Source organism: Paenibacillus sp. EB106-06-01-XG199, from assembly GCF_058791575.1.
Genome location: NZ_JBYTDQ010000002.1, coordinates 993,388 through 1,051,058 on the forward strand (window position 1 = coordinate 993,388; position 57,671 = coordinate 1,051,058).

Here is a 57,671-nt window from a genome sequence, read left to right on the forward strand (position 1 = left end):
CCGGTCCCATGGCTGCCAGCAGATAGCCGATCGACTGGGCCATTCCCGACAGCTCGCTTGCCTCCTGAGTGCTGCGGGTGCGCAAGCTGAAGAACATCATTGCCAGTCCAAAGGCAAAACCTCCGGCAATGCCGATACAGATCGCCCATACCGGCATCCATGCGCTGCTGCCGAACCAAACGCCGGAGATTCCGGCCATGAACAAAACAGCCGTAATGACAACCAGCCCCCGCTGGTTCTTCAGTTTGCCTGCCCATAAAGGAACAAAAAAAGTAAACGGCAGCTGGGCCAGCTGCAGCAGTGAAAGGATCCAGCCCGCATGGCTGGAGGACATGCCCCGCTCACCGAGAATGACCGAGAACCAGGCAATCAGAACGTAATAAAGCAGAGATTGCAGGCCCATAAATAAGGTAACCTGCCAGGCGAGCGGCGAACGCCACATTTTCCCTGCTGAACCGGGCGTGCTTGTTCCGCTGCCTTGGCCCAGGCTCTTCATCTGCGGAATCCAGAATAGAGTGGCCAGTGCAGCGACAATGAACCATAGGGCAAGTGTGCCCCGCCACCCGAGCCCTGCCTGGTCCGCTATCGGAACACTAATACCGGAAGCCACCGCTGCGCATAAATTCATCGAAACCGTATAAATCCCGGTTAGAAGACCGATACGTCCGGGAAACTTGCCCTTGATCAGTCCCGGCAGCAGCACATTGCACACCGCAATCGACAGCCCGATGATTGCGGTGCCTGCGAACAATGTGAGGGTTCCCGAGGCGGAACGGATCAGGATTCCCATCGACAATGCCAGCAGCGCCAGCATTAGCACGTTGGCAAGGCCAAAACGGCGGGCGAGCTGCGGAGCAAATGGGGACAGCAGCGCAAAAGCGAGCAGCGGAAGTGTAGTTATTGCTCCGGCAAGTGTATTGGATAATCCCAGATCATCGCGGATCATCTCCAGCAACGGTCCGACAGAGGTGAACGGGGCCCGCAGCGCCGCTGCGACAAAAACAATGCCGACCACGAGCAGAATACGTTTAGATCCGGCGTTTCCTTGGGATAAGGTGGATAATGAAGTCTGAATCTTGCGGTCTTCTTGCCTTGCTTTCATGAGGCTCCTCCTGATTGCAGCGAAAAAATCCGTTAAGCACCGGGCTTGTACGGAAATGAAGCTGTTTTATGTATCACACTTTGTTACATTATACCCCCTTATGTATGCCGGCGCACAGCTTCTTGGATTCTTAGGATAGCTTAACTATACGGCCTTCCATCTGAAAAGCGGCCGGTCCAAAAGGACCGGCCGCTTTGCTGAAGATTAATTCAGCTGATTATACCCAGAGAGATTTAGTGATGATTACGAGCAGGATGAACAACACCAGAATCGCTCCAGTGGAAGTGAAAGCACCGCCGTATCCTCCAACATTTTCGCTCATGTTAACTCCTCCTTTATACTTGAATACTTTTAAAATATGTGGAAATATCCAGTCTGGTCTGGGTGAAACGACAAGAACTTACTCACTTCCCCTGCAATTTAAATTATTCTTGCGGTTGACAAATCGGACAACCCTCTTTAGTATCCTAAGAATAAAGGTAGTTGAGAATCACTCTCAACTAGAATACATAACATTACAGAAAAGAGTGAACAAGAGATGCTGCGTCGTTTTTTTTCCTATTATCGTCCTTATAAGAAGCTGTTTGTTCTCGACTTCACCTGTGCGGTGGGTGCGGGGCTTTTAGAGCTGGCCTTTCCGGTGGCCGTGAATAAATTTATTGATGATCTGCTCCCCGGACAAGACTGGTCGTTAATTCTGATCGCCAGCATTGCCCTGCTTGCCATCTACGCTCTTAATACCGCAATGAATTATGTTGTCACCTATTGGGGGCACATGCTGGGAATAAACATTGAAACAGATATGCGCAAAAAGATGTTTGATCATATCCAGAAGCTCTCCTTCCGCTTCTTCGATAACAATAAAACCGGGCATTTGCTCGGTAGGATTACCAATGATTTGAACGATATCGGCGAGGTGGCGCATCACGGTCCTGAGGATGTGTTCATTGCCGTGATGACGCTGATCGGAGCCTTTATCCTGATGGCCGATATCAATCTGAAGCTGGCCGTGATCACGTTCATTATCGTGCCGATTATGGCTTGGGTCATCATCCATTTTGGACGCAGCATGACCTCTACCTACCACCGGCTATTCGGCAACGTAGGCAATTTCAATGCCCGGATCGAGGACAATGTCGGGGGAATCCGCGTGGTGCAATCCTTTGCCAATGAAGAATATGAAAAAGAACTGTTCGCTGTTGATAACCAAATGTTCCGCCAGACCAAATTGATGGCCTACAAGCTGATGGCCAAAAGCTCGTCAGTCAGTTATATGATGACACGCCTGATTACAATTGTGGTCATGGTCTGCGGCGCCTGGTTCTTTATTCAGGGAGAGCTGGAGATCGGGGAGTTTGTTGCTTTCATCCTGTTGTCCAATGTCTTTTTCCGGCCGATTGAGAAAATCAATGCCGTTATCGAGAGCTATCCGAAAGGTATTGCCGGGTTCAAGCGTTATCTTGAGGTGATTGATACAGAGCCGGATATCGCCGATAAGCCGGGTGCGGTGGAAGTCGGTTCGCTGCGCGGAGATATTATCTTCGGAAACGTCAGCTTCGGCTATGACGACAATCGTTCGGTACTGCAGGAGATCAGCCTGAAGGTCAACGCCGGGGATACGATTGCTTTTGTCGGCCCTTCCGGCGCGGGCAAAACCACAATCTGCAGCCTGCTGCCCCGCTTCTATGACGTCACCGGCGGCAGCATCTCCATCGACGGAATAGACATCCGTGACATGAAGCTGAATTCGCTGCGCAAGCAAATCGGGATTGTGCAGCAGGACGTCTTCCTGTTCTCCGGCACAATCCGTGAGAATATCGCCTACGGCAAGCTGGATGCGGAGCTTCCGGAAATCTGGGAAGCTGCCAAACGCGCCCACCTGGAAGAGCTGATTAGCAGCCTGCCGGATGGCATGGATACAGTGATCGGGGAACGCGGCGTGAAACTGTCCGGGGGACAAAAGCAGCGCCTGGCCATCGCAAGAATGTTCCTTAAGAACCCTCCAATCCTGATTCTGGATGAAGCCACCTCGGCGCTGGATACGGAAACAGAAGCCGCCATCCAGCAGTCGCTGGCTGACCTGTCGGTGGGCCGTACCACCCTTGTGATTGCCCACCGTCTCACGACGATCAAAAATGCTGACCGGATTATTGTTGTAAACGAAGACGGCATCTCCGAGGAAGGCCGCCACGAAGAGCTGGTCAACGCCGGAGGCACTTACAGCCGCCTGTACCAGGCGCAGTATAATGCGTAAAACGCAGAGAATGAAATAAATGCTCAAGGAAACAATAGCGCAACGTAAGGCCGAGAATTGTCCTATGCAGGAATGATAGGACATAGGACATCATGCAGAAATAAGAACAACCTTCCGCTCTACAGCCCTATGGGCTGATTGCGGAAGGTTGTTCTGCGTTTACCTGCCTCTTTCCCTACCCCTTCACTGCACTGCCGGCCACTCCTTGAATAATGTACCTCTGCCCCAGCAGAAAAACGATAATCATCGGAATAATGCCTGCTGTTGCTGCCGCCATCATGCCGTTGTAGTCTACGTTGTTCTCAAGAATGAAATTTTGCAGGCCAAGAGGAACGGTATATAAATCCTTATCTAGCAGGAAAACCAGCGCATTCTCGTAATCATTCCAGTGCCAGGAAAAGTCGATGACTGCAAGAGTAGCCAGGGCGGGCTTGGCCAGCGGCAGCACCAGCCGGAAAAAGATCCGGAAATGCCCTGCCCCGTCGATAAATGCCGCTTCAGAAATTTCCGCGGGTACGGACAGGAAGAACTGGCGCAGCATAAACACTCCAAAGATCGTGAACATGCCGGGCAGAATCAGCGCCCAATGTGTATTATAGATGCCCGCCCAATCAAACATCAGAAACTTCGGCACGAACAGCACCTGCGGCGGAACCATCATCATCGACAGGTAGACCAGGAACAGCGGCTCCCGCCCCTTGAACTGAATCCGGGCAAACCCGTAAGCGGCAAAAGCAGAGAAGAACACTGCACCGGCCGTGCTGATCAGCGATATTTTCAGCGAGTTCAGGTAATAGGTAATAAAGCTGTCATTCCCGCTCCACACCTTGATATGATGCTCCCAATTCAAGCTGGAAGGAATCCACTGAACCGGATATTTGAACACATCCGCAGGTGACTTAAACGAAGTGCTGATCATCCAGATAAAAGGCACAATCATCAGCAGGGCGAAACCGGACATCACAAGGGTAGCAATGATTTTGCGGATATTGACGGAAGAATCAGCCTTGATCTCCTGCAGGTAAGGCGCTGCCGGTCTAATCGTTGTTTTTTGCATCGGAAATCCTCCTGAAAATTTGGTGGCGAAGCCATCACCCGGACGCTGAACTGTCCACTCAGTAATGGACCCAGCGTTTTTGGCCAACCCACTGGAACACGGTGAAGATCATGATAATCGCGAAGAGCGCCCAGCTTATGGCGGCGGCATAACCCATCTCGTAATAGCGGAAGGCATTCTGATAAATGAACAGCGACAGCACCGTTGTGCTGTTTCCCGGCCCTCCCTGGGTGATCGCCTGAATGATGCCGAAGTTCTTGATCGTCATGATCAGCCCGGTGATCAGCAGCAGAAAGGTTGTAGGACTCACCAGCGGCCAGACTATACGGCGGATGCTCTGCCAAGGACGGGCTCCGTCGATTCTGGCGGCTTCCATCAGCTCTTCGGGAATTTCCTGCAGGGCTGCCAGAAAAATAATCATGTTGTAGCCCAGCATGAACCAGATCCAGATGATGTCAATCGCATACATCGAGGTTTCCGTCGTGGACAGCCACCCTGGCGGATGGTTAATGCCAATACCGCGCAGGAATCCGTTAATCGGACCCGAGGTCGGCTGGAACAGCAGCATCCAGACAAATGCAATAGCTACGCCGCTGGTAATGTAAGGCATGAAATAAAGCGCCCGCAGCGTTTTTTGAAAATAAACAGATTTGTTCAGAATAACCGCCACTATAAAAGCCAGCAGAATCGACACCGGAACGGCCAGCAGAAAGATAAGCGTATTCTTCAGTGCCACATAAAAAAGCTCGTCTCCCAGCATCCTCGAAATGTTGTCCAGACCGACAAAATGAATCTCCGGGTCCATAAATTTGTAATCGGTGAACATCAGATAAAACGAATAGGCGGCCGGTATAATAAAAAACAACAGGACCCCGAGCATATTCGGTCCGATAAACAGATAGCCGAGCCTGCTCTGCCGCTTCATCCATGATTTGTTCATTGTTCCCCCACTCCTTAGCTGTATGATCTCGACCTAAGCATAACAAGCCTGACGGCGGCTTTTAAGGAACATAACCACCGAATGGATATCACAGAATTACTTATTTTGCAGCTTGTTTGCTTAGGGGCATGCGGATGGAAATGTTCTATTCGTGGACAAGTGGAAACGGCTTCGCCGTCCTCAAAAGGACGGTATCCGTTTCAGCGAGAAATAGAAGTTTAAAAAAACCGCTCCCCATAAGGGAACGGTTCTATGCAGCACAACCGGCAGCGGCTTACTGATTCTGCTTCAGCCATTCATTGTGGCGTTTGACCATACTCTGTACCGTTTGTTCCGCGGTCTGGCTGCCAAGAAAATATTTCTCGTATTCCTGGGCGCGCATATCTACGATTTCCTGGGCGATGCTGCGGACAAAGGTTGGCGTCTTATCGCCGTAGAGCACGAACTGAAGCGAAGCTTTATCATAGGTGTCCGCATGCTCGCCGAGCAGATGGGTGATCGCGGTCTGCTGGTCCACCGCATTGGAGGAAGGCAGGCGGCCTCCGGCCGCCATCGGAATCATGCCGCCGTCGGCATACCATTTCAGGAACTCCCAGGCCGCTTGTTTATTTTTGGATTTGGCGTTGATGGAGATGAAGTCGCCCAGTCCGCCGCTTTTGACGAAATCCGCTTCATTATCCGCCAGCCTTGGAACGGGAGCAAAGGCGATGGTGAACTCACGCGGAAAATCCGTCATATTGTTGGAGCTGCGGATCAGCCATTCCCCAATGTTGATCATCGCTGATTCTCCGCCGAGGAACATGTTCTCCACAGGCATCTTGGAGGTCAGCTGCTCGCCAAGCGGCGGGGTGGTGGCATCCTCCTGCATCATTCCGTTCAGCGTTTCAAGCCATTTGATGATCAGCGGATCATCAAGGTTAGAGCTGCCATCCGCCTTGACATAACCGTTCTTCACGAGAACGGAATCCAGCGGATCAACCAGCGAGGCCGTATGCTGCACCAGCCCGTACTTGAACCCCTCCGCCTTCAGCTTGGCGGCATATTCTCTTGCTTCATCCCAGGTCCATGCCGTTGGTAAGGCCAGCCCGGCTTTATCGAGCGCATCCTTGTTCAAGGCAAAAAACAAAGCATTCTTTTTGGTTGGCATCCCGTAGTATTTATCGTCTATTTTCCAGGTAGCAGCATCCGCACCCATTTTCTCGTCGATGTTGTAGTCGCTGAATTCGCCGAGGTCGAGGGCAGTGCCGCCCTTGATGCGTTTATCCAGATTGGTCAGAGTATAATTGACGAACAGATCGACGTTCTGCCCCGTCGAGAGTGCGGTATCAAGCTTCAGGTTGCCGTCATCATCATTGACAAAACGTACGTATTCGACCTGAATCTCAGGATGCTCCGCATTCCAGGTATCCACAACCTCCTGTGGTCCGTTCTCCGGCGGAACGGCACCCCACATGGTTAACTTCACCGCTTTGCTGCCTTCATTCCCCTGCGCTTCTCCACCGGTGTTATTTTTGTTTCCTCCGCATCCGCCCAGTATCCCAAGCATCAGCACGCATGCCGCCAGCAGGGTCAACCCTTTTTTAGTTTTCATCGTTTCTGTCTGCCTCCCCGTTTATGTTATGGATTGTGCTTCCCTTACATCCTAGCAGGGACGCTGGAGGCATTTTAGATACAAATCCACCATCCTGGCGGAACAAATATACGGAATTTGAGCAGGGACCGGGCAAAAATGCTCACACATATTTCTTCTATTCCTCACGGTGGCGGTATTGGCTCGGGGTGCATCCGGTCCAGCGCTTAAAGATTTTGATGAAATAGTTATCGCTCGGAAAGCCCACCCGATGCCCCACCTCATGCACAGGCAGATCGGTCTCCCGCAAAAACACTGCCGCTTTCTCCATCCGCACACCGTGCAGATAATGGATCAGTGTATGCCCGGTTTTCTTTTTGAATAAGGCGCTGATATAATTCTCTCCCATCATTACATAGCGGGACATAGACTTGACTGTAATATCGCGGTCATAATGCTCTCCGATATATTCAATGATCTTGCTAATCTCCGGATGCGAAACAACAGGCCCGGACAGGGACCCGAAGCCGGACAGCGGCTGATTTTTCACCTCATCTTCAGGAAAAGCCGCACCCGGTCCGGGGTTAGCGGTGTCAGGTGCTTCCGCAGAAGCTGCAACAACCGCTGGAATCCCGTCTGCCTCCAAAAGAGCAACATTCCGGTGACTGCCGGCACTCAGCTCGGCGCTAACCTTGCGCAGCGTATCCCGCAATGAACCTACGCTCATTGACAGCTTGAGAATATAATTGGAGGCCCCGTATTCCATCGCTTGGCGGACATATTCGAACTCTCCCATGCAGGTCAGCATAATAAATTTCGTATTCAGACCCGCTTGACGGGTCTGCTTCAACAACTCAATGCCGTTCAGACCAGGCATCACGATATCCGCGAGCACCAGATCAGGTTTATCCCGCGTGATTAGTTCCAGCGCTTCGGTCCCGTTGCCGGACTCGCCGATAACCATGAAGCCGAGCTCCTCCCAGGAAATTATCTCCCGCACCGACTCTCTTACGAATACCTCATCCTCCACCAGCAGTACGCTCCACATGAGACCTTCCTCCTTTTACTGGATCTTCTTGTCCTGCACATAAGGTGTCGACAGCAGGAAGGGAATACTGAACCGGATCAGGGTTCCCGGTGACAGCTGGAGGATCTCCAGCTCACTTTGGCCCTTGAAGAGCAGCCGCAGCCGTTCCTTCAGGTTGGACAGACCGATCCCCTTACGGGTCCGTGTCACCTGCAGGCGTCTGGATTCCTCCATGCCGATGCCGTTATCTCCGACCTCCAGCGTAAGCTGCGCTTTATCATTTCTGTAAATACGGATACTGATCTGCCCCCGTTCAGTCAGAGGCCCGACGCCATGGCGGATCGCATTCTCCACCAGCGGCTGCAGGCTCAGCTTCGGCACCAGCGCATACTCCAGCTCATCGTCAAAGTCGCAGGTTACCTCAAAGCTGCCCTGATACCGGATCCGCTGAATATGCAGGTAAGCCTGAACCAGCTCGATCTCGTCCTTGAGGTAGACCAGCTCAACCTCAGCATTCAGGCTGACCTCCAGCAGCTTGCCCAGCGACACGCACATTTCGGAGATCTCCTCATTCCCGCTGCGGATGGCGCTCCATTTCATCGTGTTCAAGGTGTTCAGCAAAAAATGCGGGTTCATCTGGGCCAGCAGCATATGGAAATGAACCGCCTCCTTCTGCCGCTCCTCTGCCTTCAACTGGGCAATCAGCTTATTCGTGTCATCCAGCATTGTATTGAAGGTCCGGGTCAGCTCCAGCACTTCGCCATGACTCCGGCCTTCGGGGATGCGGATTTTCAGGTTTTTGCGGACGACATCCTTCATCTTGTTCTGCAGATGCGACAAAGGACGGGTAAAGGTAGCAGAGATCATAAAGGCTATGAGTACAAATGCAGCTGTGAAGGCAAAAAACGTCAGGAAATAACGCTGCTTCAGCCCGGAAATTTCATTAAACAACACGGCCAGCGGAATCCGGTTGACCATATACCAGTCCAGCGACTCGATGTAGACATAATTGATCAGTGTGCCGGACTTGTCATCGGTAAGATACGCCTGTGCAGGATGGAGGGCTATTTCCCGGGTGATCTCCGGGGCCAGCACCGCTTTTTTGGAGGAGCGGGCCACAGTCTCTCCCTTGCCGGTAATCAGAAAATAATCCTGACTGCTCAGGGATTCCTTGAGGACGGACTGGAACCAGAAGGAATAATCGATACTGATCCGGGCCAGTCCGTAGCGGTTGCCTCCGCTGTCCTTCATATAGGCATAAAGCGAGAGCAGATAAGGGCTGGTGGATACCTCCCGCAGCATATTGTTCCCGTCCCGTGAATCCCACTGGTAGAACAGGCCTTGGGCTTCTGCGGAATCCAATGTTTGCGCTGCTGCTTCACCCGGGAGGGCAGCCTCTCTTTGGACCGTGCCCTGATCTGCTGGGACAACGCTCCCCAGATGGCGGCGGAAGAGCTCACGGTACGGTTCGTAGGCCAGCGCCTGTTTCGGCAAATAAGAAGTGTATACGCTCTCATGAAAGTCCAGCAGGGTGAAATATACGGAAGGATTGTATAGGAAAAAGCTGTTGTTGAGCATTTTGAATTTTTCTTCGATCAGCGCTTTATTCTCTAGAGGCGACCGGTTGCCTGGCTTTGTCAGAACACTGCGGACCGCCGAATCCTGTTCCAGAAAGATCAGCGTCTTGAAGGCTACGCTCATCTGATCCTCCAGCGTTCCATACATCTGCACCAGCTGCTCGTGGCTCTGCTGGCTGATTTTCTCCTCGACGAGGGATTCAATCTGCCTGTAGTTGTATACATTCAGCACACTGAACGGCAGAAGAATAAGGATGAGAAAAGCGCCGAACAGCCTGTATCTCAGCTTCTGGGGTATAAACATCTTCCAGTCCGGCTTCTTCATTTCCGCAGCTCTCTCCCTTCATTTGTGGGCTTATTATAACATCTGCAGGGGTCACCCGGCTGAAGCTGGAGGAAATTGCATTGTTTTGTCCCATTGCTCCTATAGACCGGGGTTATGATGCACAGATTTGTTCTATGCTTCTACAGCCTATGCCGTTTACGGTATTCCGCCGGACTCATCCCGGTGCTGTTCGTGAACACCCGGCTTAAATAGAATCCGTTCTCATAGCCGCATCTTTCGGCAATCCGGGCCAGGTTCAGTTCACTGTCCTTCAGCAGAAGGCGTGCTTTGGCCAACCGTAGCGATTTCAAATAGGAGGAAGGCGTCTCCTGAAAAGCTGCGCGGAAGCGCCGAGTAAACTGCACGGGACTGAGTCCCAGCTCCCGGGCGAGCTCCAGCAGGCTGAGCGGTTCAGCGGCTCTATCGGCAATGAGGGATGCTGCTTCATCCATCATTGCGTCTTCTGAGAATTTACGCCCTCCGGCTTCCGCCCGGCTCTCCATATGAACCGGCAGCCACAGGTCTTTAATAAGATGCTGCTTCCAATCCCTTGCTGCTGGACTATTGTCTTCACTGAGCTGGCGCAAATAGGCATAGGTCGAGCTTAAACGCTTCGTATCGCTAAGCTGCAGGAGCCCCGGCTGCGGCAGGCTAGCATCATTCTCCGGGGTGAACTGGATGTAATGGAAGGTGAGCGGTGTGATTGTCTCACGAATGAAGGGGGTTCCGGGAGGGCAGACGACCAAATCTGCAAACCCTGCTTCACCGCCATGTTCTCCAATTTCGAAGCGGAACAGCCCCTCCTCTACCGCAAAGGCGACCCAGGAATCATAGCAGTCGCTTGGCAGGGCAAAACTCGTCTTCTGCTTCCAGTAGATATGGTCCAGAAGTTTCATGGCTCCATCCCTTTCTCGAAATAAAGTATATGCTTAATGATATAATCGTGCATTTCAAAAGTAAAGCAGCAGCTTCATTATGAAATTATAGATATGCATTAAGAATATAATCCTAAGAGGTGCTCATTCATGAAGCAGGAGCTAGTGCAAAATGACATTACGGTGATCGGCGGCGGGCTGGCTGGGGTATGTGCGGCAATTGCTGCGGCGAGACTTGGGCAAAAGGTGGCTCTAATCCAGAACCGTCCTGTGCTCGGAGGTAATTCCAGCAGCGAGGTGCGGGTCTGGGTCTGCGGAGCAACAGCACACGGCACGAACCGCTACGCCCGGGAAACGGGAATTATGGGTGAATTGTTCGTGGAGAACCAGTATCGCAATCCGGAAGGTAACCCTTATCTATGGGATCTGGTCGTACTGGAGGCTGTCAAGGCTGAGCCCAATATCACACTCTACCTGAATACGGATGTCCATGAGGTTCTGGCTGAAGGTGACGAGCAGGAGCGGACGATTACTGCGGTCACCGGTTGGATGATGGGTTCGGAGCGGAGAATCACTTTTAAGAGCAGCATGTATCTCGATTGCACGGGTGATGGACTGATCGGATTTCTGGCCGGAGCCAAATTTGCCCTGGGGCGGGAAGCCCGGAGCGAATACGGCGAAGAGTGGGCGCCGGAGATCGCCGATGACATTACGCTGGGCAGCACTATCCTCTTCTATACCAAAGATACCGGCGTACCGGTGAATTTTGTGCCGCCTTCCTTTGCCAAGGACATCTCGCAGACGACGATTCCGATCCGCCGTGTCATTAAGAGCGGTGATTCCGGCTGCCACTACTGGTGGATTGAATGGGGCGGCGAGCATGACGCTGTTCATGACAATGAAATGATCCGCGACGAGCTGTGGTCGGTCATTTACGGCATCTGGGATTATATCAAAAATTCCGGCAAGTTCGGCGCTGAGAATATGACGCTGGAATGGGTCGGCTCACTACCCGGCAAACGTGAATACCGGCGGTTTACCGGAGACTATGTGCTGAACCAGAATGACATTATCGGCCAGCGCGAATTCGCGGACGGCGTAGCCTTTGGCGGCTGGTCGATCGACTTGCATCCGCCGCAGGGGATGTATGCCGACGCCAGCGGCTCCAAGCATATGCATGCCGACGGGGTATATCATATCCCCTTCCGCTCCCTCTATTCCGCCAATGTGCGGAATATGCTGATGGCCGGGCGCGATATCAGCGCCTCCCATGTCGCCTTCGGCACGACACGAGTGATGGCCACCTGCGCCGTGATCGGTGAAGCGGCCGGAACCGGAGCCGCGCTCAGCAGCCGCAAGGGAATCACCCCGCGTCAGCTGCAGGAGCGGCATCTGGAAGAGCTGCGGCAGACGCTGCTGCGCGGCGATGCCTCGATCATCGGGCTGCGCAGCAGCGATGAAGATGATGTCGCCCGCAAAGCGCGGACCACTGCCTCAAGCACGCTGGGCGTGATTGAGCTGGCCCAACCGGGCGAAGCTTATCCGCTGCAGCAGGATGCCGCTGTGCTGATTCCTGCGGATCCGGGAATCAGCGGCTTTCAGCTGCTGGTGGATGCCAAGCAGGCCACTTCGGTTACTGCCGAGCTGTGGGACACCGGGCGCAGGGAAAATTACGTGCCGCATACCCTGCAGGCAAGGGCAACTGCCCACGCCGTAGCCGGTGAGCAGCAATGGCTTACCTTCGATCTGCAGTGGCAGCCGCAGGAGCCGCAAAATGCTTTTATCATCATCAAGGCAAACGATGCGGTCAGTCTGTATCATTCGCAGCAGCCGCATAGCGGCGTACTCGTCTTCTTCAAGGATGAAGAGCCTCAGGTATCTAAGGATCTGGAGGACCACGCCACGGATCAGCCCGTGGTGTTGTGGAAGATGCGGGGCAAAGCCCGCCAGCCGTTCTGCTGCCGGATCGGGTCGCCGACCGCCGCCTTCGCAGCGGACAAAGCCGTAAACGGCTATCACCGCCCGTTCGGCGGGCCGCAGCAATGGATGTCGCAGCCGATGGCAGGCGGACAGCCGGAATGGCTGCAGCTGCAGTGGGATTCCGTGCAGTCCATCGCCGAAATCCACCTGACCTTCAACGATGATGTCAACGAAGATCTGGTGAACCTGCATCATCACCGCACGGCTTTTGCCATCATTCCCGAGTTGGTTCGTGACTACCGGGTAGAGGCGTGCGTTACCGGCGGGAAGTGGACTGAGGTTGCAGCCGGAAGCGATAACCGCAAGCGCAAGGTTGTCCACCGTCTGCCGAATCCGGTGCAGGCTGACCAACTCAGAGTACTGATTGATTCGACAAACGGCAGCCGCTATGCGGAGCTTATCGAAATCCGGGTATACGGGGCCGTTCACCAGTAAGCGGTCCGGCATTCCGCAAAGACAAAAAGCAGTATCAGACTTTCGTCCGATACTGCTTTTTGCAATCTGTCTTTGCGTTATTTCTTCGCGATATGCACCTTCAGCAGCTTGCCTTTTACCGTAGTGTCTTTCATCGCTTGCAGCACCAATGCGCCTTTGCCGTTCAGGATGTCTACGTAGCTGACGTTATCCTGGATCGTGATGATCCCGATGTCGTCTGCGGAGATGCCTTCAAGCTTCGCTATGGTGCCGACGAAATCGACGGCTCTGAGCTTCTTTTTCTTGCCGCCGTTAAAATACAGCTTCATGATATTCTCGTTCATGACCTCGGTTTTGCCCGCTTTGCGGACCTGCTGCTTGCCCAGCTTCAGATCGAAGGCCGGTTTGGCGTAGGCCACAGCATCGTCCGAAGGAGCTTTCATTACCGGCAGCCTGAAACCGATATAGCCCTCAATGTCCGCTACCCATTTGTGCTCATTCGGTGTAACGAGCGTGATCGCTTTGCCGCTTTTACCCGCGCGTGCGGTCCGGCCGGTGCGGTGGACGTAGCTTTCTTTTTCCAGTGGAATATCGTAATTGATCACATGGGTGATGTTCTCAATATCAATCCCTCTGGCGGCCACATCGGTGGCAATCAGATAACGGAACTGGCCCCGCTTAAAAGCATTCATGACCTCAAACCGCTCGTCCTGCATCATCCCGCCGTGAATCTTGTCCACCGGATACTCCAGATCGGCCATCCCGCGGAACAAGGCGTTCACCTGATCCTGGGTACGGCAAAAAATAATGCAGCTGTCCGGATTCTCCACGGTGAGCAGATCACACAGCAGCTGGAATTTGGCAGCTTGTCTCACTTCAATCAGCGCATGCTCAATCGACGCTGTCGTGATGCCGCTGGCTTCAATCTCAATATCCGCCGGATTCTGCATATATTTACGGCATAAATTCTTCACCGCCTCCGGCAGTGTGGCGGAGAACAGCATCGTCACCCGTTCCCGGGGCAGCTGCAGGATGATCTTCTCGATCTGCTCAATGAAGCCCATGCTGAGCATTTCGTCGGCCTCGTCGATAACAAGATATTTGATCCGCTGCAGCGGCAGCGTACCGCGTTCAATATGGTCGAACACACGGCCCGGCGTACCTACGACAACATGTGTCTTTTGCGTGAGTTCAATTTTCTGCGGGGCAAACGGCTGTTTGCCGAACAAGGCGACAGCCTTAATCCGTTTGAAGCGCCCGATATTAGTGATATCTTCCTTCACTTGAGCAGCCAGCTCGCGGGTTGGGGTTAGCACCAAAGCCTGCGGCTTGTTCTCCGCCCAATCCACCAGCTCGCAGAGCGGGATACCGAACGACGCTGTTTTGCCGCTGCCGGTCTGCGATTTCACGATCAAATCCTGCCCCTGCAAGGCTACAGGAATCACTTTACGCTGTACTTCAGTCGGCTCCAGATACTTCAGCACATCCAGTGCCCGGATAATCTCTTCATTCAAACCATACTCTTTAAACTGCAGTTCACTCATGTTCACTTCAACCTCTTCTATGCCGATTGTTCCGGTTCAAGCGGGGGTTCCCGCGTTCCTTCCATCTTGTGCATAGTTTCATTATACCAGTTTATGGCTGCCTTGATTCCATTCCTTATAAAATTGCTCCAGAAAGCCCAGCATAAAATCATGCCGTTCTTCAGCCAGCTTGCGGCCATAGGGGGTATTCATCAGGTCTTTCAGTTTCAGCAGCTTCTCATAAAAATGATTGACCGCTGTCCCCTTGGAATAATCGCGGTATTCCTTCTGCAGCGATTCATCGCGCGGCGCGATCTCCGGATCATACACCGGACGTCCCTTCGCACCCGAGAATACCATCGTTCTGGCAATGCCTATGGCGCCAAGCGCATCCAGCCGGTCTGCATCCTGCACAATCCGCCCTTCTAAGGTCGACATCGGTTCTCCTCCACCGCCGCTGAAAGACATCGTCTCAATGATAAGCATGATATGTTTGATTTGGGCTTCATCCGCCAGGTGTTGCTTTAGCCAGTTATGTACTTTATCCAGTCCCGCTTCCTTGGAAGGGTTCAGCTTCTCGTCAGCAACATCATGTAATGTCGCAGCGACCGTACAAATAAAAACATCCCCCTGCTCCATCTCCGCAATCAGCGCTGCCGTATTCCGCACACGTTCTGTGTGAAACCAGTCATGGCCGGTGGAATCTCCGGCCAGCTGCTCCTTCGCAAACCTTTCAGACTCGGCAATAAGTTGTGTATGATTCACAGTAAATCCCCCTTTTCGTTCAATTGATTATTCTAAACCATCTGCAGTATCACACTTGCATGGATTTTCACTATCCGCTATAATGTGCTGTAATCCAGTCTGAAAGGGAGTTGATTTCAGTGAACAGCACAAACAGCATTACCATCATACAGAATCAGCTTCATCATCACAAGCAGCGTTAGCACTCCTGAACATCTATCAGGGAGGGCTAACGCATTTCGCGTTTGACCTCCCTGCGGCATTCATAAGCGCGCAGGACCATGAGGTCCGGCGCGTTTTTTTATGCTGAATTATATTTCGAGGTTAAAGGAGCTGCTTAACATGCAAAACATTAAAGGAACCTACGATTATTTCGGCCGGGAGCAAGCGGTCAGACAAAAGGTACAGGCTGTGCTGCGCGGGCTGTTTGAAAGCTATGACTTTGAATCCATGGATACAACACTGCTGAATGAGCTTGAATTGCTGACCTCCAAATATGCCGGTGGAGACGAAATCCTCCGCGAAATGTACCGGCTTACCGACCAGGGCGGCCGCAGACTGGGACTGCGCTACGACCTGACGATTCCCTTTGCCAAGGTGATTGCCCTCAATCCGGGGATGGAGTTCCCCTTCAAGCGGTATGAGATCGGCAAGGTGTTCCGCGACGGTCCGGTCAAAAAAGGCCGGCTGCGCGAATTCCTGCAATGCGATGCCGATGTGGTCGGGATTGCCGGTCCGCAGGCTGAAGCAGAGCTGATGCAGCTGGCCGCCGAGGTATTCCGCAGACTGGATATTGCGGTGGTGGTCAAATGGAACAACCGCCGGTTCCTCGGCGAGATTCTGGAATCGGCAGGGGTCCCGGCGCAGGAGCACCTCTTCGTGATGCTGACCCTCGACAAGCTCGCCAAAATCGGCATCGGCGGCGTGCTGGCGGAGTTGTACGATAAAGGACTAACTCCGGAGGCCTTACTGGCGACTACCGCTTTGCTGGAATCCGGCAACCCGGGTTTTGAGGAGCTGACGCGCAAATATGGACTCGCCGGCCGCCCCGGAGCGCTGGAAGTTCTCGCTCTGAAACAGCTGATTGAAGAAATTGGCCTGGACGGCTTCTGTGTCTTCGATCCATTCCTGTCACGCGGCCTATCCTTCTATACCGGGACCGTCTATGAAATCTTCGACGCCTCCGGTGTTTATACGTCCAGCCTTGGGGGCGGAGGAAGATATGATTCCATCATTGGAAAGCTGGTCGGACGGGAGGATATCGAATATCCTACGGTTGGCATTTCATTTGGCATGGAGTCGATCATGGCCCTGCTTGGAGAGCGTCCGGTGCAGCAGGAGCCGCCTGGAGTATGGATCGTTCCCATTGGCGGGAATATGCCTCAGGTCTTGCTCGCCGCTGCAAGGCTGCGGGCCGCAGGCATCCGCATAACCGTAGATTCCGGTACCCGGAAGCTGAAGAAAACGATGGCCGCAGCCTCAGCAAAAGGCATCCGCTATTGTCTGCTGCTCGGCGAAAGCGAAGCCGCACTCGGCAAGCTCCGTCTCAAGGACATGTCTGCACACAAGGAGGAACTGCTTACCGTGGAGGAAGCAATTTCGCTCATTTCCAGCTAATTCTCCTGGACCCGCAAAATTCCCTCTAATCATTTCACTTCCTCGGGCTTAAGTCACCTCGAACAAAAAGGGAGCACTCTTTAAATATTCCCTGAGATACGCCTGGGAATATGGCTGCTGCTCCCGCAGTCCGGGGACTTCCGCCGGGTTCGAGGCATGATGGCTGTAATTTCCGATCATTATCATAATAAAAAAACATTCGAGTCTACGCACATATCCGCTTTCCAGCTTCTTCCGGCTTGCATAACCTTCAATAAACCGCTTGCGCTGCCCAGGGGAAAGCTCCAATAATGCGGCAGCCAGATCGTAGAGATAGTACCCGTAACCGCATCTCCCAAAATCTATCGGATAGGGCTGCTCCCCGGCAAACACAACGTTTCCGCTATGCAGATCTCCATGAATCAGTCCATATTGATCTTCGTTTGCCTCCATGTCCTCCAGTTCGGAGAGGATTTTTGCAGCAGCTAACTGATAAGTCTTCCACCCCGTTTCAGATACAAACCCGCTGTAATAACGTCCCAGCTTATCCATCTCACGCGTAAAGCTCTGCTCCCCCCATACAGGGCGGATAAACCCAGCCGGAGGAACGAATCCGGCAGCGGCGATGTGTAAGTCTCCCATCATAGCTCCCATATCGAATAATCTTTGGTCCGTCATTTGCCCGTCAGCAGGCTCCCCTTCGACCCAGCGGGTAAGTGTAACCCATAAGGAAGAGGCATCCTCCGCGGAATCTGCCTTGAGGATATAAGTGCCTTCTGTATTGGCCACCCCTTCCGGCATAGTCAGTCTCTCCACCCGGTTCAACGCCTGAAGCAGCATCAGCTCCGACTGAATCTCTGCATAGCTCATCCATCGCCCGTGCAGCCGCAGCAAATAGCTTCCGGTGCTTGCCGTCTCAATCTTATAAGTGATGTTATCGGACAGACCAATATATGAAATTGCGGTCCAATCCAGCCCATACTGCGGCAGTGCCCACATCACCATGCTCCTTGCCTGCTTCAACAGAAGCTGTCTATCCTCATCCGTATCACAGCGAAAAGCTTCGAACATTCTGCTTCCTCCTTAACGAATATGTCCGTTTATTATAATGGCAGCGCCGCTTTGCTAATAGATAGACAACTCTTCTAAAGAGATTATTGCACAAAAAAACCGCATCGGACTGTTCATCCCATACGGCATTTTGTGAATCTATTTTTTGCAGTAGATAATTTTTTTGATGCTGTCGTAGGACAGACAAAATTGCTCGGAAAGTTCACGGGCGGTAGCCCCGCCGGCATGCTGCTCCCTGATTTCATTGTTTCTCGCTGTCAGATACCTTCGGCTGCCCGAATTCTCGCCCCATTTCTTCCGCACGCCTTCAGGCTTCGGAATATAGAGCATTCCACCGTGAATATATTTCTGAATTTCCTTCAACAATACTTCCGGCAGAATCACATCTGCGTTAACATATTTCATTTATAGCCCGCTCCTTAAAATTAGTAAACGTTTTAAGGGAGCAAAGTCTATGGGAGAAACAATTATCTTCAACAAGATAACTTATGCGGTAATCTGCTTACAGCTCTATACAAACAACCGCGGTTGTTAATCTATAGACTTTGCATAGAGCTGTGTGCCGAAACTTGTCATGGTCCTGTCTCCCTTCCGCTCAAATCCGGCAATGCTTACATTTAATTTACCATAAAATGACTTGAAGATGAAGACGCAGACCTTTCACCCCTTCTTTAAGAAGGCCTTATTATACCTTCATCTGTCTCTTCAAGTACCACTCCCGGTAGTCCTTGGGATTTCTGCCGCTGTACTTCTTGAAGGCGCCTATAAATTCGTCTGTCACGGAATAACCTGCCAGCATTGCGATCTCAGAGCATTTCAGTGCATTTTCCCGCAGCTGCTGCTCAGCCTGGGCCATTCTCAATTTAGTGACATAGTCGTTCAAAGGAATGCCAACATGCATTTTGAATATCCGGCTGAGCTCGGCTTCAGATACATGAAATAACGCTGCGAGAGATGGAGCTTTCAAGTCGTAGGCAAAATGTTCTTTCACGTATTTCCTGATAGCCTCGGCCAGCTCTCTTCCACCGGATGCCTGCGTCCTTCTCACTTCCGCCATGACCAGCTGCCCTAGTTCCAGCAGCAATTCCTTTGCATGTTCACTCGATGTGCAGGCGGCAAGCGTCATTTGGCTGTTCCATAAATATTTTTGGAGCGTAGTGCCTCCGTATTCAAATTTCCCTGCAGCTCCACCTAGAATCAGCAGCGTACGCTGCGCCAAAAAGCGGCAAACCTCAAGTTGAGAGGCCGCACCATCCTCCAGAGTGAACAAGGAATCCAGCTCCAGACGGAAAGCAGCACTAGCTGGCTGTTCTAGACTCAACGTCAGCCTCTGCACCGTTGCCTGGTTAAATGCAGTCAACCGGTCACCGGCACGGCTCTGGAGAACCAGCCCTATTGTGCCGCTGCCGGGAATAGCGCTGCGGCTCCCGCTTAAAGCCAGTAAACACGAGGCATAACCGTTCTTTAACCGCTTCAGTCCTTTGTGCTCAGCACCGATTCCTGCGGCAAGCCCCAGCCTCAATTTGCTCTCGATATTCTGCTCAAGCTCTCTGGCGAAGTGCTCAGCTCTGTCATTCTTATGTGACGCATTGTCTTTCATGACAATCAAGAAATACATTACCGGGCTAATGCTTCGGGCATCGCAGAACGGATACACGCCCTTCGACCCTGCAGCCGTCCTGCGGCATATCTGCTGGAAATCCTTATAAAGCTGATTCCGGCGCTTCCGTGGCTCTCCTATTTCTCCTGCCGGAATCTGCAGCTCTACGGCTGCAAATTGCAGCTTCACTCCCTCATCGGCCAGCGGATGGAGCTGAAGCTGCCGCAGCCGTTGTTTCACCTTCTCCGGACTGAGCCACGCTTCCCGGACCATCTGCAGCAGAAAGCTCTCCTGCATAAGCCGGAGCTGATCCAGCCTGCGTGTTTCTCTATCTTTAACGGTTAACAGGGGTAACGCTAATCTTACGCCATACCCATTCAACTCTGCTTGATTATGGCTGTATTCCTTCTCTTCGTCCCCGAGTGTTATCTTAATCATTACATCCCCCCCATATCAGCGGTTCTCTGCTGTATCCTAACCATAGTATGGTCAAAAATTGGATGTACCTATCAATAGATGTAATGATGATGAACAAAAAAAAGAACCCCGCCAGTGTGGGCGGGGTCTAAGTTATAGCTTTATATTTTAAATTTCTCCACCAGTCCCTGAAGCTCTTTGGCGCTTTGCGTATTTTCGTCGGCCATCTTCGCCTCATCGAATGTCTTCTCTACAATATCCGCCGTCTTCTCGGCAATATCCTGCACGCCGATTGCACCTTCGTTGACAGTAGCTGCCACCTCATTCACCGCAATCGCGATACTTGATACCGTCTGATCCAAGTGATCTGCGGACTCCTCGAACTGGTTCATGAGCGTGTTGATGATGGAGGCGTCACTGTTGTACTGTTCGCTGACCTCTGTCAGGCGCTCATAATCACCCAGCACATTATGGTCAATAAACGTAAGCATGGCTTCAGAATTTTCTTTCATCTGCTCTACGGAAGAGTATACATTCTTGACGACATCCTGAATTCCCGCTGCCGTTTCGGAGGATTTCTCTGCCAGCTTGCGGATTTCACCCGCAACTACCGCAAATCCCCGCCCTGCTTCGCCCGCGCGGGCAGCTTCAATCGCCGCATTTAAGGCGAGCAGATTGGTCTGGCTGGTAATCGACAGAATGGTATCTGCCAGGAGATTGATTTCATTGATCGCGCCCGACTGCTCAATCGCCTTCTCCATTTCGATACGCACCGATTCGTAAATCCGCTTGGCATTGTCCGTAGACTGCACGGCGTCATGCTGCAGCACCAGTGCCCGCTCGATAATTTGGCTGGTCACTTCCGTCCCTTCCTTGACCTTTCCGGAGATCATTCGGACATTGTTCTCGATCTCATGAATCGCTGCTGTCATCTCCTCTGTTGAAGCTGCCGTCTCTTCCATACCTGCCGACAGCTGCTCCGTCGTGGCTGAATTGTCATGCGCATTCTCTCTGACATCAATGGACAGCTTCTCCAGCGTTTCCGCATTGTCCAGCACCTTCGTGGAGATGGTGATCAGGCTTTCAGCCATTTCCCGGAGTACAGCGCGGGTATGGAACATGGCTTTGGCAATGATTCCAGTTTCATCTTTGTTCTTCAACAGATACTCATACTGCGCATCGTATTTGAGTTCCAGCTTAGCGGTCTGGTTAATCATCTCTGTCAGCTTGATAATCGGGGAAGAAATTCTGCCGGCAACAAACAATCCAATGATCAGAGTCAGCAGCAGACTCCCCAGACCAAGCAGGATAATATAATGCGTCATATTGTCTACAGGCTGCATGACCTCCCCGACATCACCAGTCAGCACCATTGTCCAGTTCGTTTCGGGAATGACGGTATAAGCAGCTTTTTTCTCCGCATCACCGATGCTATACTGCACTTTGCCGTCTTCAACCTTCTCTCCGGCTTTCACACGTTCCACAACAGCCTTGATCTGCTCATTCTCGACAGGCAAGCCAATCTTCGTCTCATCGGGATGATACAGTATATTTCCGGTCTCATCTACCAGATAGACGTACGAGGAAGGGGCATTTGCCACATTGGCACCGGACAAGTATTTGATAATACTATTCGCATTGACAGCCGAGGCGACAAAGCCGATCATTTGGCCGCCGCTGGTCACCGGTTGCACAAACGCTACAACATAAGCCCCTGTAGCTTTCGATTTCAAAGTTTCACTGATGACCGGGGCACCGGTCTCAATCACGCGCTTTGCATAACTTCTTTCGCTGAAATCCGTACCCACCAGCGCCGTGTCGCTATCTGCTACCGCAATCCCCTTCATATCGGATACAAATATATGTTCAAGATTGCCGGCATCCTTCACGATGCCTTGCAGCCTGGTGTTCACTTCGGCCTGCAGCTTATCTCCATCTGCTATTCCGCCGGTTTTGTTTTGTTGCAGCAGTTCAATAATTTCGGTCTGTCCGGCCACCAGAGCCATACTACGTTTCTCTTTATCAATCATGGCCGCTATGGTTTCCGCTTTATTGGTGTTGACTTGCTTCATTGCAGATTCGGTAAGGCCCAGAATGGTGTTAGTGGATTTGCTATAGGTGAAAGCCCCCATGATTACAGTAGAAAGCAGGGTAACGGCAATCATCATAACTGACAGCTTCATACGAATTTTCATAATTTTCTACGTCCTTTCATACTGGTCTTATAGTCCTGGTTATCTTCCTATTTCTATGTAATTTGTTACATTTATTATCGGTATTCCTATGAAAACAGTGAAGATGAGATGTAGAATTTCAGAAAATAATAGCGTATTTCGTCGAAGAAAACAGAAAATTACATTCTATATCATTTTTATACAGTTCAAAAAAAGCAGGCCGGAAAGATATTCCGCCTGCTTATCGTTATATTACTTCTATGAGGAAATCTTCGTTTCCGTTGGAGACACTAAGGTTGACTGTGCTACAGTATCTTCGGATTGCATGCGTCTCACCCTTCTGCGGATTACAAATCCTGAGCATGCGGCCAGAATCTGCTGGAAGAGCATCCCGGAAATGACCGGGAGCGCAACAGCAGGAGGGAAATACTTCACCGCCAGCACAGCCCCCGCGCTCAGGTTGCGCATTCCGGAGTTAAACTGCACGGCCACCGAATTTTCATAATCCCAGTGAAAGCGGCGTGACACTAAGGCTCCGATCACATATCCTAGCACAACTGTTCCAAAGGTGACGAATAGGATCAGCGCGAGTTTGCCGTCCGGATGCTTTAAATACCGGGCAATACTGGCGCCGTTAATTGATACAACGATAAAAAGTCCTACTTTGACAAATGGAGCCAGCGGCGGACCATACACTTTCCCGGCCGTTCCCTTCGTCCATTGATTCAGCAACATTCCTGCCAGAGAAGGCAATACGACCATCCACAGCAGCCCCTTCATCATTTCCCCGAGCTGGATTTCCACGCTTGCCCCCATTAGCAGATGTAGTGTACCCGGTACAATCAGCGGTGACAGCAAGGTATCAATGAGAATCAGCGCCAGCGTAAGTGCCACATTGCCGCCATGCATGGATACCCAGACCACGCTGACGACTCCAGTCGGTATGGCGAACAACAGTACATAACCCGTAACCGTATAGGGATCGCCAGGAAAAAAAGCCTTCGCCGCAATCCAGCCGATCAGCGGCATAACCACATGCAGAATGACCATCAGAATAATCAGCTTCTGCGGTTTGAGCAGTACGGCCAGCAAATCGCGAAAATTAGACTTGAGACTGCCAATTAGTGTCATGAAGGCAAATATCCACGGCACCAGCCAGGTAAAGGGCAGAAGCCTACTCTCGTTCAGAACGCCAAACGCGATAGCAGCCGGTGTCAGCAGCGGCATTATTTTTTCCAGCAACGTATTGGAACGCAGCAATCCATTCCTTATTCCATTGAGCATCTTCTTCTACCTTCATGTATGCAGCGGCATACAAGCCTTCTCCATAGATTTCACATTACAGACTCTATTGAAATCTTAACAGATTCTCATGATGTCTCTGCCTGTTAATCATGGCAATTTGCAGAAAACTACGCCATGCTGTTCGCAATCCCCACGACAATCCAGGACAGAATCAGGATTACATTGCCCCATAGCAGCAGTTTCTTGGGGGCTGCAAACCCTTTCCACTCCCCGTCTCTGAGACCCCAGGCATTGCTGATAATTAAGGACAAGCCGTTAAAGGCGAGCCCCCTTAGCGACATAATCTTTGTAAGTCATTGTGGGATGAAATTCACAATAAATATCTCACGCTGATCTATCAAACCGGCAGCAAAAACAGACCGCAGCTGGAATGCCGCGGTCCTGTCTGCTGCTGAGCTGCTGAACCGGCTCTTTCAAGCTGAATCCGGTTCGTCACAGCTCTCTATAGGCCTTGCGGAAACAAAGCGTCCAGCGCCGGGCAAGGCTGCTTCTCCAGAAACTGCGAGAGCGGCTCAGGCATGTTGCTGTACAGCTCGTTCAACAAGGTTCCCTGATAAATGTTGCCGATGATTACCGGGTGGCAAAGCTCGGAGATCAGAATATCGCCGTTGCCATGCAGGTGCAGCTGTTTCTTGCCTTCTATGCAATGCGGGAAATATACCCCGGGCTGCTCCTGGAAACCAAGTGCTTCCATAAAGCGGTCCATACAGGTGAAGTAGAGCGTTGTATCTTCTTTTTTGCGTTCAATCAGCTCATTCACGGCATTCTTCAGCTGTTCGCGGGCAGCAATGGCTTTCCAGCCGGTATGGCCCATGATGATGCTGTTCTGAATCTCGTGAGTTCTAACACCCATAGAGTAGACATGATCGCTGATTTCTTTCATATTGTCCTGTGTTTCATTGAACAGCAGCGTTTCCAGCACGACGTCCACACTTGTCTTGGCGAACATCGTGATGTTCTCTCTGATTTTGTCATAGACGCTTGGATGAATGTTGTAATAACGGGAGAAGGCATCCGCTGTCGTAAAGTTGAACGAAATATGGATCGTAGTCAGCCCGGCAGACACCAGTTGTTCGATGCGCTCCGCATTCAGCAGACTGCCGTTGGAGTTCAATTGGGTCTGGATCCCCCGCGAAGAGCAGTAGGATACAATTTCAACGCAGTCCTGAAACTTCAAGGTGACTTCACCGCCGGAGAGGCGGACCCGCTTCAGCCCGGGAAGCTCCTCCAGGATACGGATAACCTCCTTGCCATTAATGCTCTGCCCGTCGTTTCTTTTATATGCACAGCAGTAATCACAGCGGAAATTGCAGTTCGAGGTCACGCCAACCTCCAAACCTTCCAGTTCATACGTCAGCGGTTTGTCCAGCTCCAGTGATTTATATTTCATACTCATGTTTGATAAGCCTCCTGAAAATAAGATTTCCTGCTCAAGGGTCAACCTTAGAGATTATAAAGGTTTGCAGCTCAAGTTAATGTGATATTTGTTGTATAAAGAACGCAATCTGCATTGCTGCCTTCCCTGAAAATAGCAAGAAGAGGCTGCCCGGCGGGCAGCCTCTAGTTCCAAACCGACTATTCATCTATCTTCAACCTTCAGATCCAATCTATGATTTCCGGCAACTCTACCGTTCTACAACTCTACCGATTTGCTCATCTCATTCCAAACAGGCTGTCCGATCAGTCCAAGCCGCCAGATGGCGATGCCTTTGAGGCCATACCGTTTGGCCAGTCCAATCTTGGCGTTGACGGAGGTTGCATTCTCACTGTATACGGAGATTCCGAGCACCAGCTTACTTTTATCCACCTGCTGCAGGGCCAGACGAATGCCTTCATCCACTTTGTTCATCGGCTCCGGACCTGACTCATCCTCATACGCATAAGCCATAATCACCAAATCATCAGCCAGCGATGCCAGCGTCTTATAATCATACCCTTTGTAGGAGCCGTTCAGCGGGGGAAGAATAACGGTCAGCTTAAGACCTGCCGCCCGCGCCATTACGGATAATTTTTTGACAAAAACATTATATTGGCTCTGTACCAGCTTCTTGTCGCCGGTCATCCCCAGCCCTTCCAGATCAAGCCCGATTCCCTTAAAGCCTTTCTGTGAAGCCAAATCAACAATGCTGGTAATCGTCTTCTGCTGAAGCTCAAGATCTTCCATATTCTTGGTCAGCTCCAGCTCTTTGTCCCCGGAATAAACCATCAGATAAGGCGTGGTGCCTCCGGCAGCGGCATTCTGGACGATGGACTCCGGTGTCACATCGCCGTCAGCCTTCGGCCACCAGAAATCCGTACTGGCCGTAGTAAATTGTCCGCTGCGGTCGATCCGGCTCCACCCAAAGGCGATCGCGCTAAAATCAGGAATACGCGAAACCTCGCTATAGGCTCCCTGCGCATAAAATCCGAGCGTATACATATCCTTCTTCGGCGAAGTGATCGATACAGTTTTGCTCGCCTGATTCCAAGATACCGCTGCGCCAAATTGCTGGCCAAAGAAGCTGAGCGGGATCATCGTGGTGCCCCGGATATTTTGCGGAGCTACAGCCAGCTTCACGGTTGCGCCGTTCACCGCTGCATTTTTGCTGCCGAGTGTAAGGATAACCTTAGTGTTCCCGGCGGCACCGCTTGTGGTTGCTGTGATTTTACGTGCGGCCTGGTCCCATACCACCGGAATTCCCAAAGCTTCCGCGATCGCCCGGAACGGAACCATCGTTGTTCCGCTCATCACCGCAGGTTCAACCGGAAAAGGCAGCGGATATCCGTCCAGCATAATGCTGACACCCGCCGGGGCAGCCTGAGTCGGCTGGGCAGGCAAAGCGGCAAAGCCGCTTACAGAGATTGCTGCACATAATAGCAGCTTCGTTAAGCGTTTCATGTATAAATTCTCCATTCTATGATAGGATGACGAGTCTCTCAAACCTAGTTCAGTTCCGTCTACCATTTTACCAAAATAGTTATTTTTAGCAAATTAATAGATTGTAACTATCACATAAACGCGCTCAAAAAGACGCCGACGGCCCGTTCCGCATCCACATCAACGGCAACCTCTATGAATTCACCGGCTTTGGGCTGTGCCCACAAATCGGCAACGACCATTCCGGCGGTATGCTCACCCCGGGTCTCCAAGCGGACCTTCATCTGGCGGCAGGTCAGCAGGTCCGGCTGCAGCGCAGCCATCAGGGCCAGCGGATCATGCAGCGGTGCCGCACCTATCAGATAATTCGCTTCACGGTAGAAATTAAAATAATACTTCAGGGATTCGTCCATGAAGTCAATCAGGGCTTTGTTCTCTTCCTTGCCGAACTGCCTCAGAAGCTCCAGATGCTCTGTTGTGATGAGCGTCTTCAGCGTAACATCCAGCCCGACCATCAGCACGGGAAGCCCGGAGGTGAATACACGGTCGGCCGCTTCCGGATCTCCCCACAGGTTCGCTTCCGCAACCGCCGTAACATTGCCGGGCTTAAAGACGGTACCGCCCATGGCGACTACTTTCTTAAGTTTCCCGGTTAGAGCCGGGTCCAGATCAAGCGCCAGCGACAGGTTGGTCAACCGTCCCAGCGTTACGAGTACAATCTCGCCGGGATTCTCATCCGCCAGGCGGACAATAAATTCGGCTGCCGTTTCCAGCACCGGCCGCTGAGACGATGGAGGCAGCTGAACACCGCCAATCCCGTTCCCACCGTGCACATGGGTCGAGAAGCCGCCCAGCTCGCGGACGAGGGCTTGGGACGCGCCAAGGGCTACGGGAATCTCATAACCGGGATTGGCCAAAGCCAGCAGCCTGAGTGTATTATCTGCCGCCTGAGCGACATCAATATTCCCGAATACAGTAGTGATTCCTTCCACAACCACATCTGGAGTCCGCAGGGCATATAATATGGTCAATGCGTCGTCAATGCCGGTATCACAATCAATAATTATGCGGGTTGTACTCATCTCTATTTTTTCCACTCCCATTATGTATCCATATCATAGATTTCATCTTAACACGGGTATCCCAAGGGCTCAATGCCAGGACTGGTCAATGGGATACATTAAAATGAAAGCGTATCAGCAGGCGCAAAAAAGCCCGCCGTATCCTCTGAACATGGCAGTGTTCAAAAGAGATACGGCGGGCTTATCGCTAACGCGTAAATTCCCTTATTTTACATAAGGTGCTGCAGCCTGACTGAAACGCTCCAGTGCTTCGGCCAGAATAGAACGCGGGCAAGCCAGATTAATCCGCAGATGCCCTTGTCCCTCCGTGCCAAAGACTGATCCTTCATTAAATGCCACTTTGGCTTCGCGGTACATCAGATTCTTCAGACCCTCAGTGTCCAGTCCAAGTGCGCGGCAATCGATCCACAGCAGGTAAGTAGCCTCTGGCGTCATTGGTTTCACCTGTGGCAGGTGCTCCGCGAGGTAGCCGATGGCATATTCCGCATTGCCGCTGATATGCTGTATAAGTTCATCCAGCCATTCTCCACCTTCATTGTATGCCGCTTCCACAGCCTCTGGTGTGAAAAAAGCCGACATGTGCAGGCTGAGCGTCTTAAGCTTGTACTCAAATTTCCGCTGCAATTCCGGATTGGAGGTTACGATGTAAGAGGTCTGCAGGCCCGGCAAATTAAACGTCTTGGTAGCGGCCAGCGTGGTCAGTGTAATATTCGACAGCTCCTCCGACAAGGAAGCGAACGGAATATGCTTGTGGCCCGGCATAGCCATATCACAATGGATTTCATCCGAGATCACCGTTACCCCATACTGCAGGCACAGTTCTCCAAGACTCAGCAGTTCTTCCCGCTCCCACACCCGGCCTCCCGGATTATGCGGGCTGCACAGCAGCAGCAGCTTGGCGCCACCGGCCATCAGCTCTTCCAGTTGGACATAATCCATAACATAATGGCCGTCTTCGAGTTTCAGCGGATTAATGGCCACCTTGCGGTCATTCATCCGGATCACATCATAAAAAGGATAGTAGACGGGCGACTGCAGAATCACCTGATCTCCCGGCTTGCTGAACAGCTCTACCGACAGGCTGAGCGAGGTAACGATTCCGGGGGAATCCGTAATCCAGTCCTTTTGAATCTCCCAGTCATGGCGTCTGCGGTACCAGCCGGCAATCGCCTCTTTATAGGAATCACTCGTCACGCTATAGCCATATATTCCCTCCTGAACGCGCCGCAGAATCGCTTCTTTCACGGCAGGCGGGCTCTCAAAGTCCATATCCGCTACCCAGAGCGGAAGAATCTCCTTGTCTCCGAACAGCTTCTCGGACTGATCCCATTTGTAGGAGCGGGTATTGCGGCGGTTAACTACTTTGTCAAAGTCATACTTCAAGTGAGGTTCCTCCATCCATTACGGCTTTTCAGATTATTGTATCACAGGGAACATCTTCAGGCACCTCTCGCATTAACTCCTATCCATCAAGTGGAAACGGCTCGCCGTCTTCAAAAGGACGGTATCCGTTTCAGCGGGAAATAGAAGGATAATTTATAGCGTGAAGCATATACATTCTATATTTCAAAAAAGGCCAACCGGATTCCTCCGATTGACCTTCAACTTCACTTCTCCACCGGAACCCGCTGGATTGACTTCCCTACCTGCTTCAGAATCTCCGCCATCGAAGCCGCATCATTCACATCATAATCGTCAATATTCAGGCGCAGCACCGGGCAGGCGCTGAACTCGCCAATCCACTGCGAATAACGCCCGTGCATATGCTCCCAGTAGGAGACATCGGTCTGAATTTCCATCTCGCGGCCACGTTCATTGATGCGGGTCAGGATCGACGGCAGGCTGCCTTCAATATAGATCAGCACGTCAGGATGCGGGAAATAGGGCGTCATCACCATAGCCTCGTACAGGCTGGTGTATGTTTCGTAGTCCGTTTTGGACATTGTGCCCTGATCGGCATGCATTTTAGCGAAAATTCCGGTGTCCTCATAAATGGAACGGTCCTGCACAAACCCGCCGCCCAGCTCGAACATTTTCTTCTGCTCCTTGAAGCGTTCGGCCAGGAAGTAGATTTGCAGATGAAAGCTCCACCGTTCAAAATCATGGTAGAACTTCTCCAGATACGGATTGTGGTCTACCTGTTCCAGCGAAGTCTGAAAATTGAGACGTTTCGCCAAAGCTCCGGTCAGTGTGGACTTTCCGACACCTACCGTACCGGCTACTGTAATAATTGCGTTATCAGGGATGTTGTATGGGTTCATTTCATAAGCTCCTTTAGGTGGTCGGCGATTGCGGCAAAGTCTTCTTGGTTTCCCACAAAATCTACCTTAGTTCCGTCGATGGTCACAATAACGGTTGACGGTTCGCTGACGGCCAGAGAAGCCATCGCATCGTCGTAATCCTCTATTAATTGCTGCAGATATGCAGGAGCAATCTCCTCTTCGAACGGGCGGCCGCGCTTGGCGATTCTGGTAAGCAGCGTATCAAGATCCGCTCTGATATAAAGAATGATATCCGGTTTCGGCAGATCATCAGTCAGCACATGATAGATTTCGCGGTATTTGTCACGTTTGGTGCCTTTCAGCGTCCGCTCGCCAAAAATCAGGTTCTTATAAATATGATAATCCAAAATAACCGGCTTGTTCTTAGCGATGTACTCGTTCACGGTATCTTCAAGCTGCTTATACCGGTTGCAGAGAAAGAACATTTCAAGCTGGAAGCTCCAGTCGTCCATGTTTTGATAGAACTTGTCCAGGAACGGATTCTCCTCCACAATTTCTTTGATGACCGGAAGCTGCAATTCACCGGCCAGCATCGTGGCAAGTGTTGTTTTACCGGCTCCGATCGGGCCTTCCACTGCTATAAAGGGTGCATGTTTCATTAACGCTGATTTCCTCCTCAGGTACGGACAATGCCGGGTAAAGCATGCTGTGATTATTCCATTAAAAAACAGACTAAACTATTGTATCACAGGAGGGCTTTCTGTGAACGGATGAATTCGTGATTTTTACAATCATGAGGTATTAGATCGGTTAGGAAACTTTTTAACCAGTCCTTGCGTCTAACCTTACAGATTGTTTTATTTCCTATATAAGTCAATTACGCAAATTACCGAGGAGGATTTCCGTGAAGAAATGGACGATGACTTTATGCTTGTTGCTGAGCTTAACCGCTTCAATGGCTTCAATACATGCATCTGCTGCCGGGACTGCCGGGACTGCCGAAACTACTGCCACAACAGCCGCAGCAACAGTGCAGGCAACTGCCGGCATTAAGTCCTATGGACCAGAATACCTGATTAAAAATGACGGAAGCCTTTGGATATGGGGTGGCACTAAATCGGTGCCTACTCTGCTTCCGGGGCTGAAGGATGTACAAGCCGCCTATGGGTTTGGCCTACAGGCCGGAGGGCTGGCTGTAACAAAGGATAATGCCGTGTGGCGGTGGCAGACCAACCCTAAGACTCTGGCGGTGGAAGTCACTCCTGTGCAGGAACTGACCAGTCTAACAGAACTTTCTACGCTTTGGAACCGCTACATAGCTATAGATGGAAATGGCGCGGTATTCAGCTCTCCCCGAGTATCAGACGAAGACAAATCCCCCCTCTTTACAGCTGTTCCCGGCATAGATAATGTCGCTGCGGCGAATGGTTATAATGAATGGGATGGAAAGAAAGGCTGGGAGCGTATCAACTTCCTGAAAAAAGATGGCACTGTATGGACCTCCCGCGATGAGCTGTCCACCTTTGAGCCTGTCCAGAATTTGACCGATATCATCCGGCTGACACAGCAATATGCACTTAAAAAAGATGGTACACTTTGGACCTGGCCTATACAGTCCTATGACTCCGCTGATTCCGGAAAGCCATTTCCGTCTGTCCTATCCGCTTCTCGGGTGAGCGGATTGACAGATATCCGCTCGATTCATGGCAACTCGCGGACCATGCTGGCCATCGATGGTCAATCACGCCTGTGGTTCTGGGGCTCCACCGTAACGGGCTGGTCCGACGGAACCAATTATCATGAGCAGAAAGTTCCCGTGTGCTTTACAGGCATCAAGAACGTGACCGGTGCCTACTTCATGGAACGCTCAATCGTCGCCCTGACTTCGGATGGCAATGCTTACTCTGCCTCCCTTGAAGGCGACTCCATGCCAGCGGCTGTGAAGTTCACCCTCCTGGCCTCTGATATCACATCTATTCAGGAAGGTGAGCGTCATCTAATTTTGCAAAAAAAAGACGGGTCCCTCTTTGGCTGGGGCGTCAACAAAGACGGACAGCTGGGGTATGGTGAGTATGAGTTCAGCTATAAAACTCCCGTTCCCGTGCAGAAGCCGATTGCCGTATCCTTGAACGGCGAAAGGGTTACTCTAACGAACGGTGTAATTACCCGGGGCGGGGAGAATTTTATTCCACTCCGTTCATTGTTTGACAAGCTGGGGGCGAATGTCTCCTACAAAGAAGATACGAAGAGTGTCCCTTCAGGCAAAGCAGGAGGCACAACAACCACTGTGGATAAAAAAGTGACGATTACCCGCGCCGCCGGTGATAAACCCGCCATCTCCATCACCATCAATTCTGTTACAGGGGTTACGACCGTGAACAACAAAACGGTAACTCTTGCAAACCCGCCGTTTGTCGTATACGGGACGATTTACCTGCCGCTGCGCTTTATCAGCGAACAGCTTGGCGCAACAGTCAATTGGATGCCGCAGGAAGAGGAGATTGCAATCACCTACAAATAGATCTCCACGGTCTCAACCTTATCTTTTAGCCGATCTAAAGCCAGTCCAAAAGCAGAAAGCGGGCCTCCGCTCCACTTTTCGTGGAAGCAAGGTCCGCTTTTTCCTGGGGTTTATCAATTCAGGATTTCCTCTACTGTAAGCTTCTGTTAAGCTCACCAGTCAGTCTTAGCAACAATAACGGGCAAAGCTCCCGGTATTGTTGTATCCCATCCATTGCGGGAATTTCTCCCGCTAATTTGAGCCGTTTCACTGCATCGGGCCATTTGGTTAAATAAGGCGGGAGAAATTCCCGTTAGTTACTCAGATTCCGCTAGTTTCATCTATTTAGCGGGCGCAATTCCCGTTACGAATTTCTGGGTTGTCCGGCGGGACAGCAACAAGTTACTTACCGCTAAATCGGTAGTAGCATTCAGTAGAATTCAGTAGAATTTAATAGAATTCAGTAGCATTCAGTAGCATTCAGTAGCATTCAGTAGCATTCAGTAGAATTCAGTAGAATTCAGTAGAATTCAGTAGCATTTAGTAGCATTCAGTAACATTCATTAGCATCCATCAACATCCGTCATCATCCCTCAATATTCGTCAACATACGTCACACTGCTCACATTGCGCTGCCACCCTAGGTTAACCGCTCTCCAAACCGTGCAGATCTGGTCACCAGGGAATGGTGCAGCCGGCCTCTCAGTCCCGTGAGCCATTCCGGCTCATGCTCCCATTGTTCAGCGGTGGACCTCAAAACTCTGGCATACCCGTACAAATCGGCGAACCGTCTGCACGCCGCCATAGAGGGACCGTCATCGGGAAGACTAAACTGGCTGCGGTACCCTTCCATAAAGCGCTCTTTCTTTAGTCCAAACTCTTCAGGATCAATCTCCCCTACCAGGCTGTCCAGAGACTGCTCGATATCCACAGCATACCAGTGATACATGCAGTCATCAAAATCTATCGCGCTGATGGTATCACTAGCTTCATCATAAAACACATTGTCCAGTTCAAAGTCATAATGGATCAGCCCGTAATTAGCTGTTGTAACCGGGAGCTTGCTGAAATACTCGGCAAGCAGCCGAGCTTCCGCCACAGCCGCCGTTTCCTGCGGAAATACCTTTAACACATCCACGATCCAGTCCAGCACATCGCGGTATGACCCTCTCTTGGTTTGTACAGGGCTATAAGTGCTGGACAGCTGATGCAGCTTGCCCAAGGCCTCGCCATACTTGAACATGACATGATCGCTTAAGCCGGCATCCTGCAGCTGAACTCCGGGTACACGTTCGAAGACAGAAGCATAATACTCTCCCCAGGGAGTCTCCGCTTCTGCCAGCTCCTTTCCTTCCAAGGAGGGAACGGCCTCCAGCACGCCATATCCGCAGTCCTTCAAGTAGGAGATGAACTCCAGCTCCGCCCGCAAGTTCTCCATTAGCTTCTCCGACCGCGGGGCAAACCGCAGGAATTGCCCGTTCCCGGCACTTCTGAACGGATATATCGCATTGGAGGAGATTCGATAGTACTGGAACAAATGCAGCGACTCCGGATCATATGTCCAGTTCCCCAGCAGCATCTCCGCCAAACTTTCATTCGAGAATAAATATTTTAACTTCAGCATGCGTTGCAGCAGCTCCTTTTCAGTTCACAATTGGATTAAGTAATCAATTCCTCTTCACCGTCAATGGAATAGTATGGATTAGCCCGGCGTTTCATGCCGATCACTCCTTTCACGTTCAAGCTGGCTGGCTTCATTCCTCGATGTTACGCGAGTACTATGCTTAAGAACAATGGAAAAAACAGCTTTAACCATTCCGTGCTGCCGCTTCCCCGTTAACTGCAACCAAAAAAAGGCGCCCCATCACCCATGAACACATGGTGGCGGAACGCCTCGGTATTATAATTATTAAGACAATCTGTTGCTGAAGTCGCTATATTCAAACTCTCTGATCACCTTAAGGCCCTCTTCTTCGTTATACGAAGCAATGGCCGGCAGGTTCACACCGTTGAACATATGATTCTTCACCATGGAATAATGCGCCATGTCGAGGAAGACAAGCTTGTCGCCGTATTTGAGCGGCTCCGGGAATGAATAGTCCCCGATCACATCTCCTGCCAGGCAGGTCATGCCTCCGAGTCTGTACGTATAGGCATGTTCGCCCGGCTCTCCGGCGCCGATAATGTTCGGACGGTACGGCATCGCCAGCACATCCGGCATATGGCATTCGGCCGAAGTATCCAGAATGGCAATATCCATTCCGTTATGCATCGTGTCCAGAACGGTAGCCACCAGGTATCCGGTATTGAGGGCAACCGCCTCACCGGGCTCCAGATAGATCTCGACATTATAGGTTTCCTTCATATGAAGGATGCAGCTGATCAGCTTCTCCAGATCATAATCGGGACGGGTAATATGATGGCCGCCGCCGAAATTCAGCCATTTCATGCCATGCAGGTACTGTCCGAATTTCTCTTCCACGACCTTAAGCGTACGCTCCAGCGTATCGGAGTTCTGCTCGCACATCGTATGGAAATGCAGGCCATCAATACCCTCAAGCTCATAGGGCCGGAAGTTCGGCAAAGTTACGCCCATCCGGGAAAAGCTGTAGCACGGATCATAGAGTGGCACTTCAATCTCGGAATATTCCGGATTAACACGGATGCCGCAGCTGATTCTCTTCGGAGCATTCTGCACCCGATCCTTGAACCGGCTCCACTGATCAAATGAGTTGAACACAATGTGGTCGGTATAGCCGAGCAGCTCATCGAACTCGCGGTCCATATAAGCAGGCGCGTAGACATGCACCTCTTTGCCCATTTCCTCGAAGCCCAGCCGGGCTTCGAACAAGGAGCTGGAGGTCACGCCATGCAGGTACTGTCCGACAAGCGGGTACAGGGCATGCATGGAGAAGCCTTTTTGCGCGAGCAGAATTTTCGCACCACTACGCTCTTGCACATAGTTCAGAGTCTCGAGGTTCTTCTTCAGCAGCCGTTCATCCACAAGATAAGCAGGTGACGGCAGTGAGCTGATATCGATATCTATATCCTTCATTACGTTACGTCCTAATCCAGCAGCGCTGGCGAGAAATCTTCTTGCCAAGGCAGCCCGTGTTTGTTCAGTGCATCCATGAATGGATCCGGATCGAATTCTTCTACGTTGTAGACGCCCGGTTTCTTCCAGATGCCTTTTATAATCAGCATAGCCCCGATCATTGCTGGAACGCCGGTGGTGTAGGAAATGGCTTGGGAGCCAACCTCTCTGTAGCATTCCTCATGATCGCAGACATTGTACACATAGTAAGTTTTTGGCTGGCCGTCTTTAGTGCCTTGAATGATGCAGCCAATGTTGGTTTTGCCTTTGGTTCTTGGTCCCAGGGATGCCGGGTCAGGCAGAATCGCCTTCAGGAACTGCAAAGGAATAATTTCTTTGCCTTCATAAAGGATCGGCTCAATGGAAGTCATGCCCACATTCTCAAGCACCTTCAGGTGAGTGAGATAGTTCTGCGAGAAGGTCATCCAGAAACGGATTTTCTTCACGCCCTTGATGTTGGCAGCCAGGGATTCCAGTTCTTCATGATACAGCAGGTAAATATCCTTCGGACCGATCTCCGGGAGATCGTAGACTTTTTTCTCGGACAGCGGTGCAGTTTCAATCCACTCGCCATTCTCAAAGTAACGCCCGTTGGCTGTAATTTCGCGGATATTGATTTCAGGATTGAAGTTGGTGGCAAACGGATAACCATGGTCGCCCGCGTTGGCATCAACAATATCAATCGTATGGATTTCGTCAAAATAATGCTTCTGCGCATAAGCCGTGAACACACCGGTTACACCAGGGTCAAAGCCACTGCCGAGCAGCGCGGTAATTCCGGCTTTCTCGAATCTTTCTTTGTAAGCCCACTGCCAGGAATACTCGAATTTAGCAGTATCCTGTGGTTCATAGTTGGCAGTATCCACATAATGCACTCCCGTTGCCAGACAAGCATCCATAATGGTCAGGTCCTGATATGGGAGAGCGACATTAATAACGACATCCGGCTGGAAGCTCTTGATCAATTGGATGACCTCGTCCGTGTTATCTGCATCGAGCTGAGCAGTAGAAATCTTCGTCTGGCCTCCGGCCAATTTATCTTTCAGAGCATCACATTTCGCAAGGGTTCTGCTCGCGATACAGATCTCTTCAAATACATCCGGGTTCTGACAGCATTTATGCACAACAACACTTGCTACGCCGCCAGCGCCAATAATTAACGCTTTTCCCAAAATTAACAACCTCCCAAAAAAAGTTTTGTCAGCGTTGCTTCAGAAGAATAGCTTTATACAAAACTTGCTTCAGAAGCATGGGCTATTCCATATGAAAAATCAACAAGGCTGATTATACAGAATACATTTGAATAAATCAATAAAAAACGACAAAAACTGATGCCTTTTCTGTAAAATCTACGGGTTTCCTTATTAATACTCTGTAATTCATAGCAATACATGAGAATGCTCTGTTTTTCTCGGCTTCTTCTGTTCATTGCACTAAAGAAGCAGAAGCTATATTGAACGGATCGCCGTATACAAGGCCAACCGGACTATTGTATCACAGCAGGGGTCTGCTTCATACGATTTATTTTAAAATCAATGAATTTCCTCACCTCCCTTGCAGCTCCGCAAAAATCTGCCGGGTCTCGGATGCCTCCTTATGGTTATACACCACATAGAGGTCAGGCAATCTGATTACAATGTACGGAGGAGATTGTTTATAGAGGTATAGCTTGCTTTTGCCAAATTGATCCAGCTTAAAGTTTCCTATAACCACTTTGTCCGTTCCAATGCCGTTAGTCCTTCTGCCGCCTTCCGGCAATTGATCCACCAGCTTCAGTTCAAGAACATCCTCTAGTGCAAAGCTGTAATTGTACATCGGAAATTGAATCTTAACAGTTCCGCTGTCGCCGATCTTCATTACAGGTGTAGAGAACTCTGCCTGGACACTGATCCATCCGGTCCCGATGATTACTTCCGCCACAAACACAAAAAGGCCGTAATAAATATATTTACCCGTTTTTGTCCCTATATTAATCGTAGTGCCAATTCCAATCCGCTACGGTACCATAATGGAACGGTCATTAGGGTTATTATAGGTTGTCCCGTTCATCCAATACTCATCATCATCCGTGTATAAAATCTCCTGTTCCCCCGCAAGCGCCACCGCCTCAAGTTTCTTTAACCTATTATGTACATTTACAATGCCCAGTATCGGTACAATTTCATCCTCTCTTCAGATCCTCGTAAAAAAAGAGTCTTCTTCTAGCCGCCACGCGGTTTTCAGAAGACTCCCTTATATGATTGCCCGCCATTGATTCACTCACCACAGGATCAGACTCTGCTGCCCCCGGCATGCTCTGCTCCAAACAGCCAGTGCAGGGCATGCGGAAGCTGCTGGCTGAAAAACACACTGTCATGTGTTCCTATGGGGTTGGTCTCAAAGCGCAATGCCTCCTCGCTGAAGCCCTGCTCCAGCAGCAGCTTATGCGCGAGGCGCGACTGTGGGACCATTTGCTTTTGCAAGTTTGTCTTGTACAGTCCCTCCAGCTCTCCAACATACATGTAGATCCGCTGTTCCGGCATCGTCCTGCTCTGTCCCTGTATGTAATTCACGATACCTTCATACCAGAATGATGCGGAAATCAGCCCGATCCTGCCAAACACATCGGGATAAAGGTAAGATCCATAAAGCGAGATCAGTCCGCCGAAGGAGCAGCCAAGCAGCCCCGTATGCTCTGGTCCTGGCAAAGTATGATAGCTGTTGTCTACATACGGCTTGATCCTCCCGACAAGTTCCTCCAAATACTCTCCACCGCCACCGCCAAAATCCGGTCTGCCCGGCATCAGGGCCGGTGACGGCCATGGTGTATATTCATGATTCCGGTCACGCGGGGTAATACCGACAAAAATCAGTTCCGGCAGTTCTTTGGTTATAAACAAATGCTCCAGGTAATTCAGCGAATGCTCCATCACTTCGCCATTATCCTGCAGATAGACAACCGGAAACCGTCTGCCCTCTTCCCCATAGGACATCGGAGTATAGAGGGTCAGCCTGCGGCCGCCAATCTCTTCCTGTCTATAGGTTCCTTCCATGATATTAACCTCCTACAAGCGCACCTATTTCGTGCGTGTCTTGAACAAAAGAAAAATGAAATACGGCACACCGATGATAGAGATGACAATACCTACCGGCAGCTGAGCCGGAGCGAACACCGTTTTGCCGATAAAATCGCCAATAACCACCATCAGCATCCCAATCATGCCGCATAACGGGACGATGTACTTATAGCTGTTGCCGATCAGTCTTCTGGCGATATGCGGTGCGATCAGGCCAACAAACCCAATGCTGCCGGACACGGAGACACAGGCGCTGACCAGACCGACACAGCAGAGCAGCAGGATCTGCCGTTCTCTGCCTACAGCGACACCTAATCCCTTTACACTCACTTCATGCAGCTGCATTAAATCAAGAACAGCTGCGCGTCTCCAGATCACTGGAATTAATATGACCAGCCAGGGCAGGGTCGAAAGCACCTGTCTCCAATTCGCGCTGTACACACTGCCAGCCAGCCAGACGGCGGCCATCTCAAAGTTTTGCGGGTCCATTTTGAGTGAGACAAACAGGGTAATTGCCCCAAAGCCGGATGCAAGCGCGATGCCCACAAGAATCAGCTGCTGCGGATTAAACTCACCGTTCTGCCTGGCGAAGATATAGAGCAGAACGACGGCAACCAGCCCGCCCACAAAGCCGAACATCGGCATGGACAGGACCGCAAACCAGTCCGGGGTCTTCATCGTCCCTGCCGCAAAGAACATGTACAATACGACAAAAGCTCCTGCAGCAGCATGAATGCCGAGAATTCCGGGATCCGCAAGAGAGTTGCGGGTAATGCCCTGCAGTACGGCCCCGGCGATTCCCAGCCCGAATCCGACAAGTGCGCCAAGCACAATGCGCGGCAGACGAAAATCAAAGATAACGAGGTCATGATCTTTGGCGGGATTAATCCGCAGTAAAGTACGGAACACATCCTTCGCTGAAAGGTCGAAGGTCCCGTTGGTTAGGCTGATGTACATGAAGCACAACGTGAGTGCACACATGATCAGAAACAACGACCAGAAAGCACGCCGCTTTGGTTTCGGTGAAAGAGAGGACTTGCTCAAGTCTGGCCGCCCCCTCTCGTCTTGATTAAATAGAGGAAAAAGGGAACCCCGAACAAAGCGGTGACTACACCGATCGGCGTTTCAAACGGAAAATTCACGAACCTGCTGATAAGATCGCATACAGCCAGGAACAGCGCGCCCAAAAAAGCGGAAAAAGGAATGATCTTGCGGTAGTCCTGACCGATCAGATAACGCGTGATATGCGGGATTATGAGGCCGACAAAGGCTATTTTCCCGGCAATGGCTACTGAGATCCCCGTCAAAATGACGACACTCAGCATCGTCAAGCCTTTTACCACTGTGACCTTAAGGCCGAGGCCTGCAGCGGTCTCATCCCCAAGCGAGAGCATTGTCACGGAGCGGGCCATCATCAGACCCAGAGCCAAGCCGGCCACGGCAAACGGAATTGCCAGCTTGATTAACGCCGGGTCCATCATATGCAGCCGGGCGTTGTACCAGAAGCTGATATTTTGCGAAATTTGAAAATAGGTAGCGAGCGCCTGCGACACCCCTCCAAGAAAGGTACCGATAATAGTACCCAGGACGGCCAGTGACAAGGGCGAGGCCCCGCCGGGCAGCAGCTTGGCTGTACCGAAGACCAAAGCCGCTCCCAGCATCGAGCCTGCCAGTGAATAGAGAATCATCGTCATGGATGAAGCCCCGGGCAGGAACACCATACACAGCGTAATGGCAAATACAGATCCGTCGCTAATCCCCATTATTGAAGGGGAGGCCAGATAATTCCGCGTCATCCCCTGCATTAAGGCCCCGGATACGGCCAGGAACGCGCCGATCAGCAGCGCCCCGGCCACCCGCGGAATCCGCGAGGTACGGATAATCAGATGATCGATATTGTCCACGTCCAGATGAAACAGCGCATTCCATACCGTGCCATAGCTGATGGATTTAGTACCATAGAGCACCGACAAGACACCGACGAGTATAATGAGGACGACCCCCAGCACCAGCAGGGAGGTCGTCTTTAGTCCGGCAGATAATTTCATATCATCCCACTCTTTTGTACAATCTCAGATTACTTGTTCAGCTGCTCCACTGCAGCCTCCAGGAAGTGTATGCGGCTCCATGCCGGTCCGCCTTCGGACAACGGATCAATTACATTGACGAAGGTCTTGTTATTTTTCATCGCATTGATTTTTTGGATAATCGGATTGCTCTGCAGGTCTTCCAGCGCTGTTGCAGTCTCGGCATTCTCATCGGCAGCAAATTGGATAAACAGGATATCCGGATTCATTGACGCCAGCTGCTCGACCGAAATGCCTTCCTGTGCTTTCGCCGCTGCTACCTCAGCCGGAACACTCAGGCCAAGATCGTTATACAGGATAGGGTTAACAAATACCGCCGCAGGGAAAATAAACATTTGTCCCGCACGGATACGTACAGCCACTATCTTCTGATCCTTCAGCTTCTCACCAAGCTCTGCTTTTGCACTTTCCAGCGCTGCCTGATATTTGGCGATTTCCGCTGCAGCCTGCTCCTGCTTGCCGGTCAGCTCTGCCATCAGATTCAGGTTGGCTTCCCAGTTGCTGGCGATATGCGAGACTTGAATGAGCGGAGCGATTTTCTTCAATTGCTCTACTACTTCAGGCTTGAACTTCGTAGTCCCGAGGATCACATCCGGCTTCAGCTTCAGGATGGTCTCGAAGTTCGGCTCGGTTTTCTCCCCGATCGATTCAGCCTTGTCCGTAATGGCAGCGAAGCGTTCCGGAAATTCACCGCTGAACGTAATCGCGCCGACTGGATGCACATCCAGCACCAGCGCATCCTCCATGGCTTCCATAGCTCCGGTAATAACAATCCGTTCTGCTGATGCGGGTACCGTATATTCCTCCCCTAAATATTCAATCGTGCGCGTGCCTGCTTCAGCTGCTGCCGGTGAGGCTGCTGCTGTTGCCTCTGCCGTTGCAGCCGGAGCTGTTGTTGCGGTTTCCGCAGCATTTGCGGCCCCATTTGCCGGCGTATTGTTGCCGTTGCCTCCGCACGCTGTAAGTACGAGTACAAATAATGCTATTAGTCCTGCTATCCCAAATGATCTTTTCATCTTTCTATAAATCCCCTTCCACTCTGTAAAATGTTCAATCTATATCACAACAAGTGATAATGATTATCATTTTCGATTATAACGAAGGGTTCACTGCCGTACCATGGACAAAAGGCGGAATATTTATGGACGATTGGATGCAAGCAGCTGCAGCGTCTGCCGGAGCATCCGCAGCTGCGCATAAGCGGAATGCTCACGCCAGGGATCGGAGCTCATATGATGCACCCGGTGTCTCTGAACCGCAGAAAGCTTTAACCACAACGGATGATTCTGCAACTTCTGCCACTCGCCTAGTGTATCGTTCTCTCTGCGGATCAGCATGAACAAATGATCTGCCGGCAGAGCCGCAAGCTCTTCCAATGTAATTGGCACGTTATAAATATCCTCGCCGGACTTATAGGCCGGCTTTAATTCCAGCTCCCGGTAGAGCATATCCAGCATGCCGTAATTGCAGTGCAAATACAGCTTGCTGCCAAGCATCCGGATCACAGCAACAGATTCATCGCCCATCGCTTTGTGCAGAAGTTCTTTGGCGTTGCGCACCTCACGGTCATACGCTGACAGCCACTGCTCTCCTTGCCAGCTCTCGCCCAGAACCTGCGCCAGTTGCTGAAACTGTCCACGCCAATCACTGCTGCCGCCATGACTATAATAGACTGGAGCTATCTTCTCCAGCGCGGTTTTCTCCTGCTCCTTCAGCTCATCCCGGGCGATGATCAGGTCAGCCGGATGCTGGCTCAGCAGGTCAATGTTAGCCTGCCATTCCTGGTTGTTACGATATGCGCTGATATGCACGGGAATATCCCCGCGGTAATTCAGATAATAATATTCCGTCCATTTCGGATGCAGCGCCGCCGCGTAGGGTGTCAGGTTCAGCGGCAGCAATTGTCCCAGCACGGCCGGAGAATAAGCAACCAGCTTCCGGTGACGGCTTTTCATATAGACTGCAGGCGGCACGCCGATCATCTTTTTAAATTTCCTGCTAAAATAGAACTCATCGGCATACCCCACCCGGTGGGCGATATCCCTCAGCTTCAGTCCACTCTCCGCCATCAGTCGTTTCGCCTGCTGCAGCCGCAGTTCGGCGGCGTATTCCACTGCACTTTTGCCGTATTTCCGCTTAAACAGGTCCACAAAATACTTGGGGCTGAGCCCGGCGGCTTGCGCCAGCTCCTGGGTCGTCAGCGGCCCCGTAAAGTGATGCTCTATGTATTGCTTGGCCTGCTCCAATGCCCTTCCCGTATCTCTGGGTTTCTGCCGGCAGCTTATACGAATCACATATAGCAGCTCCTGAAAATCTATCTGCGCGCGAAAGCTAATGTTCTGTTGTCCTGACCCGGATAACCGGAAAACTTCACTATAGACCGAAGAGATATGCTTAGCTGGAAAGTGCTGCAGTACGATATCCGGCGGAAACAGAAGTGCGTCATGGATTGCATGGCCACGAACGTTCTCCGGCTTGCCGTAATGATAGACTTCAAAATAAAAAATATGCATATCCAGGCTGGCGGCCGGTTTAGCCGTTCCGACCGTTTGCTCCGGCAGGCATAGACAGACTGAACCTGCGGACAGCTCCACCTGGCGGTGATCCACATGAATCCGGACTGCTCCGCCTGCCACCAGAATCAGCGCATAACAGAAATTCAGCTGCTGGGGCAGCCGGACCTCCCCGTCTCCCCTCAGTGCCTGAACCGACAACAGTCTGAAGGACAGCTGATCCCAGTCCGGCAGAGTCTCAGCATCCTTTTCAGCGGGAGAAGTTACTTCTGGTTCCATTACTTTTAGGTCCATTGTTACAGAACACCACCATTACAGAACATTTTATATTCCTCTATTACAAACAAGTATAATTGATAATCGTTCTCAATGCCAATGACGAGAATACTTTATTAGATGCAAAAGATACAAAAAAATCCCCGAACCCCTTGTTAGGGGCTTGGGGGATTCCAGTTACAGCGGAACATTCCGGTCTTACTGCCCGAATCCGACGCGGGGACGCTCCCGCTCCTTCGTTTCCACGGCTACGGCACGGATAGAGCTGATCGGAATGTACAGTACCTGATATTCCGTACGGTATTTCACGAACCTCTCGTCGATCTCTTCCAGAACACCGCCTCTGACAGTGGAACCATCCAGAAAATTAACCGTGACCTCTTGCCCTTGCAATGCTGCCAGCATACCCATCCGCTCCATTCGCTTAAAGTTTGGTAATGATTTTGTCAATAATCCCGTATTCCAGCGCCTCTTCGGACGACAGGAAATAATCCCGGTCCATATCCTTTTCTACCTTCTCCACCGGTTGTCCGGTGCGCTCCGCAGTGATCCGCACAACCTTCTCCCGGATCTGCAGAATACGCTTGGCACTGATTGCGATATCACTAGCCTGCCCTTGTGCGCCGCCATGCGGCTGGTGGATCATAATCTCGCTGTTCGGCAGGGCGAACCGTTTGCCTGTAGCCCCGGAGAGCAGCAGCAGCGAAGCGAAAGAAGCTGCAAAACCGGTACAAATCGTATTTATCTGCGGTTTGATTACCTGCATCGTATCATAAATTCCGAACCCTGCAGTAGTTGAGCCGCCCGGGCTGTTAATAAACATCTGAATATCCTTATCCGGCTCATCCGCCGCCAGAAACAGCAGCTGGGCAATGATGCTGTTAGCCAGCTGGTCGTCAATGGCCGCACCCACGAATACAATCCGGTCTTTCAGCAGCCGGGAATAAATGTCGTAAGATCGCTCGCCCCTGCTCGTTTGTTCAATTACATAGGGAATAATACTCATTCTTATATACCTCCTGTAATGTGCCTTAACTTTATACCCTGTAAACGGATCATGACGGGCAAAGGATACGGGACATACAGAATTTTAAATTTACGGAAGATGCGTATCTTTTATGATGAGCTATTCGTTTATATAATAGAGGGAACAAATTAAATGGGATAGCCAGAAGGAGATGCGTAAGCGTGATGACCCTTGAAGAGTACAATACCGTTAACCATACCGGTGAGAAAAGTCTGCAGTCGCTTGGAGCAGTCCTGAACCGCTATTGCCTGACACTTACCCGGTCCAGCATTGAAGCCGAGGATTTGGCTCAGGAGACCTGGGCCAAGGCGCTGGGATACGGAAAATTTCCGGCCAATCCGAATCCCGAAGCCCTGCTGCTGCGGATCGCCAAAAATACATGGATTGATGCTGCCCGGCGGCGGGCTTCTCTGAGCCGCGCACTGGAGCGCGGGCATTCACAGGCAGAACCATTAACCGGCGGAACGATTTCCGAAATTGAAATGGCTTTTCAGGCCCTAATGAAACATCTGTCTCCGCTGCAGCGGACGGCCTTTCTGATGCGGGATGTGCTGGGCTATTCTGCGGGTGAAACGGCGGAACAACTGGAAACAACCGAAGGCGCGGTGAAATCGGCGCTGCACCGGGCACGGCAGGCACTCGCAGCCGTTAGAGAGGATCTGTCGGCGGACGGCGGGCCTGCGGTTCCGCTGGACGCCGATTACCGGCAGCTCTTGTCGGCACTGGCCGATGCTTATGAGCAGGGTCAAATCCCTGTCATGCTGGAGCTTCTCCGCCATGAACAATCAGCGGAACTTACGATGGCTGTAAGCACAGGTACCGTGCAGGCGCAGCACTTTGCCAGCAGCAGCCGTTCAACCGCTAGCAGCAGCACTCATGCCGGGCTGCGGATGGCCGCCTAACCCAAAGCCTCAGGCGGATCAGCTATTTCAATTTAAAGGAGTGTATTGAATGAGGAACATACTTGTGCTTGGGGGAACCCGGTTTTTTGGCAAGCGGCTGGTGGAACGGCTGCTCCGGGAGGGAGACAGCAAGGTAACGATTCTAACCAGAGGCCGGGCGGAAGACAGCTTCGGGGAACAGGTCTCCAGGCTGAATGTGGACCGAACGGACGCCAAAGCGCTTGCCGAAGCCGTCGGGGATACCCCTTGGGATGTGGTCTATGATAATATCTGCTTTTCACCGGATGAAGCTGATGCTGCAGGCCGTATTTTTGCCGGCACCGCTAAACGGTACATCCTTACCTCAAGCTTGTCGGTCTATGATTCAAGGCCGGAAGCTTTGACCGAAGCTGACTTCGACCCTGAAGTATACCCCTTGCGATTAGGTGCGAAGGAGGACTTCAACTATCAGGAGGGCAAAAGACTGGCCGAAACGGTTTTGCTGAAGCAGGACGCATTCCCCGTGGCTGCCGTGCGCATTCCCATGGTTCTGGGCACGGATGATTATACGCGGAGGCTGCATTTTCACATCGAGCATGTCCGCGAAGGCCGGCCGATGGGTATCCCGAACACCCAGGCTGCCATCTCCTTCATCCGTTCGGATGAGGCGGCGGACTTCTTGTATTGGCTTGGCTTCTCCCAACTGACCGGGCCGGTAAATGCATGCTCGGACGGGACTCTTACCATTGGGGAGATTCTCTCCATCATTGAAGCAGCCACGGGTAAGCAGGCGGTGATTGAGGCCGAAACTGCAGATGAGGATATGTCACCCTTCGGCATTACCGAGTCCTGGCATATGGATACAACAAAAGCCCGCTCGGCGGGCTTTTCATTCCTTGCACTCAGTGACTGGTTTCCGGAGCTGGTGACCCAGCTTAATGCTTCATTCGGCAATCGCGAGTAATTTTTCCGTTGGTTCGTTGAGTTCATTCCAGTGTTCTTCCAATACCAGCAGCTGACCGGATGGCGGGACGTTCCCGGTCTCCTCTTCTATTTTGAAAATATTAATTTCCGTGAACAGCTGCTGCGAAATTTCATTAATTTCCACCGCCTGCCGGGCAATATCGCGGATCGCCTTGTCCTGCTGCGTGCTGGAAGCATTGACCTCCTGAACACCCGCAGCTGTCTGCTCGGCTACGGATGCTACAGAGTGAATGGATACGGCAAGCCGGGAATTAATCTTCCGGGTCAGCTCCACCTTATGATGAATTTGTCCAATTTGTCTGCTGATTCCGGTAATCGATCCGTCAATTGCCTCGAAAGATGCAAGGGTTTCCGCTACCTGGTGCTCCTGCTGTTCGAGGCTTTTTTTCGTCTCCAGCATGTAGCCCTGAAAGTCGGTCATACTGTTCTGAAGCTCATGAATGATCTCGCTGATATGTATGGAGGAATCTTTGGTCTGGACCGATAAATGCCGGACTTCATCCGCAATAACGGCAAACCCCTTGCCGGAAGCTCCGGCCCGCGCAGCCTCAATCGCAGCATTCAGCGAAAGGATATTTGTCTGCTTGGAAATTTCGGTAATGGAATTCGTGATCCGGGTAATATCCTGGGATTGCTCCACCAGCTTCTCCAGCGCTTGATACACTCTGCCGATGGAATCACGGGAATGCCGGGAAATCTGCTGCAGTGCGGTAACCGTCTCAGACCCTCTGCGGGTATTGTGATTGGCCGTTTCACTTGTCGTGAGCATGGCATCGGTATGATCCGTAATCTCATCCACTTCCCGTTCCAGCTCTTGCAGCAAGACTGCACTTTGCTCGGACTGAACGGCTTGCTGATCCGCGCCCACGGAAATTTCCTGTATCGTTCTGACAATATCCTGATTGGTATCCGCGGTAATGGATGAGGATTGCTGGAAGGAATGCGAATAATCCGCCAGGGAAGAAGCAACGGACAGGGTCTGCCGCAGCATTTCCCGGACCCGGGTAACCATATGATCAAAATGATAGCTCAAACGTCCCAGTTCATCGTTATAAGGAGAGTTGATCTGCTGCCGTAAATCGCCATCGGCAATTTGCCGCAACGCATCCTGGAGCCTGCGCACCGGTCCCAAGAATGAGCGTATCAGCAGCCAGGCCAGCACCAGTGTGAACAGGAAAACTCCACCTGCGGCGTAAAGCACAATGGATACCGTTTGATCCAGCAGGGCAAAAGAATGATCCTGTGCCCTCTCGGCGTTCCCCGCAGCAGCGTCATACAGTTTCCCGTTGGTCTCCAGCATGGATTGATTGACAGCCAGTGCCTTCATATGCAGGGCGTCGATTTGTTCCAGCACCGTCAGCGGGTCAAGGCTCTCATCCTCCATCGTCTTAACCAGTTCCCCGAATAACCCGGCATATTCCCCGGCCTGGGTCCGGAGCAGCTGCAGTTCTGCTGACGCCGGCGTCTCCTGTTCAAAATCCATATTGGCAATCTCATCGGTGAGCTGCTGCTGCTTGTCCTTAAAAGACCCGGCAAGCTCCACATCACTGGACTCGGCCAGCGATTTTTCCAGACCGTCCAATTCCTGCAATAGCTGCGTGATCGTTTGAACGGTGATTCGTTTTTCCATCTCCGTCTTCTGCCGTTCCATGGAGAGCTCCACCTGATTAATCTTGAGTCCCTGGTACAGAGCCACCCCCAGGAAGATGAAAGTTATCGCAGAGAATACCAGAATCAACTTCCATTTCATAGATAGGTGCAGCAAGCTTCTTTTCAAGCGTATCATCCCTTCGTATCACGCCTACTATAGGTATATTTTACTAATACACTCATTGTAGGAGCTGGATATTAATTACTCTCCACAGTTTTGTATGCGGATCGTAAAGAATCTGTTGCGAAAATGTTAACAAAACCTGCACCGTGCCCAAAAACCCCCATATCCCATATCCGCTGAACATCCGCCATCGTCCCAGCTATTAAAACTGCTTACGGACCTCATAGGCGTTATCTCTTCCCAAAGAGCCGCCAAAGTTTCTATCCGGACCTGAATGACCCTATTTAGCTAAATCATCCTAGTTGAGAGTTTTTTTGGGCAAATAAGGTCTCTGGAGTCCGCAACGTCAGATATAAAGCTTTTTTTGACAAAATAAAGGCGCTGGGGTCCGAGTACTGCTGTTCAAACCCATAAAAGCAAAACAAGCCCCCGGAATTCTCCGGAAGCTTGTTCTTGATCCATTACATATTCTGATTCGCCCGCTTACCCGGCGTTTTCTTCCATATACATGACTTCCCACAGATGCCCGTCAATATCCTGAAAGCTCCAGTTGTACATAAAGCCGTGATCAACCGGATTGTTAAAAGGCTTCCCGCCTGCGGCCAGCGCCTTCTGCACCAGCTCGTCCACCTCGGTTTTGCTGGAGGCAGAGATGGCCAGGATTACCTCTGTCTGACCGGATGTGTCGATGATTTTTTTGGAGGTGAAGGTGTTGAAAAACTCCTTGACCAGCAGCATCGCAAAGGTGTTGCCGTTGATGATCATACAGGTTGCGTTCTCATCGGTATACTGGGGGTTGAACTCAAAACCTAAAGCGGTAAAAAAGTTAATCGAATTCTGCAGATTGTCCACCGGCAAATTAACAAAAAGCTGGCCTGCCTGAAATCCCATTCTTCTCATCACCTCGGTAATTAATTGAGTGTAGTCCGTTCGATTATAACATGAATTACCGGAGGATGCCTCTAGTTGCGATATCCCCGGACTCCAGCGCGTTTGCACAATTGCCACACTTTGCAGAGTTGATATTAGTGCTATACAAGAGTACCTTAGAATTAAGCGCAAGTTTAAACGCATCTGCAAAGGCTACCCCAAGGATTACAATCCAAAGAAGCAGAATGCAATCTCTGTTAACATGAAGAGTTTAAGATGGAGCTATCTAAGCGTAAAAGGGGTGGAGCGATGCCTAATATTTGGATGCATTTAGAGTATGGGCAGGTGCTGGCGGAACAATTTGCGGATCAGTTTCCTTTTCTGGGCGGGCTGAAGGAGCGGCCTGAATTGTACCAGCTTGGCTGCCAAGGACCTGATTTGCTTCTATACCACAGCTTTCTGCCGTGGAAAAAAGATACCGGAGCCCTCCGGCTGGGCGACCTTATGCACTCTGTACACTGCGGTCCGGTGCTGCTGGAGCTCTGGCAAAAAATCCGGAGCCTCCCTCCTCCTGACCTTGCAGAAACACAGCAATACTTCCTTGGATTTCTGACACATCATCTGCTGGACCGCAATCTTCATCCCTACATTAACTGGAAAGCGGGCTACAAGCACCGCAACCATCAGCGGTTTGAGATCGTCCTCGATACCGTATTCATGCAACGGCTGAAGCAAATCGATACCTGGCGGATTGCAGCTTGGAAAAAAATTCACGTCGGCTCGCGGCTCCCCCATACCGTTCACACTCTCCTTCATGAAACCGCAGCGGCCTGGTATCCCGAAACAAAGGGCCTCCCGGATGAGATCTGGCAGGAGGCGTACCTGGACATGATTCTGGCCCATAAATGCTTATATGATCCCAAAGGCTGGAAGAAGTCGCTGCTAAGAGGAAAAGCGCGCCATCATTTCTACCAGCCGCTTTCCCCAAGAGACGAGCAGCTGGATTATTTAAATGAAAAGCATGCCGAATGGCGGCATTCCGCGCTGTACTCCGAGGTCCGGACGGAAAGTGTCTGGGAGCTCTGGGAACAGGCGCTGGCGGAAGGGCGGAGTGTGCTGCAGGCCTTGGCCGACTGGCTGAACAGCAAGGTGCCTGCAGAAGCAGCCCGCGCGCTGGAACAGTTCAAGCGGGTGCTCGGCAACCGGTCTTATGATACCGGCAAGGATTGCAGCAGCAATCTCAAGAATCAGTTCGCCGAGCCGATCTGGGATTCCGGCATTAGCTCGTAAAGACATTTGTATTAATTCAAGGGTGGAGCTCCGAAAGTGGCTCATTTCGTATTATTTAGGTCAGCCAGAAACTTCGGGTTGGCCTATTTTTCTTGGCCTGCACACGAAAAACCCCTGACGCTCATGAGGCGCCAGGGGTGTCAAAGAAATCCGTTGCCGATTTCAGTCGGCAAGCTTGAGCAGGGCAGCCAGCATCTGCGCGGTTTCCTCACGCGTAGCTGCAGCCTGCGGCGCAAAGTTAACACTGCCATCCGGGGCAGTTTTGCCCGAGATGATCCCCGCCTGCTGGACAGCTGCAGCAGCTTCCAGCGCAAAAGAACTAATGGACTGCCGGTCTGCGAATACGGCAGTGCCGCCGCTCACGGGCAGAGTCCAGTTCCGCTCATCCGCCAGACGGATAATCATAACTGCGAGCTGTTCGCGTGTAACCTTCGCCTTGGGTGCAAACTTCCCGTCTCCGGTGCCGTTTACGATTCCGCTAACGTTCGCCCAAGCGATTGCCGCTGCATAATAATCATCCGGCTTCACATCTGTGAAGCTGCCGGACACTGCCGTGTTCAGCTCCGGCCCGGCCAGACGGGCCAATAGCAGGGCTGCGTCTCCACGGCTCAGGTTGCTCTTCAACCCAAACTGGCTTTCATTGATTCCGGAAATAATGCCGCGTGCCGCCAGATACGTGATAGAGTCTTTGGCAAAGCTGGCAGCAGTATCGGTAAAGCCCGGGTTGCTGTAACCAACCGCATAAGCAGAGAAATGAGCGGTACGGAAGGTCAACTGGCCGGTCACCGCATTATAGCGGCTGCCAGGAAGCACAACCAGCTTACCTGCAGGTGTAACATTGTAGGCTACTACCGCATTGGCATCCTCCGCAGATGACAGTGAATACGGGATGCTCACCAACGCTTTCCCTTCCCCAAAGCTGGAAAGGGTACGGCTACCGGTTTGCACTGTTAGGTTGATAACCGGACGGCTGCCGATTGTGCTCCGCGCGGCTTCGCTTATACCTCCAGCGGGATTGCCCATGACACTGCCAAGATCTGTTCCTGTAATAGATAGTTTCACCGGTTCACCGTTTGCCGCAGTGTTCACTGCTATTAGCGAAGTGCGGTCAAGCGAGACGGTTCCCCGACCGGCTGCAAATGTCACACTCTGCACAGCACTGCCGGAAATCGCAGCCCAGACTGCGGCAGGAACCTCCAAGGTTACGGCTTTGGCCGCACTGCTTGTTGCAGCAACGCGGAAGACCAGCTCTTTGCCGGCAGAAGTTTTCAAGGATTCCAGCGCTGCTGCCACGGCTTCGGCAGTAACGGACAGAGTTGCCGCTCCATCCGCACCTGCTGCGGCCTTGAGTTCAAGAACAACCTTGGAGCCTTCAACAGTTACCGCCGGGGGGTGAGCTGCAACTGCCGGGGTCTGCCCCACAGAGCCACCTGTACCCGGATTCGTAATGACCGGATCAGCCGCCGCTACAGTCACCAGCGATTCGGCTGTGCCATATCCATCCGCACTGTATACGGAAACGGTCACCGTTCCCGCTGCCAGCGGAGTTACCGTCCCCTTCTGATCCACTGCGGCCACTGCAGGATTAGAGGAGCTCCAGCTAAGCGGTGATTTCTCCGGCGTTCCAGCCGCAGGCTTAACCTCAGCTTTGAGCGTTGCCGCTGTCCCTCCGGCTTTTAGAGAGAGTGACTTCTGGTCCAGCGTAATCTTTGTAACGTTGAATTGATATACCGCTACAGTGCCTCCTACCTCATTGGCTACCAGCACCAGCGGAAGTCCGGTCGGACTGTCCGTTGCCGGAATGAACTCGATGCCTTCCGGCCCGGTGTCCGTAGCGATATTATTTTTCGGTGTGAATTCACGGGAATTAATATAATTGAGAAACTGCGGCTGTTCGGGATTGCTGACATCGTAAGTCATCAGGCCGCCAATGCGCTCCAGGCCGATGAAGGCCAGCGCTTTTTGCCCCACCTTGCTTACCTTAACATATTCAGGCTCCGGCCCTTTTTTGGTGCTGCGGCTGTCCAGCGTTGTATTGCTGTTGCTTGCATTGAAGTAATCAGGCAGCCGCTCTGCTGTAATCCGCTCAAAATCACTGCCGCTGTCATACACCTGCCTCAGCGTACCAGCGTCCCATACCGAGAAGGAACGGCCCCCGTACAAGTACATGCCGTCATGACCCATATCCGACATGACCTCTACACCGTCATATTTCGTATTTCCGTTCAGGAACAGTGCAGCCGCAGAGTCAGGTTCAAGTGCCCCCTTCATTTTGCCGATCGTGCTGGCATTTTCCTTGCTGTCCCATTCCGTGGCATCGCCCTCATTGGCCGTGAACAAGTAGGTTTTGCCGTTAACTGTATACTGGCTGATCCCATCTGGCATATAAACGCCGTAGAACGGTACATTTTCCAGCCTGCTCTTGCTGTCCTTCACGAGGTCAAGTCCATTTAGCGGATCGCTCAAATCCTTAAACCCAAGCCCCTTGACCCACAGCAGCTTGCGGGAAGCAATATCGACTGCAGCTACAGCATTGTTCTCCTGAAGGGAAATATAAGCGGTCTTCTGATCTTCGGACAGCTCGATAAATTCCGGCTCCAGATCACGGACTGCCTCTTCCTTTGTACCCTTCCCTGTAATCAGCTTCGTTGCCGGATCAACCGCCCCGCGGATATGCACGAGATCGTCGATCCGCTCAGGGTTGTCGAACTTGACGTAATCCGCTGATTTCGCAGTCGTGTCAATGATCGTCACACTGCCTTCGGGATCCCCCTCCAGTGTGCGGGGCTCGGCCTCGTCAGCCGTAAGAATAAAGCGGCCATCCCCGGTGAATTTGATCATATCGGGCTGGACTCCAGCCTCATAGGTATCCAGCAGCTTACCGTCATAATCCAGCACAAGAATTTTGCCGTTCTTCATGGCATCCGCTTCCTGTATGGCTACAGCAATCCGCTTCGTTGCCGGGTTAATATCCACACTGGTCAGATCGCCATAGCTGAAGCCTCCGGTTTCCGCCAGCTGCTCCACGTTGATGCTTTTTTCCTTTTCCGGATAGATGCCGTCCTTCAGATTTACAATATCTACTGTCGCAGGATGCGTCGAACCGTTGACCAGATAGAACTTTCCGTTGTCACGGTTATACTTGACAATCTCCGCCACACCGCCGTCTTCATTGGTAACCCCGACGGAATATCCGCCAAGCTTTGTAATGCTGATAACATCCGCGGTTGGCTCTCCCGCAGGTTTATCCACCGTCAGCGGAAGGCTCCTTTCCGCCTTCATCGCAGGAACACTGCTGTCATACACAGAGACGCTGACCGTTGCCGCACCTGCCGTCACCGGAGTTCCGCTGATTTTGCCGGATGTAACGTCCAGGCTTAGACCTTCGGGCAGCCCCGCCGCCTCAAAGGTATAAGGCAACGTCCCGCCATATACGGACAGTGTCACCGAATACGGGGACCCAGCCGTGGCGGCAGGCAGAGACGGGCCCGCCAGGCCAAGAGGCTGAATAGCCACGCCCCATGCTCCGTCAGCACCGCTATGCGGCTTCATCCGATTCAGCGTTCCCGCATCCAGTGAATCGAAGCTGATCTGCTTAAGATCCGTTTTATTGTTGTCCGTATCGGCAAAATCGCTGCGCCGCACCGACTTCTGCTTCGAGGTGCCGCCGGTTTTGCCGGTTGGATAGTCACTTTCATAGCCGTCGATGGTTGAGCCGTTGTCATTGCCGGCCGTGCCGATCATATCCACATAGGAATCCGGTTTATTCAGGAACGGATTTGCCGTTTCCAGCAGCGTAGTATTGTTCAGCAGCACCACCTTCATTCCTTTATTGTAAAAGAGGATATCACTCCATACCTGATCGCCTTTGCCGCTGATATCGCTTTTATAGTCGGGGTTCACTTTGCCGTCCGTAATCAGATAAGAAGAATGTGCGTGGATCGTGCCGGTCAGCTCCAGCTTGCTCCAGGCTCCGTTCATGGTTGGATCTGAATATTGCACGGACCAGCCGCTCAAATCCACAGCGGAATCCGTAGGATTATAAAGTTCGATATAGCCCTTGGAGAAGTACCCTCCCGTTGTTTCGGCATCCCCGCCGCCATAGATCTGGTTCACGACAATATGGGGAACGGTTACATCATAAACGCCGCCAGCGGTATACGGAGTGCCGGACCCGGGTGCTGCTGCAGCTGTTGCCGGACCAGCGTTCCACGCCGGGCCCACTGCCAGTTCTGCGGCAATCAGCAGAGAAAGGATTGTTTTGCCTGTTGAATTCAAGTGATTGTCACTCCAATACTCTATAGATTTTTTTCTACTATAGAGGACGAGTATGTTCTAATTTGCCGATTTGCATAAACGGAGTGTAAACCCCAGAATAAGTCGCTACATGAAGGCGGAAATGAGTTGATCCCCCGATAACCTCACTGAAATATTCGCCTGTTATGATCAAGACAACAAGAGTACCGGGAGGGATTATCATGCGTATTGCCTTGTTTACGGACACCTATCTTCCTCAAACCAACGGAGTCGCACGCACGCTTCACCGGCTTGCCGGCCATTTACACCGCCGCGGCATCGAGCATCTGCTCTTCACCCCGAAATCCGCCCCTGAAGAACGTTCCGCCGATCCAATCCGCCCGATTGCCAGCATCCCCTTTTTTCTGTATCCCGAGTGCCGGCTGGCGCTGCCCGGCATGTCCTCCATCCAGCACGAGCTGCGGTCCTTCCGGCCTGATCTGCTGCATATGGCCACCCCGTTCAACATCGGCCTGTACGGTCTCCGCTATGCCCAGAAGCAGAACCTCCCTCATGTTGCCTCCTACCACACCCACTTCGACCGTTATCTTCAATACTACCGGATGAGCAGAATCATTCCGCTCTACTGGAAATACATGAAATGGTTTCACCGCTCCTGCGATGCCATCCTGGCCCCTTCACGGGAGACAGAAGCTACGCTCCGTTCCCATGGCTTCACCCGGCTGCGGTTATGGTCGAGGGGAATTGACTGCGGTCTGTTCACACCGGAGAAACGCAGCAGACAGGTACGGGAGCGTTACGGAATTGCGGCACCGGTAGTATTGCTTTATGTTGGACGGATTGCTCCGGAAAAAGACATCCCCACCCTCTTAACCGCCATGCGGCAGCTGCCGGAATCCACGGCTGCGGCGGTTCATCTGCTGGTAGTGGGAGACGGCCCGCTGCTGCCTGAGCTGCGGGCGCAGGCGCCGCGCAATGTCACCTTCACCGGGGGCAAGCACGGGGAGGAGCTGGCAGAGCTGTATGCCTCGGCAGATGTATTCGTGTTCCCCTCCAGCACGGAAACCTTCGGGAACGTTGTTCTGGAAGCGATGGCCTCGGGCCTGCCTGTCATCGCTGCCGGGGCAGGCGGCACAACGGATCTGGTCTTGTCCGGTGTGACCGGGTCATTGTTTGAACCGCATCATCCGGGAGAACTGGTGAAGGAAATTTGCATTATGGCGGATCAGCCGGAGCAACGGATGGCTATGGGCCGGGAGGGACGGCGGCTCGCGCTCGGCCGCTCCTGGGAGCATATTTTTGACGGCCTGATCCGGGATTACGAAGAGGTGATTGAAAACCGGCGCTTGAAGAACCGAACGGGGATATTTACAGCCTAGCGAAAAGAGGTTGAGGAGTTGCCCTGCTTGTGCGGGAGGGACCGCACACTGCCCACAAAAATCAGCGCGTTTCTCTCCCCCTCCGGAAAGGGTGTAGAAACGTGCTGCACAATCATGTATTTACAACATTCTGCTAAATTCTTTTATGTAATAGTAATCGTACGGCAAAACAGCTTTGTTCTTCACTTTTCGGTAACCACACCTTTGCAGAGCACCAATTCTTTGGTCTGCCAGTGGCATAGCTTTGGTCAAAATACCCTCAAATTCAAAACACTCGCGGAAACCGTCAGGCAGTCCAATCATTTCGCATAGCAAGTCCTCATCTTCATACTTCGAAGCCAGGTCAAGCCGCAAGATTCCCGTAGGATTCACATGACTACCAGCATCGTTTTTACTAAAAAACTCGATGGTCCCCACGGCCTTTCCATTCCTTTTATCAACGATACTGAACCGCACATAGGCCCGCCGCTGATATGCCTCGAGCCAGGAATGGATACATTCCCTCATTTCATCCACGGTGGACATCTTGAAATCAGTATGGCAGTTATCGCTGTTGAACAGCGGCATAGAGACCGGATCAGCATAACATTTCAGTAAATCCGCGGCATCCTCCAGCAGCACCTTTCTGACCGTAAACCGCTCCGTTTCATAGACTGGACAGTTAGTATAGGGATCTAATAATTGTGTATTCATGCAAGCCCTCCTCAGGTTGAATACATTCATTATAGACGGCTAATCCGGACAACTGTCTGTCGTACATTCGGCATATTTATTCAGCAGATTACTGGCGTGGTCCGCCATTCGCTGGCGCAGTGACAGAGGTTCAAGCACTGTAAGCTGATGGCCGTACAGCAGCAGTGTTCCGAACCAGCCATTCTCCTCTTCCGGGACGGTGAAGCCCATGACCAGTTCCTGATCCCGGACTTCTATCAGCACCGCATTGGGGAGCAGCTCCTCCATCAGCACCCGGAGACCTGCCGGACATGCAAGCTTAACGGTTATGTACGGCCGGTGATCCTGCGCCTCCGCCAGCAGACTTTCCGCATCCCGATGTATTATTGAAAAGGTCCCGTCCGTGGCCCTAAGCTCCCGGATTCGGGAAAGACGGAACAGCCGGTATCCGCAATTGTCACAGCAATAGGCGAATAAATACCATGCATACCACTTATAGGTTAAGAGCAATGGCTCGACATTTCTGTCTGCCACCTCATTCCTTGCATTGGTGTATTGAAAGTGAAGCACCTTTTTCCGGCGGATGGCATGCTCTATAACTTGAATTGCCTCTGCCGTGCCCGCTCCTTCCCGGAGAACCCCCAAATCAAGCTGAATGGGCTGCGGCACTGCCTCCTTCTCCGGTGTTAAGGACATGATCTTCTCCATGGTATCCTCTGCGCGTCTGCTGCTGTAGCCCGATACCAGCCCTTTCAGGGCGGCCAAAATATAAGCGTAATCCTCGGACTGAAGCAGCTGTCTGTGCATTTTGAAGCTGTCGAGTATGTAATAACCTCCGTTAGTGCCTTGCAGCGATCCCACCGGAATCCCGGCGAGCCCAATGGATTCGATGTCACGTTGAATCGTACGCGGCGATACCTCGAATTTCCCGGCCAGCGCACGGGCACTGACCACCTCCCGATTGAGCAGATAGACTACGATCCCCAGTAAACGGTTAATTTTCATCTGATTCACCTGTTTCTCCTCAAGCTGATTCTATCATCCGATGCATCCGGGAGGTTTGTAAAGTCGAATGTGCTGTTAAAAGATAACAATGTCATAGTCTGACGAAACTTCTGAAGAGAAGAACTATTAAAAAAGACTCCTTGAAAAGGAGTCTTGTCTAATTATAGTATGTGTCCGAAACTTCATGAACAGTACGAAAATAAAATGATTTGTACTTGATTATTAGTTTATTTGATAGAGAACTATAAGTCTATATTTTATTTGAAAATACGGTTAGTCTGAGGTTATACCCGG

General features: G+C 51.6%; 46 protein-coding genes (1 of these 46 running past the window's edge). 8 read left to right on the forward strand and 38 right to left on the reverse strand.

Translation table 11 applies throughout. The annotated features are described in order from the left end of the window. Both AC3WT9_RS10545 and AC3WT9_RS10550 read right to left on the reverse strand, forming a co-directional pair. Nucleotides 1-1,102, reverse strand: partial view of a CynX/NimT family MFS transporter gene (locus tag AC3WT9_RS10545; RefSeq protein WP_341378151.1) — the 5' portion only. 146 nt of this gene lie to the left of the window's left edge; the window shows 1,102 of its 1,248 coding nt (coding positions 1-1,102); its start codon is at nucleotides 1,100-1,102; its stop codon lies beyond the left edge, outside the window. A 217-nt stretch (nucleotides 1,103-1,319) separates the two neighbouring features. Further along, on the reverse strand, nucleotides 1,320-1,424 hold the full coding sequence (locus tag AC3WT9_RS10550) for a YjcZ family sporulation protein (protein WP_218642530.1): 105 nt from the start codon (nucleotides 1,422-1,424) through the stop codon (nucleotides 1,320-1,322). 216 nt (nucleotides 1,425-1,640) lie between these two features. On the opposite strand from AC3WT9_RS10550, the gene AC3WT9_RS10555 reads away from it, so the two are divergent. Then, nucleotides 1,641-3,356, forward strand: coding sequence for an ABC transporter ATP-binding protein (locus tag AC3WT9_RS10555; RefSeq protein WP_341378149.1), 1,716 nt, complete (start codon nucleotides 1,641-1,643; stop codon nucleotides 3,354-3,356). A 175-nt stretch (nucleotides 3,357-3,531) separates the two neighbouring features. On the opposite strand, the gene AC3WT9_RS10560 is transcribed toward AC3WT9_RS10555, so the two are convergent. From AC3WT9_RS10560 to AC3WT9_RS10585, 6 genes are all read right to left on the reverse strand, one after another. Next, complete coding sequence (locus tag AC3WT9_RS10560; RefSeq protein ID WP_341091757.1) at nucleotides 3,532-4,413, reverse strand: carbohydrate ABC transporter permease; 882 nt, start codon at nucleotides 4,411-4,413, stop codon at nucleotides 3,532-3,534. A gap of 58 nt (nucleotides 4,414-4,471) precedes the next feature. After that, on the reverse strand, nucleotides 4,472-5,353 hold the full coding sequence (locus AC3WT9_RS10565) for a carbohydrate ABC transporter permease (protein WP_340899243.1): 882 nt from the start codon (nucleotides 5,351-5,353) through the stop codon (nucleotides 4,472-4,474). A 274-nt stretch (nucleotides 5,354-5,627) separates the two neighbouring features. Beyond that, nucleotides 5,628-6,944, reverse strand: coding sequence for an ABC transporter substrate-binding protein (locus AC3WT9_RS10570; RefSeq protein WP_341378147.1), 1,317 nt, complete (start codon nucleotides 6,942-6,944; stop codon nucleotides 5,628-5,630). A gap of 157 nt (nucleotides 6,945-7,101) precedes the next feature. Further along, entirely contained in the window at nucleotides 7,102-7,971 is an 870-nt protein-coding gene (locus AC3WT9_RS10575; protein ID WP_341091752.1) for a response regulator transcription factor, read from the reverse strand. A gap of 15 nt (nucleotides 7,972-7,986) precedes the next feature. Next, entirely contained in the window at nucleotides 7,987-9,852 is a 1,866-nt protein-coding gene (locus AC3WT9_RS10580; protein ID WP_341091750.1) for a sensor histidine kinase, read from the reverse strand. 140 nt (nucleotides 9,853-9,992) lie between these two features. Further along, nucleotides 9,993-10,748, reverse strand: a complete 756-nt coding sequence (locus AC3WT9_RS10585; RefSeq protein WP_341091749.1) for a helix-turn-helix domain-containing protein — start codon at nucleotides 10,746-10,748, stop codon at nucleotides 9,993-9,995. Between the two features lie 129 nt (nucleotides 10,749-10,877). Between AC3WT9_RS10585 and AC3WT9_RS10590 the strand changes: the two genes are divergently transcribed. Beyond that, complete coding sequence (locus tag AC3WT9_RS10590) at nucleotides 10,878-13,142, forward strand: FAD-dependent oxidoreductase (protein ID WP_341091748.1); 2,265 nt, start codon at nucleotides 10,878-10,880, stop codon at nucleotides 13,140-13,142. 77 nt (nucleotides 13,143-13,219) lie between these two features. Here the strand turns inward: AC3WT9_RS10590 and AC3WT9_RS10595 are convergent, their stop codons facing one another. After that, nucleotides 13,220-14,665, reverse strand: a complete 1,446-nt coding sequence (locus AC3WT9_RS10595) for a DEAD/DEAH box helicase (RefSeq protein ID WP_341091747.1) — start codon at nucleotides 14,663-14,665, stop codon at nucleotides 13,220-13,222. 81 nt (nucleotides 14,666-14,746) lie between these two features. Beyond that, nucleotides 14,747-15,409 (reverse strand): HD domain-containing protein, encoded by a 663-nt coding sequence (locus AC3WT9_RS10600; RefSeq protein ID WP_341091746.1) that lies wholly within the window; start codon nucleotides 15,407-15,409, stop codon nucleotides 14,747-14,749. 321 nt (nucleotides 15,410-15,730) lie between these two features. On the opposite strand from AC3WT9_RS10600, the gene AC3WT9_RS10605 reads away from it, so the two are divergent. Beyond that, a complete protein-coding gene (locus AC3WT9_RS10605; protein ID WP_341378146.1) occupies nucleotides 15,731-17,005 on the forward strand; it encodes a histidine--tRNA ligase in 1,275 nt (424 codons plus the stop codon). Between the two features lie 48 nt (nucleotides 17,006-17,053). Here AC3WT9_RS10605 and AC3WT9_RS10610 read toward each other — a convergent pair whose 3' ends face one another. The 12 genes from AC3WT9_RS10610 to AC3WT9_RS10665 all read right to left on the reverse strand — a co-directional run bounded on the left by AC3WT9_RS10610 (nucleotide 17,054) and on the right by AC3WT9_RS10665 (nucleotide 30,371). Beyond that, a complete protein-coding gene (locus tag AC3WT9_RS10610; RefSeq protein ID WP_341091744.1) occupies nucleotides 17,054-18,055 on the reverse strand; it encodes a phosphotransferase enzyme family protein in 1,002 nt (333 codons plus the stop codon). 138 nt (nucleotides 18,056-18,193) lie between these two features. Further along, nucleotides 18,194-18,460: a CD3324 family protein gene (locus AC3WT9_RS10615; protein WP_341091743.1), complete on the reverse strand. Its 267-nt coding sequence runs from the start codon at nucleotides 18,458-18,460 to the stop codon at nucleotides 18,194-18,196. Between the two features lie 280 nt (nucleotides 18,461-18,740). After that, a complete protein-coding gene (locus AC3WT9_RS10620; RefSeq protein WP_341378144.1) occupies nucleotides 18,741-20,093 on the reverse strand; it encodes a helix-turn-helix transcriptional regulator in 1,353 nt (450 codons plus the stop codon). Nucleotides 20,094-20,233: 140 nt separating this feature from the next. After that, a complete protein-coding gene (locus AC3WT9_RS10625) occupies nucleotides 20,234-22,267 on the reverse strand; it encodes a methyl-accepting chemotaxis protein (RefSeq protein ID WP_341378142.1) in 2,034 nt (677 codons plus the stop codon). A 237-nt stretch (nucleotides 22,268-22,504) separates the two neighbouring features. Next, the gene (locus tag AC3WT9_RS10630) at nucleotides 22,505-23,530 is read right to left on the reverse strand and encodes a bile acid:sodium symporter family protein (protein WP_341378141.1); all 1,026 of its coding nucleotides are present in this window, start codon (nucleotides 23,528-23,530) and stop codon (nucleotides 22,505-22,507) included. Nucleotides 23,531-23,658: 128 nt separating this feature from the next. Further along, on the reverse strand, nucleotides 23,659-23,802 hold the full coding sequence (locus AC3WT9_RS10635) for a hypothetical protein (RefSeq protein WP_492407566.1): 144 nt from the start codon (nucleotides 23,800-23,802) through the stop codon (nucleotides 23,659-23,661). A 191-nt stretch (nucleotides 23,803-23,993) separates the two neighbouring features. Continuing rightward, nucleotides 23,994-24,947 carry a radical SAM protein gene (locus tag AC3WT9_RS10640; RefSeq protein WP_341091737.1) on the reverse strand — a complete coding sequence of 318 codons (954 nt, stop codon included), beginning with the start codon at nucleotides 24,945-24,947 and terminating at the stop codon, nucleotides 23,994-23,996. Between the two features lie 237 nt (nucleotides 24,948-25,184). After that, on the reverse strand, nucleotides 25,185-26,429 hold the full coding sequence (locus tag AC3WT9_RS10645) for a stalk domain-containing protein (RefSeq protein WP_341378139.1): 1,245 nt from the start codon (nucleotides 26,427-26,429) through the stop codon (nucleotides 25,185-25,187). Nucleotides 26,430-26,539: 110 nt separating this feature from the next. After that, on the reverse strand, nucleotides 26,540-27,490 hold the full coding sequence (locus AC3WT9_RS10650) for a nucleoside hydrolase (RefSeq protein WP_492407567.1): 951 nt from the start codon (nucleotides 27,488-27,490) through the stop codon (nucleotides 26,540-26,542). Between the two features lie 204 nt (nucleotides 27,491-27,694). Beyond that, nucleotides 27,695-28,873: a MalY/PatB family protein gene (locus AC3WT9_RS10655; RefSeq protein ID WP_492407568.1), complete on the reverse strand. Its 1,179-nt coding sequence runs from the start codon at nucleotides 28,871-28,873 to the stop codon at nucleotides 27,695-27,697. Between the two features lie 224 nt (nucleotides 28,874-29,097). Beyond that, nucleotides 29,098-29,751, reverse strand: coding sequence for a deoxynucleoside kinase (locus AC3WT9_RS10660; RefSeq protein WP_038589434.1), 654 nt, complete (start codon nucleotides 29,749-29,751; stop codon nucleotides 29,098-29,100). After that, on the reverse strand, nucleotides 29,748-30,371 hold the full coding sequence (locus tag AC3WT9_RS10665) for a deoxynucleoside kinase (protein ID WP_492407569.1): 624 nt from the start codon (nucleotides 30,369-30,371) through the stop codon (nucleotides 29,748-29,750). Before AC3WT9_RS10665 ends, AC3WT9_RS10660 begins: the two co-directional genes overlap by 4 nt. A 245-nt stretch (nucleotides 30,372-30,616) precedes the next feature. Here AC3WT9_RS10665 and AC3WT9_RS10670 point away from each other — a divergent pair, with 245 nt between their 5' ends. After that, a complete protein-coding gene (locus AC3WT9_RS10670; RefSeq protein ID WP_492407570.1) occupies nucleotides 30,617-32,233 on the forward strand; it encodes a stalk domain-containing protein in 1,617 nt (538 codons plus the stop codon). A gap of 619 nt (nucleotides 32,234-32,852) precedes the next feature. Here the strand turns inward: AC3WT9_RS10670 and AC3WT9_RS10675 are convergent. The 11 genes from AC3WT9_RS10675 to AC3WT9_RS10725 all read right to left on the reverse strand — a co-directional run bounded on the left by AC3WT9_RS10675 (nucleotide 32,853) and on the right by AC3WT9_RS10725 (nucleotide 44,244). Further along, a complete protein-coding gene (locus tag AC3WT9_RS10675; protein WP_341378135.1) occupies nucleotides 32,853-33,836 on the reverse strand; it encodes a phosphotransferase enzyme family protein in 984 nt (327 codons plus the stop codon). A 285-nt stretch (nucleotides 33,837-34,121) separates the two neighbouring features. Beyond that, nucleotides 34,122-35,258 carry a carboxynorspermidine decarboxylase gene (gene nspC / locus AC3WT9_RS10680; protein WP_492407584.1) on the reverse strand — a complete coding sequence of 379 codons (1,137 nt, stop codon included), beginning with the start codon at nucleotides 35,256-35,258 and terminating at the stop codon, nucleotides 34,122-34,124. A 20-nt stretch (nucleotides 35,259-35,278) separates the two neighbouring features. Then, a complete protein-coding gene (locus AC3WT9_RS10685) occupies nucleotides 35,279-36,478 on the reverse strand; it encodes a saccharopine dehydrogenase family protein (protein ID WP_492407571.1) in 1,200 nt (399 codons plus the stop codon). 373 nt (nucleotides 36,479-36,851) lie between these two features. After that, entirely contained in the window at nucleotides 36,852-37,226 is a 375-nt protein-coding gene (locus AC3WT9_RS10690) for a hypothetical protein (RefSeq protein WP_341378134.1), read from the reverse strand. Between the two features lie 350 nt (nucleotides 37,227-37,576). Continuing rightward, nucleotides 37,577-38,338 (reverse strand): alpha/beta hydrolase, encoded by a 762-nt coding sequence (locus AC3WT9_RS10695; protein WP_341091722.1) that lies wholly within the window; start codon nucleotides 38,336-38,338, stop codon nucleotides 37,577-37,579. Nucleotides 38,339-38,362: 24 nt separating this feature from the next. Next, nucleotides 38,363-39,343, reverse strand: a complete 981-nt coding sequence (locus AC3WT9_RS10700) for a FecCD family ABC transporter permease (protein WP_341097621.1) — start codon at nucleotides 39,341-39,343, stop codon at nucleotides 38,363-38,365. 59 nt (nucleotides 39,344-39,402) lie between these two features. Beyond that, nucleotides 39,403-40,410 (reverse strand): FecCD family ABC transporter permease, encoded by a 1,008-nt coding sequence (locus tag AC3WT9_RS10705; RefSeq protein WP_341091720.1) that lies wholly within the window; start codon nucleotides 40,408-40,410, stop codon nucleotides 39,403-39,405. A gap of 29 nt (nucleotides 40,411-40,439) precedes the next feature. Then, on the reverse strand, nucleotides 40,440-41,465 hold the full coding sequence (locus AC3WT9_RS10710) for an ABC transporter substrate-binding protein (protein WP_341091718.1): 1,026 nt from the start codon (nucleotides 41,463-41,465) through the stop codon (nucleotides 40,440-40,442). A 123-nt stretch (nucleotides 41,466-41,588) separates the two neighbouring features. Next, nucleotides 41,589-43,241 (reverse strand): helix-turn-helix domain-containing protein, encoded by a 1,653-nt coding sequence (locus AC3WT9_RS10715; RefSeq protein WP_492407572.1) that lies wholly within the window; start codon nucleotides 43,239-43,241, stop codon nucleotides 41,589-41,591. A gap of 195 nt (nucleotides 43,242-43,436) precedes the next feature. After that, nucleotides 43,437-43,643: a hypothetical protein gene (locus tag AC3WT9_RS10720; RefSeq protein WP_341378132.1), complete on the reverse strand. Its 207-nt coding sequence runs from the start codon at nucleotides 43,641-43,643 to the stop codon at nucleotides 43,437-43,439. 19 nt (nucleotides 43,644-43,662) lie between these two features. Continuing rightward, entirely contained in the window at nucleotides 43,663-44,244 is a 582-nt protein-coding gene (locus AC3WT9_RS10725) for an ATP-dependent Clp protease proteolytic subunit (protein WP_038589409.1), read from the reverse strand. A 185-nt stretch (nucleotides 44,245-44,429) separates the two neighbouring features. Between AC3WT9_RS10725 and AC3WT9_RS10730 the strand changes: the two genes are divergently transcribed. Then, a complete protein-coding gene (locus AC3WT9_RS10730) occupies nucleotides 44,430-45,167 on the forward strand; it encodes a sigma-70 family RNA polymerase sigma factor (RefSeq protein WP_341380352.1) in 738 nt (245 codons plus the stop codon). A gap of 49 nt (nucleotides 45,168-45,216) precedes the next feature. Beyond that, nucleotides 45,217-46,110 carry an NAD-dependent epimerase/dehydratase family protein gene (locus AC3WT9_RS10735; protein ID WP_341378131.1) on the forward strand — a complete coding sequence of 298 codons (894 nt, stop codon included), beginning with the start codon at nucleotides 45,217-45,219 and terminating at the stop codon, nucleotides 46,108-46,110. Here the strand turns inward: AC3WT9_RS10735 and AC3WT9_RS10740 are convergent. Beyond that, nucleotides 46,090-47,907: a methyl-accepting chemotaxis protein gene (locus tag AC3WT9_RS10740; RefSeq protein ID WP_492407574.1), complete on the reverse strand. Its 1,818-nt coding sequence runs from the start codon at nucleotides 47,905-47,907 to the stop codon at nucleotides 46,090-46,092. The two genes, AC3WT9_RS10735 and AC3WT9_RS10740, sit on opposite strands and share 21 nt — an antisense overlap. 480 nt (nucleotides 47,908-48,387) lie before the next feature. Next, complete coding sequence (locus tag AC3WT9_RS10745; protein ID WP_341091710.1) at nucleotides 48,388-48,795, reverse strand: VOC family protein; 408 nt, start codon at nucleotides 48,793-48,795, stop codon at nucleotides 48,388-48,390. 288 nt (nucleotides 48,796-49,083) lie between these two features. Between AC3WT9_RS10745 and AC3WT9_RS10750 the strand changes: the two genes are divergently transcribed. Next, nucleotides 49,084-50,064: a zinc dependent phospholipase C family protein gene (locus AC3WT9_RS10750; protein ID WP_341091709.1), complete on the forward strand. Its 981-nt coding sequence runs from the start codon at nucleotides 49,084-49,086 to the stop codon at nucleotides 50,062-50,064. A 162-nt stretch (nucleotides 50,065-50,226) separates the two neighbouring features. Here AC3WT9_RS10750 and AC3WT9_RS10755 read toward each other — a convergent pair whose 3' ends face one another. Further along, nucleotides 50,227-54,342, reverse strand: a complete 4,116-nt coding sequence (locus AC3WT9_RS10755) for a choice-of-anchor I family protein (protein WP_492407575.1) — start codon at nucleotides 54,340-54,342, stop codon at nucleotides 50,227-50,229. 200 nt (nucleotides 54,343-54,542) lie between these two features. Between AC3WT9_RS10755 and AC3WT9_RS10760 the strand changes: the two genes are divergently transcribed. Next, the gene (locus AC3WT9_RS10760; RefSeq protein ID WP_341378127.1) at nucleotides 54,543-55,700 is read left to right on the forward strand and encodes a glycosyltransferase family 4 protein; all 1,158 of its coding nucleotides are present in this window, start codon (nucleotides 54,543-54,545) and stop codon (nucleotides 55,698-55,700) included. 120 nt (nucleotides 55,701-55,820) lie between these two features. Here AC3WT9_RS10760 and AC3WT9_RS10765 read toward each other — a convergent pair whose 3' ends face one another. Both AC3WT9_RS10765 and AC3WT9_RS10770 read right to left on the reverse strand, forming a co-directional pair. Then, entirely contained in the window at nucleotides 55,821-56,393 is a 573-nt protein-coding gene (locus AC3WT9_RS10765; protein WP_341378126.1) for a GNAT family N-acetyltransferase, read from the reverse strand. Between the two features lie 39 nt (nucleotides 56,394-56,432). Beyond that, nucleotides 56,433-57,377, reverse strand: coding sequence for a helix-turn-helix transcriptional regulator (locus AC3WT9_RS10770; RefSeq protein WP_492407585.1), 945 nt, complete (start codon nucleotides 57,375-57,377; stop codon nucleotides 56,433-56,435). Nucleotides 57,378-57,671 lie beyond the last annotated feature (294 nt).

What these genes read in the sequence shown, in the direction of transcription:
- AC3WT9_RS10550 (WP_218642530.1), bottom strand. Translation starts at nt 1,424, where the DNA reads ATGAGCGAAAATGTTGGAGGATACGGCGGTGCTTTCACTTCCACTGGA.
- AC3WT9_RS10555 (WP_341378149.1), top strand. Translation starts at nt 1,641, where the DNA reads ATGCTGCGTCGTTTTTTTTCCTATTATCGTCCTTATAAGAAGCTGTTT.
- AC3WT9_RS10560 (WP_341091757.1), bottom strand. Translation starts at nt 4,413, where the DNA reads ATGCAAAAAACAACGATTAGACCGGCAGCGCCTTACCTGCAGGAGATC.
- AC3WT9_RS10565 (WP_340899243.1), bottom strand. Translation starts at nt 5,353, where the DNA reads ATGAACAAATCATGGATGAAGCGGCAGAGCAGGCTCGGCTATCTGTTT.
- AC3WT9_RS10570 (WP_341378147.1), bottom strand. Translation starts at nt 6,944, where the DNA reads ATGAAAACTAAAAAAGGGTTGACCCTGCTGGCGGCATGCGTGCTGATG.
- AC3WT9_RS10575 (WP_341091752.1), bottom strand. Translation starts at nt 7,971, where the DNA reads ATGTGGAGCGTACTGCTGGTGGAGGATGAGGTATTCGTAAGAGAGTCG.
- AC3WT9_RS10580 (WP_341091750.1), bottom strand. Translation starts at nt 9,852, where the DNA reads ATGAAGAAGCCGGACTGGAAGATGTTTATACCCCAGAAGCTGAGATAC.
- AC3WT9_RS10585 (WP_341091749.1), bottom strand. Translation starts at nt 10,748, where the DNA reads ATGAAACTTCTGGACCATATCTACTGGAAGCAGAAGACGAGTTTTGCC.
- AC3WT9_RS10590 (WP_341091748.1), top strand. Translation starts at nt 10,878, where the DNA reads ATGAAGCAGGAGCTAGTGCAAAATGACATTACGGTGATCGGCGGCGGG.
- AC3WT9_RS10595 (WP_341091747.1), bottom strand. Translation starts at nt 14,665, where the DNA reads ATGAGTGAACTGCAGTTTAAAGAGTATGGTTTGAATGAAGAGATTATC.
- AC3WT9_RS10605 (WP_341378146.1), top strand. Translation starts at nt 15,731, where the DNA reads ATGCAAAACATTAAAGGAACCTACGATTATTTCGGCCGGGAGCAAGCG.
- AC3WT9_RS10610 (WP_341091744.1), bottom strand. Translation starts at nt 18,055, where the DNA reads ATGTTCGAAGCTTTTCGCTGTGATACGGATGAGGATAGACAGCTTCTG.
- AC3WT9_RS10615 (WP_341091743.1), bottom strand. Translation starts at nt 18,460, where the DNA reads ATGAAATATGTTAACGCAGATGTGATTCTGCCGGAAGTATTGTTGAAG.
- AC3WT9_RS10620 (WP_341378144.1), bottom strand. Translation starts at nt 20,093, where the DNA reads ATGATTAAGATAACACTCGGGGACGAAGAGAAGGAATACAGCCATAAT.
- AC3WT9_RS10625 (WP_341378142.1), bottom strand. Translation starts at nt 22,267, where the DNA reads ATGAAAATTCGTATGAAGCTGTCAGTTATGATGATTGCCGTTACCCTG.
- AC3WT9_RS10630 (WP_341378141.1), bottom strand. Translation starts at nt 23,530, where the DNA reads ATGCTCAATGGAATAAGGAATGGATTGCTGCGTTCCAATACGTTGCTG.
- AC3WT9_RS10640 (WP_341091737.1), bottom strand. Translation starts at nt 24,947, where the DNA reads ATGAGTATGAAATATAAATCACTGGAGCTGGACAAACCGCTGACGTAT.
- AC3WT9_RS10645 (WP_341378139.1), bottom strand. Translation starts at nt 26,429, where the DNA reads ATGAAACGCTTAACGAAGCTGCTATTATGTGCAGCAATCTCTGTAAGC.
- AC3WT9_RS10650 (WP_492407567.1), bottom strand. Translation starts at nt 27,490, where the DNA reads ATGAGTACAACCCGCATAATTATTGATTGTGATACCGGCATTGACGAC.
- AC3WT9_RS10660 (WP_038589434.1), bottom strand. Translation starts at nt 29,751, where the DNA reads ATGAACCCATACAACATCCCTGATAACGCAATTATTACAGTAGCCGGT.
- AC3WT9_RS10665 (WP_492407569.1), bottom strand. Translation starts at nt 30,371, where the DNA reads ATGAAACATGCACCCTTTATAGCAGTGGAAGGCCCGATCGGAGCCGGT.
- AC3WT9_RS10675 (WP_341378135.1), bottom strand. Translation starts at nt 33,836, where the DNA reads ATGCTGAAGTTAAAATATTTATTCTCGAATGAAAGTTTGGCGGAGATG.
- AC3WT9_RS10695 (WP_341091722.1), bottom strand. Translation starts at nt 38,338, where the DNA reads ATGGAAGGAACCTATAGACAGGAAGAGATTGGCGGCCGCAGGCTGACC.
- AC3WT9_RS10700 (WP_341097621.1), bottom strand. Translation starts at nt 39,343, where the DNA reads ATGTGTGCACTCACGTTGTGCTTCATGTACATCAGCCTAACCAACGGG.
- AC3WT9_RS10705 (WP_341091720.1), bottom strand. Translation starts at nt 40,410, where the DNA reads ATGAAATTATCTGCCGGACTAAAGACGACCTCCCTGCTGGTGCTGGGG.
- AC3WT9_RS10710 (WP_341091718.1), bottom strand. Translation starts at nt 41,465, where the DNA reads ATGAAAAGATCATTTGGGATAGCAGGACTAATAGCATTATTTGTACTC.
- AC3WT9_RS10715 (WP_492407572.1), bottom strand. Translation starts at nt 43,241, where the DNA reads ATGGAACCAGAAGTAACTTCTCCCGCTGAAAAGGATGCTGAGACTCTG.
- AC3WT9_RS10720 (WP_341378132.1), bottom strand. Translation starts at nt 43,643, where the DNA reads ATGCTGGCAGCATTGCAAGGGCAAGAGGTCACGGTTAATTTTCTGGAT.
- AC3WT9_RS10725 (WP_038589409.1), bottom strand. Translation starts at nt 44,244, where the DNA reads ATGAGTATTATTCCCTATGTAATTGAACAAACGAGCAGGGGCGAGCGA.
- AC3WT9_RS10730 (WP_341380352.1), top strand. Translation starts at nt 44,430, where the DNA reads ATGACCCTTGAAGAGTACAATACCGTTAACCATACCGGTGAGAAAAGT.
- AC3WT9_RS10735 (WP_341378131.1), top strand. Translation starts at nt 45,217, where the DNA reads ATGAGGAACATACTTGTGCTTGGGGGAACCCGGTTTTTTGGCAAGCGG.
- AC3WT9_RS10745 (WP_341091710.1), bottom strand. Translation starts at nt 48,795, where the DNA reads ATGGGATTTCAGGCAGGCCAGCTTTTTGTTAATTTGCCGGTGGACAAT.
- AC3WT9_RS10750 (WP_341091709.1), top strand. Translation starts at nt 49,084, where the DNA reads ATGCCTAATATTTGGATGCATTTAGAGTATGGGCAGGTGCTGGCGGAA.
- AC3WT9_RS10760 (WP_341378127.1), top strand. Translation starts at nt 54,543, where the DNA reads ATGCGTATTGCCTTGTTTACGGACACCTATCTTCCTCAAACCAACGGA.
- AC3WT9_RS10765 (WP_341378126.1), bottom strand. Translation starts at nt 56,393, where the DNA reads ATGAATACACAATTATTAGATCCCTATACTAACTGTCCAGTCTATGAA.
- AC3WT9_RS10770 (WP_492407585.1), bottom strand. Translation starts at nt 57,377, where the DNA reads ATGAAAATTAACCGTTTACTGGGGATCGTAGTCTATCTGCTCAATCGG.